Source organism: Pseudidiomarina halophila, assembly GCF_003987215.1.
Classification (GTDB): domain Bacteria; phylum Pseudomonadota; class Gammaproteobacteria; order Enterobacterales; family Alteromonadaceae; genus Pseudidiomarina; species Pseudidiomarina halophila.
Genome location: NZ_PIPW01000001.1, coordinates 57,672 through 115,342 on the forward strand (window position 1 = coordinate 57,672; position 57,671 = coordinate 115,342).

Annotated in this window: 37 protein-coding genes and 1 pseudogene (2 of these 38 cut by a window edge); 31 read left to right on the forward strand and 7 right to left on the reverse strand. The window is 47.1% G+C overall.

The window, feature by feature from the left end; genetic code table 11:
* From CWI69_RS00270 to CWI69_RS00350, 16 genes and pseudogenes are all read left to right on the forward strand, one after another.
* Positions 1 to 1,947 carry the 3' portion of a polysaccharide biosynthesis tyrosine autokinase gene (locus tag CWI69_RS00270; protein ID WP_126760858.1) on the forward strand. It extends 288 nt beyond the left edge of the window, so the window shows 1,947 of its 2,235 coding nt (coding positions 289-2,235); the start codon falls outside the window, past its left edge; its stop codon occupies positions 1,945 to 1,947.
* Positions 1,948 to 3,107: 1,160 nt separating this feature from the next.
* Entirely contained in the window at positions 3,108 to 4,199 is a 1,092-nt protein-coding gene (locus tag CWI69_RS00280) for an MATE family efflux transporter (RefSeq protein WP_126760860.1), read from the forward strand.
* On the forward strand, positions 4,196 to 5,302 hold the full coding sequence (locus tag CWI69_RS00285; RefSeq protein WP_126760861.1) for a polysaccharide pyruvyl transferase family protein: 1,107 nt from the start codon (positions 4,196 to 4,198) through the stop codon (positions 5,300 to 5,302). The genes CWI69_RS00280 and CWI69_RS00285 overlap by 4 nt, the downstream gene beginning before the upstream one ends.
* Entirely contained in the window at positions 5,299 to 6,492 is a 1,194-nt protein-coding gene (locus CWI69_RS00290) for a hypothetical protein (RefSeq protein WP_126760863.1), read from the forward strand. The genes CWI69_RS00285 and CWI69_RS00290 overlap by 4 nt, the downstream gene beginning before the upstream one ends.
* Positions 6,489 to 7,535, forward strand: coding sequence for a glycosyltransferase family 4 protein (locus CWI69_RS00295; protein ID WP_126760865.1), 1,047 nt, complete (start codon positions 6,489 to 6,491; stop codon positions 7,533 to 7,535). The genes CWI69_RS00290 and CWI69_RS00295 overlap by 4 nt, the downstream gene beginning before the upstream one ends.
* A complete protein-coding gene (locus CWI69_RS00300) occupies positions 7,522 to 8,571 on the forward strand; it encodes a glycosyltransferase family protein (protein WP_126760866.1) in 1,050 nt (349 codons plus the stop codon). The genes CWI69_RS00295 and CWI69_RS00300 overlap by 14 nt, the downstream gene beginning before the upstream one ends.
* A 61-nt stretch (positions 8,572 to 8,632) precedes the next feature.
* The gene (locus tag CWI69_RS00305) at positions 8,633 to 10,765 is read left to right on the forward strand and encodes a bi-domain-containing oxidoreductase (protein ID WP_126760868.1); all 2,133 of its coding nucleotides are present in this window, start codon (positions 8,633 to 8,635) and stop codon (positions 10,763 to 10,765) included.
* Positions 10,766 to 10,769: 4 nt separating this feature from the next.
* A complete protein-coding gene (locus tag CWI69_RS00310; RefSeq protein ID WP_198678857.1) occupies positions 10,770 to 12,644 on the forward strand; it encodes a heparinase II/III family protein in 1,875 nt (624 codons plus the stop codon).
* A complete protein-coding gene (locus tag CWI69_RS00315; RefSeq protein ID WP_126760872.1) occupies positions 12,644 to 13,861 on the forward strand; it encodes a glycosyltransferase family 4 protein in 1,218 nt (405 codons plus the stop codon). The genes CWI69_RS00310 and CWI69_RS00315 overlap by 1 nt, the downstream gene beginning before the upstream one ends.
* On the forward strand, positions 13,861 to 14,454 hold the full coding sequence (locus CWI69_RS00320; protein WP_126760873.1) for a sugar transferase: 594 nt from the start codon (positions 13,861 to 13,863) through the stop codon (positions 14,452 to 14,454). Before CWI69_RS00315 ends, CWI69_RS00320 begins: the two co-directional genes overlap by 1 nt.
* Positions 14,451 to 15,071, forward strand: a complete 621-nt coding sequence (locus tag CWI69_RS00325) for an acetyltransferase (protein ID WP_126760875.1) — start codon at positions 14,451 to 14,453, stop codon at positions 15,069 to 15,071. Before CWI69_RS00320 ends, CWI69_RS00325 begins: the two co-directional genes overlap by 4 nt.
* A 14-nt stretch (positions 15,072 to 15,085) precedes the next feature.
* Entirely contained in the window at positions 15,086 to 16,261 is a 1,176-nt protein-coding gene (locus CWI69_RS00330) for a DegT/DnrJ/EryC1/StrS family aminotransferase (RefSeq protein ID WP_126760877.1), read from the forward strand.
* Between the two features lie 14 nt (positions 16,262 to 16,275).
* Complete coding sequence (wecC, locus tag CWI69_RS00335; protein WP_126760879.1) at positions 16,276 to 17,496, forward strand: UDP-N-acetyl-D-mannosamine dehydrogenase; 1,221 nt, start codon at positions 16,276 to 16,278, stop codon at positions 17,494 to 17,496.
* 12 nt (positions 17,497 to 17,508) lie between these two features.
* The gene (gene wecB / locus CWI69_RS00340; protein ID WP_126760881.1) at positions 17,509 to 18,663 is read left to right on the forward strand and encodes a non-hydrolyzing UDP-N-acetylglucosamine 2-epimerase; all 1,155 of its coding nucleotides are present in this window, start codon (positions 17,509 to 17,511) and stop codon (positions 18,661 to 18,663) included.
* 259 nt (positions 18,664 to 18,922) lie between these two features.
* Positions 18,923 to 19,576: a hypothetical protein gene (locus CWI69_RS00345; protein ID WP_126760883.1), complete on the forward strand. Its 654-nt coding sequence runs from the start codon at positions 18,923 to 18,925 to the stop codon at positions 19,574 to 19,576.
* Positions 19,577 to 19,678: 102 nt separating this feature from the next.
* Positions 19,679 to 20,116 (forward strand): annotated as a pseudogene (locus CWI69_RS00350) (UDP binding domain-containing protein); the annotation flags it as partial.
* A 156-nt stretch (positions 20,117 to 20,272) separates the two neighbouring features.
* On the opposite strand, the gene CWI69_RS00355 reads toward CWI69_RS00350, so the two are convergent.
* The 3 genes from CWI69_RS00355 to CWI69_RS00365 form a co-directional block, all read right to left on the reverse strand.
* Entirely contained in the window at positions 20,273 to 20,806 is a 534-nt protein-coding gene (locus tag CWI69_RS00355; RefSeq protein WP_126760885.1) for a hypothetical protein, read from the reverse strand.
* Positions 20,806 to 22,329 (reverse strand): ATP-dependent Clp protease proteolytic subunit, encoded by a 1,524-nt coding sequence (locus CWI69_RS00360; protein ID WP_126760886.1) that lies wholly within the window; start codon positions 22,327 to 22,329, stop codon positions 20,806 to 20,808. The genes CWI69_RS00355 and CWI69_RS00360 overlap by 1 nt, the downstream gene beginning before the upstream one ends.
* A gap of 85 nt (positions 22,330 to 22,414) precedes the next feature.
* The gene (locus tag CWI69_RS00365; protein ID WP_126760888.1) at positions 22,415 to 24,181 is read right to left on the reverse strand and encodes an ankyrin repeat domain-containing protein; all 1,767 of its coding nucleotides are present in this window, start codon (positions 24,179 to 24,181) and stop codon (positions 22,415 to 22,417) included.
* A gap of 825 nt (positions 24,182 to 25,006) precedes the next feature.
* Between CWI69_RS00365 and CWI69_RS00375 the strand changes: the two genes are divergently transcribed.
* The 8 genes from CWI69_RS00375 (at position 25,007) to CWI69_RS00410 (ending at position 36,584) form a co-directional block, all read left to right on the forward strand.
* Positions 25,007 to 28,162 carry a helicase-related protein gene (locus CWI69_RS00375; RefSeq protein WP_126760892.1) on the forward strand — a complete coding sequence of 1,052 codons (3,156 nt, stop codon included), beginning with the start codon at positions 25,007 to 25,009 and terminating at the stop codon, positions 28,160 to 28,162.
* Positions 28,159 to 30,021, forward strand: coding sequence for a DUF1998 domain-containing protein (drmB, locus tag CWI69_RS00380; RefSeq protein WP_126760894.1), 1,863 nt, complete (start codon positions 28,159 to 28,161; stop codon positions 30,019 to 30,021). Before CWI69_RS00375 ends, drmB begins: the two co-directional genes overlap by 4 nt.
* Complete coding sequence (locus CWI69_RS00385; protein WP_126760896.1) at positions 30,018 to 31,199, forward strand: AAA family ATPase; 1,182 nt, start codon at positions 30,018 to 30,020, stop codon at positions 31,197 to 31,199. The genes drmB and CWI69_RS00385 overlap by 4 nt, the downstream gene beginning before the upstream one ends.
* Positions 31,192 to 32,376, forward strand: coding sequence for a hypothetical protein (locus CWI69_RS00390; RefSeq protein WP_126760898.1), 1,185 nt, complete (start codon positions 31,192 to 31,194; stop codon positions 32,374 to 32,376). The genes CWI69_RS00385 and CWI69_RS00390 overlap by 8 nt, the downstream gene beginning before the upstream one ends.
* A 2-nt stretch (positions 32,377 to 32,378) precedes the next feature.
* Positions 32,379 to 33,974 (forward strand): nuclease-related domain-containing DEAD/DEAH box helicase, encoded by a 1,596-nt coding sequence (locus CWI69_RS00395; RefSeq protein ID WP_157984225.1) that lies wholly within the window; start codon positions 32,379 to 32,381, stop codon positions 33,972 to 33,974.
* Between the two features lie 292 nt (positions 33,975 to 34,266).
* A complete protein-coding gene (locus tag CWI69_RS00400) occupies positions 34,267 to 35,373 on the forward strand; it encodes a helix-turn-helix domain-containing protein (RefSeq protein ID WP_198678859.1) in 1,107 nt (368 codons plus the stop codon).
* Positions 35,374 to 35,388: 15 nt separating this feature from the next.
* Complete coding sequence (locus tag CWI69_RS00405) at positions 35,389 to 35,898, forward strand: hypothetical protein (RefSeq protein WP_126760904.1); 510 nt, start codon at positions 35,389 to 35,391, stop codon at positions 35,896 to 35,898.
* 365 nt (positions 35,899 to 36,263) lie between these two features.
* Positions 36,264 to 36,584, forward strand: coding sequence for a hypothetical protein (locus CWI69_RS00410; RefSeq protein WP_126760906.1), 321 nt, complete (start codon positions 36,264 to 36,266; stop codon positions 36,582 to 36,584).
* A 56-nt stretch (positions 36,585 to 36,640) separates the two neighbouring features.
* Here CWI69_RS00410 and CWI69_RS00415 read toward each other — a convergent pair whose 3' ends face one another.
* Positions 36,641 to 37,255 carry an SDR family oxidoreductase gene (locus CWI69_RS00415; RefSeq protein ID WP_126760908.1) on the reverse strand — a complete coding sequence of 205 codons (615 nt, stop codon included), beginning with the start codon at positions 37,253 to 37,255 and terminating at the stop codon, positions 36,641 to 36,643.
* A 344-nt stretch (positions 37,256 to 37,599) separates the two neighbouring features.
* Positions 37,600 to 37,782, reverse strand: coding sequence for a carbon storage regulator CsrA (csrA, locus tag CWI69_RS00420; RefSeq protein ID WP_126760910.1), 183 nt, complete (start codon positions 37,780 to 37,782; stop codon positions 37,600 to 37,602).
* 329 nt (positions 37,783 to 38,111) lie between these two features.
* Here csrA and CWI69_RS00425 point away from each other — a divergent pair, with 329 nt between their 5' ends.
* A complete protein-coding gene (locus tag CWI69_RS00425; protein ID WP_126760912.1) occupies positions 38,112 to 40,844 on the forward strand; it encodes a putative bifunctional diguanylate cyclase/phosphodiesterase in 2,733 nt (910 codons plus the stop codon).
* A gap of 89 nt (positions 40,845 to 40,933) precedes the next feature.
* Here the strand turns inward: CWI69_RS00425 and CWI69_RS00430 are convergent, their stop codons facing one another.
* The gene (locus CWI69_RS00430) at positions 40,934 to 42,094 is read right to left on the reverse strand and encodes a DcaP family trimeric outer membrane transporter (protein WP_126760914.1); all 1,161 of its coding nucleotides are present in this window, start codon (positions 42,092 to 42,094) and stop codon (positions 40,934 to 40,936) included.
* Between the two features lie 287 nt (positions 42,095 to 42,381).
* On the opposite strand from CWI69_RS00430, the gene acs reads away from it, so the two are divergent.
* The 4 genes from acs (at position 42,382) to CWI69_RS00450 (ending at position 49,854) form a co-directional block, all read left to right on the forward strand.
* A complete protein-coding gene (gene acs, locus CWI69_RS00435) occupies positions 42,382 to 44,328 on the forward strand; it encodes an acetate--CoA ligase (RefSeq protein ID WP_126760916.1) in 1,947 nt (648 codons plus the stop codon).
* A 48-nt stretch (positions 44,329 to 44,376) separates the two neighbouring features.
* Positions 44,377 to 45,024, forward strand: a complete 648-nt coding sequence (locus CWI69_RS00440; protein WP_126760918.1) for a response regulator — start codon at positions 44,377 to 44,379, stop codon at positions 45,022 to 45,024.
* A 104-nt stretch (positions 45,025 to 45,128) separates the two neighbouring features.
* Complete coding sequence (locus tag CWI69_RS00445; protein WP_126760920.1) at positions 45,129 to 49,382, forward strand: S8 family serine peptidase; 4,254 nt, start codon at positions 45,129 to 45,131, stop codon at positions 49,380 to 49,382.
* Positions 49,383 to 49,395: 13 nt separating this feature from the next.
* Positions 49,396 to 49,854, forward strand: coding sequence for a hypothetical protein (locus tag CWI69_RS00450; RefSeq protein WP_126760921.1), 459 nt, complete (start codon positions 49,396 to 49,398; stop codon positions 49,852 to 49,854).
* On the opposite strand, the gene CWI69_RS00455 is transcribed toward CWI69_RS00450, so the two are convergent.
* Positions 49,832 to 53,329, reverse strand: coding sequence for a PAS domain-containing hybrid sensor histidine kinase/response regulator (locus CWI69_RS00455; RefSeq protein ID WP_126760923.1), 3,498 nt, complete (start codon positions 53,327 to 53,329; stop codon positions 49,832 to 49,834). The genes CWI69_RS00450 and CWI69_RS00455 overlap by 23 nt on opposite strands.
* A gap of 562 nt (positions 53,330 to 53,891) precedes the next feature.
* Between CWI69_RS00455 and CWI69_RS00460 the strand changes: the two genes are divergently transcribed.
* Positions 53,892 to 56,834, forward strand: a complete 2,943-nt coding sequence (locus CWI69_RS00460; protein WP_126760924.1) for a TonB-dependent receptor domain-containing protein — start codon at positions 53,892 to 53,894, stop codon at positions 56,832 to 56,834.
* Positions 56,835 to 56,939: 105 nt separating this feature from the next.
* Positions 56,940 to 57,671: the 5' portion of a S9 family peptidase gene (locus CWI69_RS00465; protein WP_126760925.1), read on the forward strand. Its footprint extends 1,233 nt past the window's final position; only the first 732 of its 1,965 coding nucleotides appear in the window; the start codon lies at positions 56,940 to 56,942; its stop codon lies off the right edge, out of view.

The window sequence follows — 57,671 nt, forward strand, 5'->3', positions numbered from 1 at the left end:
GAAATCGAGATCATGAAATCGCGCATGGTGGTAGGTGCCGTGGTCGATCAACTTGATCTGACCACCCGCGTCACCCCGGATTACATGCCGATTATCGGCGACTGGCTGGCACGTCGCACGCCAGGCGAAGACGAACTCAGCATTACCCGCTTCAGTGTACCGCGTGGCTACGAGGGGCAGCCCCTCTATCTGGAATTTGCTGACAACGGCCTTAGCTATGATGTGCGTGACGACGATGGCGAGCTATTGATTGCCGGTAAAGTGGGGCAGTTGGCAGTACTCGACGGCTTCGAGCTGATGATTAATGATGCAGTGCTGACCGACACTGATAGCTTTGTTCTGATCAAACGCAATCGGCTGCGCACAGTTAAAGACGTACAAGCGGGTCTTAGCGTCAGCGAGCGCGGTAAACAAACCGGTATTCTGAGCGCAAGCTTTCAAAGCACCGATAAAGAGTATGCCGAAAACGTACTCAAGGCCGTAACAAACGAGTACATGCTGCAGAACATCCGTCGTAATGCAGCCGAGGCAGAAAACAGTCTGCAGTTTATCGAGCAGGAAATGCCCACCGTCCGCGCCAACCTGACCGCCGCAGAGAATAGATTAAACGCCTACCGCCTGCAGAGTCAGTCGGTGGATCTGTCGATTGAAACCGCCTCCTTGCTGGAGCGCGTGGTCGAGATCGAAAAGCGCCTGAACGAACTTGCGCTGAAAGAGAAAGAGTTGTCGCGTTTATACACCCGCGAGCACCCGACTTATCAAGCGTTACTTGAACAGAAAGCGCAACTTGTACGCGAGCAGGAGCAAATCAGTGAGCAGGTCGGCGATCTGCCAGAAACCCAACAAGAAGTGCTGCGTTTAGCGCGTGACGTGGAAGTCTCCCAGGAGATCTACGTACAGTTACTGAATCGCATGCAGGAGCTCAACGTACTGAAAGCCGGCACGGTCGGCAACGTACGTATTCTTGACGAAGCGGTAACGAACCCGTCGCCGGTGGCACCGAAGAAGAGCCTGATTGTGGTCTTAGCGACCATGCTTGGTGGTATGGTAAGTGTGGGCTACGTGTTCTTAATGGCAGCGCTTAATCGTGGCGTGGAATCGGCGGAGCAGCTAGAAGAGATTGGAGTGAACGTGTATGCGTCGATTCCACTGTCGCCGGTACAAAAAGACTTGAACTTTAGGCTGGGTAAACTTTCAGCTAAAGAATCTTTGAAACGCGATTTACCGTTTTTGGCGCTTGAAGATCCAGCTGACTTAGCGATTGAGGCCTTGCGAGGCCTGCGTACCAGTTTGCACTTTGCGATGTTAGAAGCGCAGAACAAGACCATTATGATTTCAGGCCCGGCGCCTGGCGTCGGTAAGAGCTTTGTTACCGCAAACCTGGCCGCGGTATTGGCGCAAGCCGGCCAAAAAGTGCTGGTGATTGACGGTGATATACGTCGCGGCTATCTGCACCTGCAGTTTGGTATCGAAAACAACTATGGTCTGTCGGATTTTCTTGCCAGCGTGCAGAAAACTCAGGATGGCGGCGAAGTTGATAAGAACAATCTGGCGACCATTATCCATAAAACCAAGATTCCGAACCTGCACGTGGTATCACGGGGTACAGCCGCGCCGAACCCGTCAGAACTGTTGATGCATCCGCGCATGGAAAAAATGCTGGATAAAGTAAACGAGTACTACGATTACGTGCTTATTGATACGCCCCCAATCCTGGCGGTCACAGACGCCGCTATCGTTGGTCGCTACTCAGGTACGACCCTGCTTGTCGCACGTTTCGGCGAAACGCCAGCTAAAGAAGTGGCCGCCACAGTGAAACGCTTTGATCAAAACGGCGTCACCGTTCGTGGTGTCATCCTGAACGGCGTCGAGCGCCGTGCCAGCGGCTACTACGGCTATGGCTACGGTTATCACTACGGCTACAGTTACAAGTCGGATAACGCGTGATTTGTAAATCGGCTTTTCGGTAGCCCGTACTTCTAGTGCGCGTCCAGCGCGCTGCGACCACCATGTGTAGATAAGCAACCAAACTTTCAAACAGCGCCAACTAAAACTTCCTACAAGGTGTTGTTGGACGTTTTATTAAAACCGCATTCCAGGTCTTTTCGATCTAACCTCCCAATTCTTATTGCTATCGACCGGCGTAATGCACACTGAACTCATTTAAAAATTTTAAAATAATTCAGCCGTTATTGGCATTGTCGGCCCTGGCTCTCTGGCCTAGCCATTATTACTTCGTAATAGCGAAAGCCGTTAAAAAATATTGGGTTTGACATCCACTAAGAAAACAACGATAAGCTAATTATAGGGCGGTCCGAATCGCGTATTTCTCTGATGAAAGGCGTTGTCGGAACGGAAACAAAGGGCATTGAGGCCACTTCTTATTTCCAAAATGGTAAAGAGTGTAATGCGTTTATCAAACTCAGAACAGTGGCGAAATTGATAAGTACAGCTTAGCAACCATCATCCACAAGACCAAGATTCCAAACCTATAGTTGGTGTCAAGCGGTACCAAACGGTCGAGTTTATCTACAACTGTTTTTGAATCTGCACATGATAGAAATACTGACCAAAATAAACGAATAGAACGATTATCTCTTATTGAGACGCCACCGATTCTGGCAGTTACCGATACCGCTATCGTCAGCGGTGATGCAGGTACGACACTCGCTTCATACAGGTTTGCTTAATTCAATCGTCAGATTGAAGCAGTACATATTAACCCATCACCTATTATAAATTAACTCATTTATATGACCATTTTAAATATAGGCGGAATAAAATTCGGTTTACCAACGCGATCCATGAATTGAGAATATAGGATTTTAAAAGAATAGTATTACTTACTAGTAATGAATTAAGCTCTTAGGCTTTAATGATTTTCCGAAATTAAAACACTCACGCTCAGATAGAGTGCATCAATTGTTATAAAAATTGATAAGGATGAGGGGCTAAAGTTAAACAAATGATAACAGTTGTTTGTCACGCAAAATTAATCGTATGGATTTGAGTCTTAAGGAATACTGAATTTGTTGAAATCGATGTCTGTAACTGTGGTTGGAAGAGCGTTTTCATCAGCGATAAACTTTTTAGTATCGATACTTCTTATGAAGTACCTAGACCCAGCGAGTTTTGGTATCTTTGTTTTATATACGACGATCGTGATGTTCGCGTCAGTTTCGACTTCTATAGGCCTAAATAACTCATTTCTGATTAATGTTCAATCGGAAGGTTACCAAAAATATTATAATCAACTAATAGCCATTAAAGGTATACTATTCTTTTTATTAATAGTAATTTTTGGTGGGTTTTACTGGTTCAACGGAAATGAAGTGTTGTTGGCAATTATGGTAGGCCTCTCATTGGGCCCATTTGAAGCTATCTACCTTAAGCATCAGGTTAAATTAGATTTTAAAAAATACGCTATATGGCTACCAAGTAAGAATGCATTCTATTTTTTATTATCAGCAATTAATATATTGCTGTTCAATGCTTCAATCGAGGAAAGTCTTGAAATTATCTTTTTTATTGCGCTGCCATTGTCGATGATGTTCTATCTCGTCAATCCCCTCAGAGCGAAATCGCTCAAAATTAAATTTGATATGCGCCTAAAAGGGTTCAAGCATCTTTTATTTCAAGATTTGGTAGCGGTAATAAGTACAAAGTTTGATGTCTGGACATTAAGTGCTCTAGTAGCTCTAGGCTTTATTTCAACTAGAGAGTTGGGACTTTATGCGTCTGCGCTCACCTTCGCAAGTGTGTTAGTCATTATAACTTCTTCAGTTACTTCAGTGCTTTTGCCAAAAGATCAGGTTGTTACACATCAGTCCTTAGGTAGATCAATTTTACTATCTTGCTTTATAGGCGCTTCCCTCCTAAGTATTTATTGGTTTTTTATCCTTCTAATTTCTAATTATTATTTAGCCGAGACATACCAGGAAATTCCGCTTTACGTAGTCCCGCTTCTAATTGGCACCCTTATTTCACTGGCTAGTGCGTTCCTAAGAGTTTATCTTTTAAAAAATGGCCATGAACGGTTTGTCAGTTTGATTTTTGGCTTGCAACTTCCTTTGATGTTATTGATTTTAGTTCCATTAGCTTTGCTCTGGGGCTTGCTGGGCTGTCTAATTGCATTCCCAGCGTTTAGGCTCGCTATATTTCTACTTCAAGGTAAACGGATATTGGACTTAAGAGTATGAAAAGAGTTCTTATTTTAGGTGGCTATGAGTTAGGCAATTTGGGTGATGACGCATTAGCGCTATCTACAGCAATTTATTGCCTAAAATCAGGGATTGAATGTACTTTTGAATCGAAACAATCTGCATATGTTCCGACGATGATATTCCGCGAACTAAATTTTATGCCACATGATACTACAGCGGATTATGAGGCAATAATTTATGGTGGTGGAACGTTATTTTACTCGTATAGTAACGCTCAATCCCAAAGTAAGATTATACGGTTTTCTAAGAAAGTGTACTCAGTAATTAAGAAACCAAAAGTATTGTACGATTTTTTTTACAGTATGCTAAAAATTAGAAAGGCTTCCAAAACGTCAGATATAATTATGCTAGGCATGGGATTCGGTCCGTTTCATGGAAATAAACTGCAGCTGAGTAGGGTACGTGATATCGCGTCGAATACAAAAATCATCGGCGTACGGGACGTGAAGTCTCTGGACTGTCTAGATGAAATCAACGTAAGTAACACATTTCTAATGCATGATTTGTGTCTGACAAGAGAGTTTAGTGATTATCTGAAAACAAACGGTAATAAACCACCGGTCAATACAAGTGATTTAAGTAAAACTTATCTAACCGTGATCCCAAGAGATTGGAACCGTACAGAAAATGGCAAACTTCTATCATTTAAGTTGAAAAGGTATTGTGGCAAAGTTCTGGAAGACGGGAAGGGCATTAACTTTCAATTTTATAGTTTAATTGAAGACCAAGAATGGAAATCATTCGCGGAAGGCTTGCAGAGTAGATATCCGGACCTAGTAAATATAACTACTTGGAATCCTAGACTCGAATCAATGCGTGATTTCATATGTCAATTGGAAGACACTGAATTTGTGATATCAATGCGTTTTCATGGCGCTATTTTTTCGATGTTGCTACAAGCTCCATGCTTTATTGTTCCTATAGACCAGAAGCTCACACAACTATCGGCTAGATATGGACTTAGAGAATGGAATGACCAGATTTTCTCACTCTGCAAATACAGCCTAACGCTCGATACTGAAACGGCGTTAAACGAAAACAGCGATTTGTTAATAAAAATATTTGAGAAGATAAGTTGAATATTAAGAATATAATCCTTCTTTTAGTTGCGCTTGTACTACCGCTTGCAACTCCGCAACCCATCATAAGCGAAGTTTTTAATGTATTTCTATTTATCGGTTTAGTAGTGGTTTACTTGGCAGTGATGTTGAGTTCGACGCGCATTCTCAAACGAGAAAACAATAGTTTTATGTTTATCATTTTTCTCGGGGCGTCATGGATGTTAATGTCCCTTACCATTAACGCTGTTATTACGGATTATGAGTTTTCTGTTTTTTGGGCAGTATTGAAAATATTGATTTGGTTGACAACTATCCCTTTGTTGCTGGGTTTTGCAAAACAGAATTGGGAGACGTTTCTTCCTATCAGCCTCCGCATACTACAGTTGGTCGTAGTTGTAATATCTTTAGGATTATACTTGTCCCTCATCAATTCAGATGTAAGTCGGTTTTTTGCTGGCAACTATGGATTGTCGTATGCCGAGATTAGTGCGATGCTTCAATACTATAATGATAGGCCCTCATCGTTTCTAGGAAACCCCAACTTTCTTGGTGTTTTTAGTGCTTTTTGTTTTATAGTTCTATCAATGTCCGAGGCTAACAAGCAGAAGCTTAATGTTTTGCTTTTATCATTCCTTATTTGCAACATACTTTTATCTCGATCTCGGACGGCGTTAATCATCTTAATGGTTTTCATTATTTTAAACCTTTTTTATAATATAACACATTTGCGGAAAGGATCCGGTTTAGGATTTTTGTTTTTATTCATCATGATAACGTTCGCTTTCTTTACTCTTAATAGTACCGATATTTATATCTCTAGATATATATCAAATATTAATTTGGCAGGGCGCGAGCAAATTTGGTTTAAGTTAATCGAGGAAATTTCTGCTTTGGAGATTTTGCTTGGTTCTTATGGCAATTATCAAGATGGAATAACTTTGGATAGTGATTATCTATTTGTTTTGTATTTTTCAGGTTTTATCGGTGTCTTTTTACTTTGCTTAATGTATGTGCGTATTTTGATGAGTGTAAGATTCGCTAGAGAAGTTGTTTTTTTTATGATTCCGATGCTTACGGCAAGTTTAGCCCTTTCTCTGATAAGTACGACCAAAATGTTCCTGCCAACACTGATTCTACTGACAATAAGTTTCTGTTTGGCTTTCAAGCGTATTAATTGCTCTAGAATAGAAAGTGAGGTACTCCAATGAGTCTAAAAGTAGCTGTTTCGCTTCCGGATTTGACGTTCACTCGAGCAGGGGGGTTACGTACGCAGTTCGAAAGGACTACGGAAGAACTTGAAAAGCTTGGATGTGAAATTACTTATTTTACGGGTGCCAATTTCGAGGAGCTACGGTCAGTTGATCTTTGCCACATTTTCAGCATGAACTCACCAACATACTTTAAGGGGATTGCCCTTAAGAAGCTAAACAAACCATTGGTTTATTCATCTGTAATGTGGCGAGAAAGCAAGCCCGTGTTTATTAGGACGTTACTAAATTTATCTGATGCGTTGCCGTTTAAGATATTTAACGATGTTGTTGCGTGTCGGGACTTAAGTAGGCTGTCTGACGTAATCCTCCCGAACACTAATCAAGAAAAAGAATGGCTTCGAAAGGCTATTGGAGTTGACCCTAAAAAAATGCTGGTGGTTCCGAACGGAGCCGACAATAGATTTAAGAACTCAAATTTGGATGAAGTAGATTTGAATTTGCCCTTTGATGATTTTGTGTTTAGTTCCTGTGTGGTTTATCAACGTAAGAATCTTGTTCGATTGGCAGATGCGTGTTTGGAAAATGGCTTTCCATTGGTGATTGCCGGACCGATCGAAGACGAAGGCATTTTTGATCTAATACAGAAGAAGGCTGAACGGGGATTATCTGTAAAATTCTTAGGTGGCTTAGCAAATGATGATGTGATGTTGGGTGCTCTATATAAGAGGTGTCGTGTTTTCGCACTACCCTCATTCTACGAAACGCCTGGGATATCAGCTCTTGAAGCAGGTCTTCAAGGCGGTAATATTGTTGTGACAAAGGTTGGGGGAGCAGAACAGTATTTCGGCGAATATGCACGATATGTAGACCCATATGACAAGCGCGATATATCGGACAAGTTAGCGGATGCTTGGCACAACCCTTTATCTCAGCGACAAAAAGAGGAATTGGCTTCTCATATTGCAGATAAATACTCTTGGTTGGCTGTAGCTCAACATACAAAGCAGGTTTATGAGGAAGTCGTTAATGGCAAGATATAGAGGTGTTATTGTTGGCGCCCTTCCCTTGCCTGTAGGTGGCGTCTCTACATTTATTTATCGGTTATTGGAAAATGTACTTACGAATAATGACGTCGTCATTGATCTTTATCCAAGTGACTCTAAAGTACGTACAGCTAACCAAGTGCCAATATCAACTTGTAGAGGAAGCTCGATACAAAGATTTGCTTGCCTCTTTATTTTCCTCTTGCGTAATCAATATTCCTTTGTGCACTTCAACTTCTCAACATTAAAGGCGTTATTTGGATTTTTGATTCTACCTAAAAAATCGAAGTGGATACTAACTTTGCATAATGGAGGCATAGCAGAGGAATATGAGCGAGGTAATAAACTAACAAAGTGGATCTTAAAGAGAGCTATAAAACGTTTTGATGTTGTCCACTCAATTTCGGAGAGCCAACGATCATTTTATGATCATTTCCAATACCAAAGTCAATTAGTCGAACATTTCTCAACGTATATACGCCCATCAAAACAATTAAGTCCTCAACTACCTACGAGCATAAGTGAATGGTTAAAACTCCATAAAAGCAAACATAGAAAAATTTTACTAAGTTCTGGCTACTGGCGTTCAGTTTATAACTTTGAGGAAATGATAAGATTTTTAGCATCTGAAAGTGGTCAGTTGTTTGCTGGGATAATTGTTATTTACGGCGAGCAATCAGCTCGATTAATATCAGAGCTAAAGACTGAATACTCCAATATTGAAAATTTGCTAATCACTAACTCCTGGAGTCAGGAAGTTTTCTTAGAGCTTCAAATGTCAGTAGATTTTTATGTGCGTTTGAATTCGGAAGACAGTTTTGGAATCGCAGTAGCTGATGCCGTAACTCTCGGAGTTAAAGTGTTAGCATCTGACGTTTGTGAACGCTATCCAGGTACAATTATTTTTCCAATCTCGGAAATTGAGAATTGGCATCTATACCTTAATTCAGAGCCGAATGTTAACTTTGCTATAGCATCCGAAGACCTCGATTCTCAGAATGCCTTACGACAACTATACAATAAATTGAGTTAAGCAAACTTTGCCCCACATCTCTGTTAATATCATGACAACAGAATAGACGAGTATTAATTTCATGAAGCAAGTTTTACAAGACCTTGGGAACGGAGATTCTTATCTAGCCGAAGCTCCGAGCCCCTCTTTAGTCGCTGGTTCAATTATTTCAGAAACGAAAATATCCCTTATTTCATCTGGAACAGAACGGAGTTTAATCGACTTCGGAAGGGCTTCTATTCTGGACAAAGCACGGCAGCAACCTGACAAGGTAAAAATGGTGCTTGAAAAAGTTAAAACAGACGGATTAGCCACTACGATTGGTGCTGTTAGATCCAAGCTAACGCAACCGCTACCGCTTGGTTACTGCAATGTAGGTGTTATCAATTCAGTTGGGATGAACTGTAATGATTTTAAGGCTGGTGATCGCGTTGTATCGAACGGCCCTCATGCGGACGTTGTTCGTGTTGCCAAGAACCTCTGCGCTAAAATTCCAGACAACGTTTCGAACGACGAAGCATCATTTACAGTTGTAGCAAGTATTGGTCTTCAAGGTATTCGGTTGGTCAACCCTACTTTGGGTGAGACCATAGCCGTAACAGGTGTTGGATTAATTGGTCTGCTAACCGTCCAGTTGCTGCGAGCGCATGGATGTCGCGTATTAGCGATAGACTTCGATGAATCTAAGCTTGCTCTGGCCAGACTATTTGGAGCCGAAACTTGTAATCTTGGTAAGGGGGAAGACCCAGTGGAGGCAGGCATCAGATTCAGTCGAGGAAATGGCGTCGATGCGATCATAATCACTGCCTCAACTAAGTCTTCAGATCCAGTAACTCAGGCCGCCCGAATGAGTCGTAAGCGTGGCCGTATAGTTCTAGTAGGAGTAACAGGGTTAGCGCTTAATCGCGCTGATTTTTACGAAAAAGAACTTAGGTTCCAAGTTTCTTGTTCATATGGTCCAGGTCGTTATGATCCCAATTATGAAGAGAAGGGGCAGGACTATCCATTAGGTTTTGTTCGTTGGACAGAACAACGTAACTTCGAAGCAATTCTCGATATGATGGCGTCAGGCCGATTGGATGTGAAGCCATTAATTACGCACCGTTACGCATTTAATCAGGCTGATAAAGCTTATGAGACGCTAAGCAACGATAAGAGCGCACTTGGAATATTATTGAAGTATGAACACCCTGTAGAAGAGCGCCATAGATCTACGGTCGTTTTTAACAATAATTACCAACATAACCCTACGGAACCCTCTATTGGTTTTATAGGTGCAGGAAATTATGCTTCTCGTATGCTAATACCTGCGTTTAAGGCTGCTAATGCACAGCTCTATTCGATCGCAACATCCAGTGGGATCAATGGAGTCATTCATGGTAAGAAAGCCGGATTTAAAGAGACTACAACCGATACCGATGGCCTGCTAGCCAGTGAAGATGTGAACACAGTCGTGATCGTCACTCGTCACAACAGTCATGCACGCTTTGTTAAGAAAGCGGTGGAAGCTGGAAAGCACACATTTGTAGAGAAACCTTTAGCGATCAATTTTGATGAGTTGAGTGAGATTAAAACCGCATATGAAGCTATAGAAACGCCGCCGTTGCTCATGGTCGGTTTCAATCGTCGTTTTTCTCCGCAAGTTCAAAGGATGAAATTGCTTCTAGAACCAGTAAAGCAGCCCAAAACCCTTATTTTAACTATGAACGCCGGGGCTATTCCCGCAGATCATTGGACGCAAGATATGGAAGTTGGTGGAGGCCGCATCATCGGAGAAGCATGTCATTTTATTGATCTCGCACGCTTCCTGGTGGGGTCGGACATAATCTCTGTTCAGTCTAGACGTATGGGCGACACTAATACCGGTGAGATTACTGAAGATAAAGCATCAATAACCCTAGGGTTTGCCGACGGGTCACTTGCAACCATTCATTATTTCGCGAATGGTGCCAGCAGTTTTCCTAAAGAACGTGTCGAGGTATTTGCCGCGGGGCGCGTATTACAGCTCGATAATTTCAGAAAGTTGAAGGGTTATAATTGGCCAGGTTTCCGAAAAATGAACTTGTGGCGTCAAGACAAAGGTCAAGAAGCCTGTGCTAAAGCATTTCTAGATGCTATTCGCAATGGTGAACCAAGCCCCATTCCGGCAAGTGAGCTTTTCGAAGTGGCACGAGTTACACTTGAAGCCGCAGACCAACTCCGTAAGCAAAGCTAATTCTGTGAAACTCGTTAAGTTAAAAACGCTGGGTCGTCTCGGCCTAGCGAATTTATTCAGAGTAGCATGGTATCGTTTTTCGATTCGGATGGGTTTAAGTCCGGTTCATAAGCTTAAGGCTGAAGTTCCCCATGCGCCGTTCCTAACCCTGTCTCATGATATTTCTAGTCACACCTCAATAGTTATAAGATACGAAGTGGATGATGAGAAAATAGAGCTGTTCGGTTCAGAAACCTATTCTTTGCGTCGGACGCATCCTCCGGATTGGTTTGAGAGTCCATTTACTAATGATAAAGCTAACGAACAGTGCAAAAACTGGTGGGAGATTTCGGATTTTGATACCAGCGTTGGGGACATAAAGCAGCTTTGGGAACTCTCACGGTTTGATTGGGTATTGAAACTAGTTCAGCTAGCGCGAGTTCATGCAGTCGATGATCCATCGCGTTCCTCAGAGTACGAGCAACAACTGAATTCGTGGTTAGCTGACTGGATTCAACACAATCCACCCTACACCGGCGTCAATTGGAAGTGTGGTCAAGAAGCCTCTATTCGCGTGATGCACCTAATTTGTGGGGCTAAGATCTCTGGATCCTTGTCTCAACCACCTAGCGGCCTCTTGAATCTTATTGAACTGCACCTGCAGCGAATCGCACCGACGATGAGCTATGCCGTTGCTCAGGATAATAACCACGGTACATCAGAAGCCGCAGCATTGTTTGTAGGGGGATCATTTCTCGCTGCCCACGGAAGCAAGGCTGGTTCAAAGTGGGCCAGAAAAGGACGGAAATGGTTAGAAAATCGAGCAGCATATTTGATCGCTACCGATGGTTCATTTAGTCAGTACTCGATCAATTATCATCGAATGATGCTAGACACTCTATCGTTTTCTGAGACGGCTAGAGGATGGTTTGGAGCTCCTAAATTTACCTCTACGTTTTATAGTCGTGCGCTTGCCGCAACGAATTGGTTGGCTGGAATGACCGATGGAACGACTGGGGATGTCCCGAATCTCGGAGCAAATGATGGTGCGCGCTTGTTCCCCCTCACAAATACAGATTATAGAGACTACAGACCTTCTCTGGTATGGGCCTACAAGGTCTTTGCTGACGCTTCTCCAATGAAGCATTTTATGAATGCAGAAGAAAGTGAAGCTGTTTTGTTTTGGCTGGATCTCCCACCTGCGGAAAAAGAGATCGAAATACCGCGAAATATGCACGCTGAAAAAGGTGGGTTCGTTGCTATGCGCTGTGGAAAAGCAAGAGTAATAGTAAATTACCCGCGTTTTCAATTTCGCCCAAGCCAAAACGATTTATTGCATGTCGACTTATGGGTCGACAGTGAGAACCTGCTTCGTGACGCGGGAAGTTATAGTTATAACTGTGAAGAGCCATGGCAAAGTTACTTTCCAAGCACGGCAGCGCATAATACAGTTCAGTTCGACGAGCGCGATCAAATGCCACGAATTAGTCGGTTTTTGCTGGGTGCTTGGCCAAAAGCAAAAGGTGCGGAATTTGAGGTATCTAAGGATGCGTTAGTTCAGAAATTTAGGTGTAGTTACAAGGACTACCTTGGTGCAATTCATCATCGCAAAGTTGAGTTAAACGCATACAGACTCGTGATCCGAGATATAGTCAGCGGTTTTAAACAGAAAGCTGTCGCGAGATATCGATTGAGTCCTGAACGTGACTGGAAATGTTCAGACAATGTAGTTTCTGATGGCCGACATACGTTGACTTTTGAAGCCGATGTGTCAATCGATTCTATTCGAATCGTTGATGGCTGGGAGTCACGCTATTACTTCCATAAATCTAAAGTCCCGGTTGTGGAAGTCACACTTACCAAATCAGGTAGCCTAACTATGGAGTATCAGTGGGCATAATGAGAATTCTTTATTTCCATCAGCACTTTTCCACCCCAAAAGGTTCATCAGGTATCCGCTCGTATCAAATGGCAAAAACCGCAATTCAGAATGGTCATCAAGTGACCATGGTGTGCGGAAGTTATGGTGGCGGTAACACAGGGCTCGAGACACCTTTTATTCGGGGTAAGCGGCAAGGGAAAGTAGACGGCATCGATATTATTGAGTTTGATTTAGCTTATTCAAATTCAGATGGGCTTGTGAAACGAAGCCTTACGTTTCTAAAGTTTTCGGTTAAAAGCATCGGAGTTGCGCTCCGACATGACTATGATGTCGTTTTTGCAACCACCACACCGTTAACCGCAGGCATCCCAGGTATTTTCGCGCGTTGGTTACGTCGCAAACCCTTTGTGTTTGAAGTACGCGATCTTTGGCCTGAGTTGCCTAAAGCTATGGGAGTCATCACCAATCCTATTGTACTTTGGGGGATGTCACTTTTAGAGTGGGCGAGTTATCACTCAGCGCATCGTTGTATTGGTTTATCGCCAGGCATCGTTGATGGAATAGCTTCCCGTGGAGTTCCTCGTGGAAAAATAACGCTTATTCCCAACGGTTGTGATGTTGAAATATTTTCCCAGATAAATAAAACATGGAGACCCAAGGGGATCGAGGACAATGATTTCTTAGCGATTTTTACCGGTACACACGGTCAGGCCAACGGGCTTGACTCGGTCCTTGAGGGCGCAGCGGAGCTCAAGCGACGCGGGCGAAATGATATAAAATTTGCCTTGGTTGGACAGGGAAAACTGAAAACGAACTTGCAGAAACAAGCAGAGGTAATGGGACTGGATAATATTGTTTTCCATGAGCCTGTTCCCAAGCAAGACTTGGTAGATTTGATGGCCGACGCTGATATTGGTCTGCAAGTATTAGCGAATGTCCCAGCATTCTATTATGGAACATCACCTAATAAGTTTTTCGATTACATTTCAGCGGGGCTACCAGTGCTAAATAATTATCCGGGCTGGCTGGCTGAAATGATTCATGAGTATGATTGTGGTTATGCTGTATCTCCGGACAGTCCTAAAGAGTTTGCGGATGCCCTGGAACATGCAACAGATAATCAGAACGGTTTGCTTGAAAAGGGCCAACGAGCAGCAATGTTAGCGAAGTCAAAATTTGACCGGCGAGATCTAGCTGATAAGTGGCTTAGTTGGGTTACTGGAGCGGTTCACTAATGAAACGGACTTTTGACATTCTTGTTTCGGGGTCTGCCTTGCTTCTGCTTCTTCCTGTTCTGTTTGTCGTTTCTTTACTGGTTTATATTTACCATGGTCGCCCGATCCTGTTTGGACAAATACGTCCTGGTAAAGATGGATACCCGTTTCGCATGCTCAAATTCCGCACGATGCGAGATGCTAACGATGATAAAGGGGAGCCGCTATCCGACTCAGAACGGTTGACTAAGTTTGGCATATTCTTGCGAGCAACTAGTTTGGATGAGTTACCGGGACTTTGGAATGTATTGAAAGGGGACATGAGCTTAGTCGGGCCACGTCCATTGTTGATGGAGTACCTCGAACTGTACACACCAGAACAAGCACGCCGCCATGAGGTTCGACCTGGTATTACAGGTTGGGCCCAGGTAAACGGGCGCAACGCGATCAGCTGGGAAGAAAAGTTTAAACTAGATGTCTGGTATGTAGAGAATCAATCGCTGTGGCTGGATATTAAAATTTTATTCATGACGGTGAAAAAAGTTTTCGCTCGAGAGGGTATCTCAGCCGATGGCCATGTAACCACTGAAAAATTCAAAGGCTCGAAAAAATGATTAAGCGGCTAGCACTCATTGGGGCAAGCGGACACGGGAAAGTTATAGCTGATATAGCACGTGCTAATGGCGTTAAGTCTATAGTCTTTTACGATGATCGTTGGCAGAAAATTGAAGAGCTCGCCGGTTATCGAGTTGTGGGAGATGTTGCTAAAGCAATGGAAGATGCTGCGACAAAATATGACGCAGCGGTGGTGTCTATTGGCAACTCAAGTATTCGTGAAGCGATCCAACAGCAACTTCCTTGCGTCGCGTCTGCTCTAGTTCATCCATCAGCTTCTGTTAGCCCTTCTGTAAAGTTAGGTCTGGGCTCAGTGGTGATGCCGAACGCAGTCATTAATGCCGACTCTGTTATTGGTGATGGTGTGATTATCAATAGTGGTGCTGTCATTGAACACGATTGCATTATTGGTGACTTCTCTCATATTTGCCCAAATGCTGCTCTTGGTGGCGGTGTATTCGTGGGCCAAAAATCTTGGATTGGTATTGGCAGCGCTATTATTCAGCTCACTAAGGTTGGGAGCAATGTAACTGTTGGCGCAGGTTCAGTGGTTATTCGTGATGTTCATGACAACCAAACAGTGGTCGGTAACCCCGCCAATTTGATCAAACGTTAGGACCTTATTTGTTTATGCTAAATACCTCATTCTCCCCTTGGCCATTATTCACCGAAGAAGAAGCCAAGGCGGTACACGACGTCGTTTTATCGAATCGTGTGAATTATTGGACCGGCACCGAATGCCGAGAATTTGAAAAAGAGTTTGCGACTTATACCGACTCTAACTATGCGGTCGCTTTGGCCAATGGCACGCTCGCTCTCGATGTTGCTCTGCGCGCACTCGGCATAGGTGAGGGCGATGAAGTCATTGTCACTCCACGTACCTTTATCGCATCGATTTCGACAGTGGTTAATGCTGGGGCAACACCAGTTTTTGCAGATGTTGATCGCGAAACACAAAACATCGAAGCACATACCATTGAGCCTGTAATCACACATAAGACCAAAGCTATCATCGTCGTGCATCTGGCTGGACGCCCAGCCGAGATGGACGCCATCATGGCGCTTGCTGAAAAGCATAACCTTTATGTGATTGAAGATTGTGCACAAGCGCACGGTGCCCGTTATAAAGGCAAGTCGGTCGGTAGCATCGGACACATCGGTGCCTGGTCGTTTTGCCAAGATAAGATCATGACCACCGGTGGTGAGGGCGGAATGGTCACCACCAATGACGAATCTTTGTGGCGTAAAATGTGGTCATTTAAAGATCACGGTAAAAGTTACGAAGCCGTGTACGAACGCGAACATCCACCAGGTTTTCGCTGGTTGCATGAAAGCTTCGGCACCAACTGGCGCATGATGGAAGTGCAGGCCGCGATCGGCCGCATTCAACTGCGCCGCATGAGTGACTGGACGGCTGCGCGTCAGCGCAATACAGCAGCGATCACCAATGCGTGCTCTGGGTTTTCAGTAGTACGTACACCAGCTGTACCCTCGCACATGGAGCATGCGTGCTATAAGCATTATTGTTTTATTGAGCCTGCTCATTTGGCGGACGGTTGGACACGCGATCGCATCGTATCTGAAATCGTTGGCCGTGGTGTGCCTTGCTTCCAGGGCTCCTGCTCTGAAGTGTATTTAGAGAAAGCGTTCGATAACACTGGTTGGCGTCCGTCTGAGCCACTACCCGTTGCACGGGAGCTTGGTGAGACGTCGTTGATGTTTTTGGTGCATCCAACATTAACTGACGATGAGATTGATAAAACGAGTTCTGTAATTCGTGAAGTTTTGAGCCTAGCTCAGAGATAAAATTAGGAAGCAGTATGACAAAGGATATTTGTATCATTGGCCTGGGTTACATAGGCCTACCCACCGCCGCTTTGTTGGCGAATCAGGGATTTAAAGTCTTCGGTGTCGACGTAACTGAAGATGTCGTCAATACCGTGAACAATGGTGACATTCACATCGTAGAGCCAGAACTCGATGCCTATGTTGCCAAAGCCGTAAAAGAGAAGAATCTTGTTGCCGGCTTAGAACCAAAACCAGCTGATGTGTTTATCATTGCGGTTCCCACGCCATTCCATGACGGTCATGTGCCGAATATAGATTACGTCGAAGCCGCAACTCGGGCCATAGCACCGGTTGTAAAGGCTGGGAACATGGTGATCCTGGAATCGACCTCACCCGTGGGTACGACAGAACGTGTCGCCGATGTATTGGCAGAAGAGGGCGTAGATACCTCTTCTTTGTTTATTGCCCATTGCCCGGAGCGCGTACTGCCTGGTCATATCATGCGTGAGCTTACCGAGAATGATCGTATTGTCGGCGGTATCACTCGTGAAGCTGGCGAGGTCGTCGCAGATTTTTATCGCTCATTTGTTACAGGCGACGTGCTGGTTACCGATGCCCGCACCGCAGAAATGGCGAAACTCACCGAGAACAGCTTCCGTGATGTGAATATCGCTTTTGCTAACGAGCTATCGATTCTCTGCGACAAATTTAAGATTGACGTATGGGAGCTGATTCGCCTTGCCAATCGTCATCCGCGCGTGAATATTCTGCAACCAGGCACTGGTGTTGGCGGCCATTGCATCGCCGTTGACCCTTGGTTCATCGTGCATGAAGGCGGCAAAGACGCACGCCTCATCCGTGCTGCCCGCGAGATCAATGATTATAAGACGGCATGGGTAGTTGAGCGGATCCTCGATACGGTAAAAGCATTTCGTGATGAACATGGCAGAGCGCCGTCGGTGGCCTGTATGGGACTTGCGTTTAAGCCAAACATTGATGATATGCGTGAGTCACCTGCACTGTCGGTTTTCCAGTCGCTGGTGCTTGAAGATGTCGACGCGTTAGCGGTCGAACCTAATCTGAAGCGTCATAAAAGTATCGTACTCAACGATTATCATGATGTCGCTGACACCGCTGATATTGTCGTGTATCTGGTATCACATAATGAATTTAAAGGCTTAAAAGTGCGTGGCAAAGTACTCGATTTTTGCGGCGTGACTGTCGCTGCTGCTGCGGTTCCTGCTGCGAAATAAAAAGGTAGTTTGATGAAAGTATTACTCGCCTTTGGCACACGTCCCGAAGCTATTAAAATGGCGCCCCTGGTAAAAGCCTTGCAAGCTGATCCCTTCTTCGATGTTTGCGTGGCTGTGACCGCGCAACATCGGGAGATGCTCGATCAGGTGCTGGCATTATTTGAAATTACTCCGGATTACGATCTGGATATCATGAAAGCGGGCCAAGACTTGTACGATGTAACCTCATCGGTGCTGTTGGGGATGCGCGATGTGTTTGCTGCAGCGAAGCCAGACTTAGTATTGGTACATGGTGATACCGCAACCACCTTTGCTGCATCGCTAGCGGCATTTTATGCGCGGATCCCGGTGGGGCATGTCGAAGCCGGCTTGCGTACCCACGACCTCTACTCGCCATGGCCGGAAGAGGCGAACCGTCAACTGACCGGACGTCTTGCGCGTTGGCACTTTGCACCTACCGAGCGCAATCGCCGAGACTTGCTGGCAGAGCAGGTTGCTGATGACGCTATTCTGGTGACCGGTAATACGGTGATCGATGCGCTGCAATGGGTGACGCAAAAGATTTCGGCGTCGGATACCTTGCGCGAAGCTATTTTGTCTCAGCTTTCTGAAGCGGGATTGACCGTTGATCTGCAGGACTCGCGTTATGTGCTTATTACTGGCCATCGCCGCGAAAACTTTGGCCAGGGCTTTGAGAATATTTGTTCGGCCCTGCGTTTGTTAGCCGTTGAGCATCCTGATGTACATTTCGTCTATCCGGTTCATTTGAACCCTAATGTGCAAAAGCCGGTGCGCTCGCTGTTGGACGGCCTGGATAACGTTCACCTTATTAAACCGCTGGGCTACGAGCCGTTTGTATGGCTCATGCAAAATTGCCATCTCGTTCTAACGGATAGCGGCGGCGTGCAGGAAGAAGCCCCAGGCCTCGGCAAGCCCGTCCTTGTTATGCGCGACACCACCGAGCGTCCCGAAGCCGTCGACGCCGGCACAGTGCGTTTAGTTGGCACCTCGGTTGATGCGATAGTGTCATCGGTAACATCACTGCTGATCGATGCAGACGAGTACGCCTCCATGTCGCGCGCCCACAACCCTTACGGCGACGGCCACGCCTGCGCCCGCATCCGCTCGTTTCTCGCTGATGCCCACTCGGCTGGCTCCGGTGCTTGATGCGGCTGGTTCTGATGCTTGATATGCCTGCAGGTTTGGGTGTGCGGTAGCCCGCAGTTCTACTGCGGGGGAAGCTCGTAGTTTTGCCCGATGCTCGCTTATGAAAAGCGGTATCTGCTGATGCAGGTACCGCTTTTTTGATTCTAAACTGAGGTGAGAAATCAGTCAGAGACTTTGAAAGCGCAAAGTTTTGCTCTCATTTATAAATAAGGCTACGGTAGATAATACAGCTCACTTATAAACGAAGGCGGATTAGCCGATGCTTAAAGTAATGAACCATATTGTTACCGTACTGCTTTTAGCGCTTCTAGTGATCATTTTTAGTTTTATCTTTGGTAAGGAATATTTCGTTGCGTTTGCAGCGCTTGCGGCGTTCCTCTTCCTCATTATCGTACACGTAATAAGTGATAAGTTTTACCATCTTCGAAGGTACAAGTTGGAAGCTGGCGCACCATTATTCTTTGCTTTTTTATTATTATCTGGTTTCTGGCTCAGGGTTCCGATTACGGATATTAACCTGTTAGCAGGGTTGCTTTTAATATCAATATGTCTAATTCAAATGAAGGCGATTTTCATCGCTGATATTGAGTATGATAATCATGATGTCTTATCTCAAATAGACGGATGGAGTGCCATCATTCGAGAGGATAGTGACTCGGGTAAAGTTCAGTACAGGAATGTAAGTGATGGTATTTCATTTGATGAATTAAAAGAACTTATTGGCTTAAAACGCGCGACAATGGGTGAAGTGTTGCTTGTGACAAAGGACGCATCCAAAATCGAAGTTCGGATTAATAAGAATCTCAGAATCGTATCAATGAATTTTAACGGTTCTACGGAAAGTCTAATTAAATTACGAGACGAAATACCAAACATTTATTCTGCGTCGACGTTGGGACATCCACAAAAATAAATGTCAACGGTAATCTAATTTTTGACCCACTTAGCGGCAAAGTAAAATTGACCCGCCCTTAGCTGTTTACTCGTGATCTTTGTTATTCATTACTGGTGATTCAGTCCCTCGTTTGGCTATGGTGGCTATTGCTTACCCAAAGATACCAAGCAGTTACTTGCCAACTACGACGATGTGCCACAAACGATGATCAGTGCCATCGTCGATGCCAATCGCACGCGCAAAGACTTTATTGCCGACAGCATCATCAAGCGCGCACCCCGCGTCGTTGGCGTTTATCGCCTGGTGATGAAGCAGGGCTCAGATAACTTCCGCTCGTCAGCGGTGCAAGGCATCATGAAGCGCATCAAAGCCAAGGGCATCGAGGTCATCGTCTACGAACCTGCATTGCCGGACGCTGAGTTCTTTAACTCGCGCGTCGTTCGCGACCTCGACGCGTTTAAAGCCGAAGCCGACGTCATCATCTCGAATCGTATCGCCACCGAAATCGGCGACGTCGCTGCCAAAGTCTACACCCGCGATTTGTTTGGTAGTGACTAACCCGTAGCCCGCAGTTCTACTGCGGGGGAAGCCTGCCTGCATCGCGTATGCCTGGTCAAAATGAAGCGGTACCTGCTTGTGTGGGTGCCGTTTTTGGGTTTTTGAACCGGGAAACGGTTCAAATGACTAGCTTGGTTGTTGTTTTGGAGGCGGACGTCAGTTCCGTAACGCTTCACAATAGCGCGCAAATTTTTCGAAATCCTTCCTGCTGTATGCACCATCGGCGAGCGTGAGTGGCTCACGCTCTAAATGTCGCTTATGTTGGACGAAGGGTTCGAGTCTATTCCAGGCGTCAGCAAACATTGGTCCCCACATGTTCGAGAAGTGCTCTTTGCTTATGAGATCCGCCTCCGCCATATAAGATAAACGTTGCATAGTCACGCTTACTCGCTGAGCCGCAGCACGTAATTCACCAGACCATTTAACCTTGTGCGTTGACTTGCCTAATTGCCCACTTGCATATTCGCCAGCGTCTTTAAGCACGTGTATATCTGGTTTTATTTTGGACATCTCTTCCATGGCCCAAATGAGCAATGTGCTGTCTCGGTTTTTGACCTCTTCTTTAATCGTTCTGTATGCAAATATGATCGAAATTAACAGGAACAAGTTAATGAAAAGCATCAAAACAGATGCTATCGCCGATACACCATCCCAGTCTAAAGGGTTTAAAACAACTTCCAGTGATTGCATTACTCATCCTCCGTCAATAAATACCGTGTGAGATTAGCCGCTCTCTTTACCGGCAATGTTTCATAAATGCGCTCATAAAAGTCAGTCACCGCTTGGCAGTGGGCTCTGTACCCTTCAAGCGTCGGCTCAATAGAGATGAGCGCGTCAGCATGGGCACCCATATCTGCCAGTATGAGATCCAAGTCTGACTGTCCAAGGTCAGCGTTAACTGAAACATCGTCACTTTGAAATGCTTGCTCAAAAATCTCGGTCACTTCTGCAACGAGCTCGTCTTCATCCTGATATCGGATGACGCTGTCGTAATTGGGGAATCCATAATCCGTTGGATACAGTGACTTAATGCATAGTTCTGGATCAGATCTGTTCATAGCGGCATACATGCGTACTTCGCGCAGCAGGGTTTTCATAAGAAGTAAATCATCAATACGTAGCATCGCCTCGACGCGTAATTGCGATACATAGTGCCGCGTCGTTACTTCGACGTTACTAAAATAGTTTTCATCTTGCGGGATCTCATCAAGCAGCCGAACTAATTCGTCGTACTCAGTTGGCGCTTTGTTTTTGATAATACTCAGGTAGTCAGGTGTCTTGGCATTGGCGGCAATCATTGCGTTGCGTTTTGCTACAGACTCCTGCGAAATAACTTCGTGCACAACGTTGGTACTGAGTAAGAGGTCTGAATCCGGGTACCACATATTATCCGCATCGGCTTGGAACATCACCCGCCTGAAGCTTGTTAAGAGACCTTTTTGCGCGAAGTAATCACTTACTTTTCGGTTTAGCCGCGCAATATTTTGGTATTCGGACGAGCTCGGCACATACATTCTGAACTGGTGAAAGCCGAGCGTGGCGTCAACATTCAGTAGCCGTTTGGCACCGCTCATATAAATGATGGTGCAGGCTGAGGCACAGTGCTCGTGCACATAGGTAGAGATTGGCCGGTGGGTGGCTTGGTAGGTTTCAAGTGCATCGACAATTCTGAATGCTTCGTCTAAATCGCCTCCGACACTGTTCAGTAGCACGGTTTTAAGATTTGGATGCTGCTCGAGGGTGCGAATCACTTCATCTGAGATCGTCACACCAATCTCACCGTCAATGGTCATGATTTCTTTGTTATCGGAAACTTTGACGACGAAGGCCTGTTCGCGTGCGCTCTCGTTGCGTAAATTCAATTCCTCCATTGTGAGGATGGTATTACTGACGAGCGAAAGAGTGCCCAGAGCCATCAGCACTTTTACCAGTCCCGCAAGAAACCCGCTGCCACCGTTTGCCCGATAACGCGTCGCGCTGCTCCAAGTGCCGACAATCTGCCAAACACCCACCGATAACCCCACGACGATAGAGCCGGTGAGTATGTTCTGTGAGGTTTGCCAGTGCATACCATCGAAGCTCCCGCCCAACCAAAACACGTTGACCAAGAACACACTAACAACGTTCAGCAGCACCACGTTTACCCAAAACGACACCGCCAGCGGCAGCTCACCGCGCCAATGCCGTAACAAATAGTTCCCTTTCTTCTCCATATCCTTTCGCTCTTGTTAGTATGTAGCCCGGAATTCTACTGGGGGGGAGGTGGCGTTTGTATCCCGCTACAATTTTTACCTACAACTATACAGACTCGACCTCATGGTTAGCGCCATTCTCAACAAGTGTCTTGATGACTTGCGTGGCAGCATCTAGTTCAGCTTCACTGCCGAACGCCTGGTATTCAAGAAACATTTCCTCTGCATATTGGAGTGGTAGAACGAATCGCTCTGATAACCGTTGATTTGCAGATGCTCCCAACGCTAAAAGCTGCTCGACAAAGTCAGGCCGATTGCACTCAATCGCGAGTCCCAAAGGTGTAAGTTTGCGCTTATCTGTTCTTGTGCCCACTATTTTGTTCGTAGCAACACGCGTTGCTGCGAGCCTTGCAAACAGTAGCGCGATGATTTTTGCATCTGCATTAGACTTCGACTGCTTGTAGGTTTGTAAAGCAATAATAAGTGGTGAATGACCACGTTCAAGTGTGCCGAAGTCTAGACGATTTGTTTGCGCAAGCAGCTTTTCAGTCGATTCATAGTCTCGCTGCAGAATCGCTTGGGAAAGCTGCTCCAAACGAAATTCTGAATCGCCGATACGCGATTTTCGATTGGCCACGGTAAACTCTTGTTCTTCAAAACCAGCAATCATCACCTCAGGGCGCACTTTGCTGTAATCCACCTTTGCATTCGGGAATAGTTGTTTGCAATCACGTTGCCATTGCTCAATTTCGTACTGTTTCACAAAATCATTGAGCTGTTTATATACGCGAATAGGGCGTTCACTGATGTGGTCATGTGGTTGCTCCAGACCATAAACAATCGCGAGGTTTTTCGCCTTTTTCAGTAATGGCGCATCGCCATTCTTACCTTTCATTGATGCGACCATCAGTGCAAGGCTGATAAGTTTTTCTTGTTCATCCGGATGGAAGCACGCACTCAGCTTTAGCAATTTTGAATAGCGTTTACAGGCGTTCGCAATGTAACCTTTGTCGAAGTCTTGTTTTGCCAGCTGCAAAATCTTGAGTAAATCATAGGCCCACAAGCATTGTTCCTTGTCATCGTCTGTGCGCGTTTGTTTTAACGGCAAAAAGATACGCCAATCTAAATTCATGTGTCGCGACCGAATGCCCTCGAACAACAATTCTGAGGGTGACTTAGGCTTCGACTCGTTTTCTTCTTCGGATTCCGAATTTCCTTTTTCTTTGGGCTTTGGTTTGAGCGAGTCCAGAAAGCGTGCGTGCAGCAGTATCGTGAAATACTTTTGCTGTGTTTCTTTGCTCAAGACGTGTGAGTCCAGTAGTTCTTTGAGTTTTGTGATGCTTGCAAGCTCGCTTGTACGCCAACGCCAAAGCCGATCAATTGCGGCTTTATCGAGAGTGGCTTTGAATTTGCACCAAGTAATATCTTCATCTAGAACTTCTAGCGCAACTGCAGTGGCGTGACGCGCTTCATCGCTGCCCATCATCCTTAAAACAGAGGGAAGATAGCTCTCTCGCATGTGAAGATAAGTATATGCTTCGAAGAATTCGATAGCGTAGAGTTCTCCCCATATAAAGTCCTCAACTTCTTTGGGCGTCATTGTGAAAAAACACGTCTGATGGAGCTTGTTGATTAAACTCTGAACTGCGGATGGAAGAATTTGCTTGAGAGCTTCGTAGTAACTATCCGACACTAGTCCTTTGAGGTTGTGGGTGATTGCTTCATAAGGCAGGTGAGCATATCGATTGTACGCTGTATGAATATTATTGATTTCATAACGCTGATCGTCTGTTAGCTGGATACCGAACCCTTCGGCCCAGACTTTGAGAATGTTCAGTGGTGCAAGTAAAGTAGGATCGGGTGCATGTTTCATGTGTGCCTCCGTGCTTGAATGCGTTTAATGTCCTTTGCGAAATTCGTTCCTGCGCGCCAATCACTCGGCGTGCTTGGAATTGTTGTGGTGAAGCCCTCCGGCGACACTAGTTTGTGGTGCTTTGTGCCTTTTTTAATACACCAGCCCTTTTTAATCAAATCTTTAACTAACTTATTGATTCGTTTATTGTTGCTTAATTTCATCATGACTCCATGTGTCGGTGCCTGATGGCACCGACTTTCTTGTTTAGATTATTTCCGTGGTGGATTGTTGCTACGACCACCACCTGACTTGTTGCCAGTTTTGCTTGGCCACCCGGCCTTGCCTGCTGTGTTCACTGAGTTCTTCATAATTGTGTTCCTCTTGGTTATTTCTTTAGGTTTAATTTCACCCTTTGATTGGGTGAAGTTAATTGTTAACTAACCAAGGCAGTGAGAGCGACATCGTGGGGTCGGAAAAAATTAGATATTTTGGTGTGAGCGCAGCAGTCCACAAACTTGCGAATGATTTCAAATCGGGCACGTTATGCAATAGTCAACGATGGTCAAACTTTATACGGAAAATATAATCACGGCTTCTGCGCGCCGGTTCTGCGGATATTTGGTGTGTTATGACATCAGTGGTGACTGTATACGCCGACGCGTACACCGCCTTTTAATACGGAACGGCCACCGTAATTGTCGCTTAATGCATAGAAGTAATGAACCGCTACAGGTTGCTTTCTTTACCAATCTATTTATGATTAATTAATTGTTATAATCACTTTGCGCTACGATTAGAAATGGCGCTTTGTAATGTAAGTCGTCATGAAACCTTGGGAATGCGATGCAACAACTGCGCAACAGATTGGTTAAACATATCAAAAGTGTGTTGATTAGCGGCGTTAATACAGCAGAAGAATTAGTCTCGCGACAACCCTCCGATCATCATATGACTGCGATACTCGCACCATTGAACAATGCGCCGACTCTTGAGGAAACAGTCGACGAATTTTCTGATAGTGAACCTAGCAGCGGCTCGAACTCCTTCCGTAAATATCAACCACCGAGCTCGGTGGGATTCTCATTTTTTATTGCTGGCGACACAATTGAGTTAAATATCTCTTGTGGTGCGACCACTTATACTCATAGAAAAACGGGCGGTGACGATGTTTCGAGACAAAAAAATAAAAAGAATAAAGACGCATGGACCAAGTCACACTTAATCGATGAGGACATAACGCTTGTACTGACTCAGGGGCAAACCACAAAACTCGTGCTAGATGGAAATGCAACTCTATCGCTGACTTCTCGCCCGCTAATTTATGGTCACATAGTCACCGTAACGCTCTACAACCATAAATATCTATCCACAGAATCTAATTATCGTGAGTTTAACGAGAACTGCTTATTCGAGGCTCAACTTTCATGTGAGGTTGTTAGCGGTTCACTTTCCGGCTATCCAATTACGGAAAGAGCTTTGCTAGACGATGAACAAAGAGAAATTGAATTCCGATATCGTCAGGTAAAAACCTTAGCTGTAGGGCATGGTTCAGCGGTAAAGTGGGAAAAATTAGCCAACAATAATTGGTTTATAGAATCTGATTTTGTGCCTACGATTGAGATCCCACAAATGACAGCTGATACGGGCGATAGTGAGTCAAGGGTTTTGGATTCTCGTTGGCTGATGACGTTGCAAACTGAAGCTTCGGTTTTAGAGGACCTGGAAAGTTTTATTGATAACTACGGTTCGTGGGTAGAGAAAGAAAAAGGTGCCTTAACGGACGAGGAATGGCAACTGGACGAGGAATCAGCGTCAACGATTATTCAAAAACAAACGGCAGCCATTACTCGTATGAGGAAGGCTATTGGCTTTTTACGCACAAGTGCTTCTGCAAGGGCAGCATTTGCGCTGGCAAACGTGGCTATGCTGTCGCAAGTGAATCAGTGCACCGTTAACAAGAACGAAAGCAATCTAAATGAATTAAAAGTTTTTAAATGGAGACCCTTTCAGTTGGGATTCATTCTCGTCGCGTTAGAGTCAACTTTGAATCAAGACAGCCAAGACCGAGAAATATTAGATTTAATATGGTTTCCAACGGGGGGCGGTAAAACAGAAGCCTACTTGGGGCTAATGGCGATACTGTTCATATTCCGCAGAATGGAGTATCCGAGCTCCGGATCCGGGACGATTTGCATGATGCGTTACACGTTAAGGTTGCTAGCATCACAGCAGTTTTTGCGTGCAAACCGGCTTATTTGTGCTTTAGAGCTCTTGCGTCGTAAACAGCCATCTGTACTCGGAGATGAACCATTTACCTCTGGGTTTTGGGTTGGTGCTAGCACTTCACCCAACACACATAAAGAAGCACAAGAGTTGTGGAATAAAGAACGGTACTCACGCCTCGTGCTTACATCGTGTCCATGGTGTGATACCCGATTCACAAAAGAAAACTATATTTTTGAAAATGGTCGTCTGTCTTTTCAATGTCGCAATGAGGCGTGTGACTTCCATAATAATGGTGATTTGCCAATTGATGTGGTGGATGACAATTTATATGAGAGCCCTCCAACGTTGTTGCTAGGGACAGTGGATAAATTTGCGCGCTTGGCGTGGGATGGACGAGCGAGTCGCTTTTTTGGGGTAGGTCAACGGCGACCACCGGAGTTAATCATTCAAGATGAGCTTCACCTAATTAGTAGCTCAATAGGCTCGGTGTTTGGTTTGTACGAGGCTGGTATTGATGCATTAATCCGAGCGCGGGGTCTAACAATAAAGTATGTCGCATCAACAGCAACAATACGCAATGCTCATGAACAAACAAAAGCGTTATTTGCGAGAAAGTCAGCGGTATTTCCTCCTTCTGGTTTGAATCACACAGATGCTTACTTCGCGCGAGAAGTGCCGCTCTCAGAAAAGCCAGGTCGTTTGTATGTTGGGTTTTTGGCGGCATTAATAGCTCAATCGAAATCCCTGGGACCACTTATGGCGGCAGCATTGGCTGCGCCGATTGAATCTTTTGCGGAAAGTGATTCTGATTTTTTGGACGCGTGGTGGACGTTGCTTGTTTATCACTCCAGCCTTAAGTCAGTAAATAACTCGTCAACGGTGCTGGAAAGTGATGCGCGAGCGAAACTCGAGGCGGCGCTCAAAGAATTCCTGCAAGGAATAAATGATGAAGAAACTAGAGCTCGCGTCCAGTCGCTTATTGATAAGCGTAGTGCGGTCAAAACAATAACTTTGACGAGTCAAACCGAAGCTGAAGAAATTCCCAAGTCATTCGCTCGACTATCTCATAGTTTTGAAGAGAGTGAACGCTACGTTGATGTGGGCCTTGCTTCAACGATGATTTCGGTAGGGCTTGATGTGAGCCGCCTTGCGCTAATGATTATTAACGGTCAACCGCTGACAACGGCCGAATATATCCAGGCTAGTAGTCGGGTGGGTCGCGGAACAACGCCGGGTGTGGTTGTGGTTAATTACTTAAAGGGGCAATCGCGAAGTTGGTCTCACTATGAAAATTTTAGAACTTACCATGAGTCCTTTTACCGTTTTGTTGAGCCATCTAGTGTAACTCCTTTTACCTATCAGGCGCGGAAAAGGGCGTTACACGCGGCGCTCGTTATTGCGGTGCGTCATGGTGCGCCTGGTATGCACGAGAATGCGGCCGCAGGCCTGTTTAATAAGTCTTTGCCTGAAATACAGAGAGCTTTAACGCAATTAAAAAACCGTATATCTATTGCTATTGGCGCTCATTCTGAAACTCAGCGACAGGTTCAAAAGCAGTTAGAAGACTTGGTCGAAGAGTGGCATGATCGGGCACAAAATTCACAGCACTCTCTCGTCTATTTTTCCCGAGACCGCTCTAGTAATAACCTTATTGAGCCGACCGAATTATTAAGTAGCATCGGTCGCGCATGGGCTACTTTGAACTCGATGCGTAATGTCGAGAGTGAGGCTAACTTGTGCTGCGTGGGGCAAGTAGTGGAGCGAGCGTCATGAAGCAAAATGACTTGTACTATACACCGGTGCGTTTTTCACACTTACTTGGCTACTCTGGCGTAGGCTCAATTGTTCGACTTGCTAACTATCGAACTGCAGTCATTTGCGATACTCGGTTTTGGGAAAGCGCTGGGGATTCATCTAGAACAATTTCTTATGTGAAACGAATATCAAGTCAACTTGCTGAGGGACGCGAGCTCAAGGCTCCTCCTGTTTCCAAAATTGATAATGGGCGAGTTTACGGAAGCACGATACCAGCTGTTGTTTTTCCAAAAACATGCTTTTGTCGTAAATGTGGAGCTTTACACTTAGACCCTTGGGCGAAACAAAATTTAGATGCCAATGTCGAAAAGTTGTCGTGTCAGCAATCATCCTGTGGTGGCGAGCTTCAACAAGTAACTTGGTGTGCAATCGGAGATAACGGTTATTTGAGTGAGGTCGACTGGCATTCACTCTGTCACCCCAAACCCAGCTCCTGTAGGAGAACCATTGAAGGAGATATAAGCTATCTCAAGCTACAGGAAGTAAATGGGCAGGAATCTGTTGTTTGTACTGAATGCTTAAAGGCGAAAAAACTTCCTCGAGCGCGTCTTGGCTCTGTGAACCAGGTGCAACCTTGGTTAAGTCCGATAAAACACAAGCCTATTCATAAGTCGATGGATGGCAAAAATGAGCAATACTACGTAACGGAGATAAATAATCCGGCGACGTACTCTCCCCTTACGACTAGAGGAATTGTAATACCGCCAGAATCTCGAAGGCTTGAGGAGACCTCACTCGTTTCACAGCTCAGAAACCGTTCGGCTTTCTTATCTGATATCGAAGCTAGCAATCCCAAACGAAGAGAGTCTCGAATACGTCAGGAAGCCAGAAATATCGGTTGTTCTCCACATGAGTTAAATACTGCAATTCAGCAGGTTAGAGATAGCGAATATGAAGAGTCAGCTGTGTGGGAGAGTGAAAAGGATCCGCAGGAAGAGGAGTTTTTGGCGTTCATCACAATGATCGAAAACCTACAAGAAGATGAGGATTTCGTTCCGGAGCATGAAACGGGTATGTTTCGTGAGCTTATTGATGCAGCGTTCCCACAATATAAACATGTGTCGAAACTCATAGAGAACTTGGTAATCGTCAAACGTTTACGAGAAATCCTTATTTTTAAGGGGTTTAAGCGAGGCGGGGGAGATGAACCTCTGATCGTGCCACCTGATATTGAGCAAAAATCTTCATGGCTGCCGGCCACCGAGCTTTTTGGAGAGGGCATTTTCTTCTCGATTAATAATGATCTACTGAGTGAGTGGGAACGACAAGCCTCTGTAAAGAGCTATGTCGATAACTTGAGTAGAGCTTATGAAGCATCATCTATCGAATTACCTAGCTTGAGTGGCGCCGGGGTAACACCTAGATTTGTGTTACTGCATACGATTGCTCATTTGTTTATTCGTGAGCTTGAGTCCTCAGCAGGCTACCCCGCAGCATCTATCCGGGAAAGAATCTACTGTTCCCAAGCTTTAAATATGGCTGGCGTGCTCATTTACACAACGTCTGCCGATGTGGCGGGCACATTAGGTGGGCTCATGGAGCAGGGCAGAGCTAAACGATTCTTGGCTAATTTCGTGGCGATGTTAAAGCGTGCTGAATGGTGCTCGCTTGACCCCGTTTGCAGTGAAGCTAGCGGACAAGGTATTGAAAGTTTGAACATGGCAGCATGTCATGCCTGCTCTTTAGTTCCTGAAACAAGTTGTGATTTTCTTAATATACTGCTTGATAGAAAGCTCATTTCTGGCTCAAAGGAGCATGATATCTCCAGCCTTGAAGACTTCGCGCTTAAAATGGCTCTGCGGGAAAGTACACCATGAGAGAACGTATTCTTAGGCTTCCGGAATTATCAGACGAGCAATTTAAGATATTAGGCAAACCTAAAGAGGGCTTCTGGCTTCTACTAGGAGGCCCTGGGACTGGGAAATCAGTTGTGGTTATGCAGCGATTGAAACAAATCAGTGCATCAGATGATGCGATGTTTCTTGCCTATAACAAAGTGCTTCACAGCTATTGTCAACAAGTGATGAAGAGATCATTTGGCGATCAAGCCATGACAAAAATAGTTACTTCAACAATATTTAGGTGGCTAGGTGAATTTTATGACCAACAGTTGAAGCAAGGAAGGCAGTTGCCAAAATTACCCGATGCCAAATCGGCTTACGATATCGACTATGAGATGATGGAATCTAACGTTCGTGCGTCTGGCCAAGGACAGGTACATAAAAAAGTTTATCTGGTTGTTGATGAAGGTCAAGATATGCCCGAGGGGTTCTATAATTTTTTAGTAAGTGTTGGTTTTGAGAATATATTTGTTGCGGCCGATTTTAATCAGACCATCACTGAGAGGCAGTCGACGCGTGAGGAATTAATTGACGCATTAGCATTAGATAATGAAGATGTCTTGACGCTTAGCGAGAATTATCGAAATTCTAACGAGATAGCCAAGTTTTCTCAGTTTTTCTACAGTGACAAGTCGACACCGCCATCGAACGAACCAACACGAGTTGCTGGTTTCGTTCCGACCTTGCTGATGTGTAAGTATAGACTTCACGCAATAAAGTTAATTCTTAGAGAAGCTGACAATGATCCCAGAAAATTGATCGGAGTAATTGTTGGTGATCATGAAGATCTAGAGTTTTATGTTGGCCACTTACGTAACCTTGGCATGCAACTGGATAATCTTAGACCCCCAGTAACGACTTACAAGAACTCTGATGATTCCGTCGAGATTGATTTCGCTAATGGTGGAATCGTGGTTTTGTGCGATGCATCTGTTAAGGGTCTTGAGTTTGATGTTGTGTATATTTGCTTGGATAGCATTTGGAAAATCAAAAGCTCCGTGGATGAGGTAGCCTTCAGAAAATCGATGTACGTTAATGCATCACGTGCGAAAGAGAAGCTTTTTTTGCTTAAAAACCAAAAAGAAAATCGAGAGTTAATGGAGAGGCTTCCGAGTGAGCCAGAACTCATGCAGATAGGAAACCTAGATGAGTAAGCGTTATCGTGTTTATGAGTTCACCGAACTCCGTCACTATGTTAAAAGCGGCCTATTCCCAGTTGGTCCATGGCCAAAAATGCCTAGCAAAAAGAAAATGCTCGAATCACTGAGCGCTCAATTCAAAGACCGTTTAGGTGAAATATGTATTGTAGAGTTGTGTGACGAAGTCAGCGAACTAATTAGTTCGAGAGGAAAGCATAAAGATATGGCTGTAGAGATTTCAGTGTCGGCGGTAACTTTTGTCTTTCCAGAACAAAAATCGAAGGAACTCTTTTGCTCGTATGAGGGGCTTGACGCTGGTTTTGTTGTCAAGGGTATTTCAATGAGAGTTGAAGCTTCGTTATATCCCGAAAAACAAGGCGAAACTGTCGGAGCTGAAGTACTTGTGAAGGAGCCGTTGTCAGCAGGTGAAACGACTTCAAGTTTATTCGATGATAATACTGAGGAAGTGTTACTTGGGCAAAGTTTCGGCGGACTTTTGTTGGTAACTCGGTTCCTCACCTATTTATATCCAGAGTTTCTCGAACTCTACGGTCGGCTATTGGCGCATTGTGCGCTGACACCAAAAGATTGGTTAGAAGATCTCACGCAAACGTCGAGCATTGATGGTGTTTTGGAGGAGAAGGCTGATCTTCAAGGCGAATATCTTGAGTTAGCTAAAGCAGTCATCAATAACAAGCGAATTTCCGACTTTCTCTCAAATCCAAAAGTTTGGGCAACAGAGTCAAAAATGCGAGCGGCTCAAGAAGTGAAAAAATCACTCGAGATCCTGCGAAATGGCGCCAATCAAGAAATTTATTCGGAATACATGGCAAAGCTAAAAGCAGCCTCTCGTTTCCGACTTTACTGTGTCGTACTTGATTATCGTACTGACTTTCAAGAGTTTATCAATGACATAAAATTGTGCGACATTCTGGATAAGAAAGACTTCTTGGTGTTGGGCTTTTTCTTTGGTTTACGTGATAAGTACCGAGGCTGCTACCAAGAAATTCGCAAAGTACCAATGTTTCAGAGGGATGCATCTCAAGCCATGATGGTCTTCCACTGGAAAGCTAATGGCGGTAAGGATGTTCCTTCGCTACCTAAATTCGATGTTGATTGTTTTGCAGAGCTGAACCGAATAAGACAATTAAAATATGGGGAAGCCCAGCGTGGTCGCGAGCGACAGCTATGAGAATGATTCCATCTACCCCTCTATTCGGCCCGAACGGAAATAGGCCGCCCCGTAGCGAAGTGACGATCTTTAATAAACTAAGAGAGTGTTTTGTTGATCGTAACGACTTCGTGTGTTTTCACTCGCTTAATTTAACTAGACATGAATATAAACGCTTTGGTGAGGCAGATTTCGTAGTCTTGTCACCGTATGGTTTGTACGTAATCGAAGTTAAAGGTGGCGGTATAAGTGTTTCTGGAGGGCGGTGGACGTCAGAGAATAATGAAGGAGTTCATAATATAAGCGATCCTTTTAAACAAGCTCACGGTGCCATGCAAGCAATTTACAACAAGCTTAAAGACACCGGACAGATAAAATCAGTCGTCGACTATGGTCACACTATTTCGATGGGATACGGTGTCATATTTCCTGATTCATTCTGGAGTGCAAAAGGTTCAGAATGGGAGAGAGCGCATATATGTGATAGGGCTGACACTAAAAATGTCGAAAGATGGCTAAAAGGATTGATGAGTTTTTGGCGTAAAAAAGACTTTAATGATAGGACTTTTTCGACTGATGAGCTCAAGATTATTGAGCATTTTATCAGACCGACCGTCGAATACGCCGAAAGTCTGGGGCAAAAATTAGAACGCCATGATGAATCACGGGTTGGGCTTACTGAACAGCAATATCAAATTTTAGATTTCGCTGAGTATAACCCCCGCGGACTTTTTTTTGGTGGTGCTGGGACGGGTAAAACCTTTCTTGCTGCTGAGTTATCTCGAAGACTAAGTGCTTTGGGGAAATCAGTAGCGTTGGTGTGTAAATCTCCATTTTTACGGTCGTATTTGAAAGCGCTCCTAACCGACTTCCCGGTGCAGGTATATGCCATCGAAAGCTTCAAAAGAGAGCGAGATTTTGCAGGCAAGTCACAGTTTGACGTGATTATTCTCGATGAAGGACAAGACCTCTTTAACATAGAGGATATTCTTGAAATAGAGGATGCTTTGGATGGTGGTTTTAAGCATGGCTCCTGGTATGCCTTCCATGATGCAAAAAATCAATCAGGACTCGTCGGCAGCACTACTGCAGAAGGGCTTGCTTACTTGGAGGAATTCTCCCCGATAAAACTGCCATTGACCACCAACTGTCGGAATACAAAACAGATTTTGTCTGTCGTACAAAACAAGCTCGGTGTGGACATGGGAAATGTCGGTACTGGCGAGGGTTCTAAGGTTAGAGAGCTACTTGCCAAGTCGCAAGAAGAGGCTTGTAAGCTATTACATGACGAAATTGTCTTTCTGCATGAAAATGGCATCCAGACCCGCAATATCACGCTCTTATCTCCGTTACCTTGGCACGAGTCCATTGCTTCAAATTTATGCGACAGTTATGGGGTGCTGACTCAGCGTGTCGATGCGTATTCGATTGAGAGTTTCCCGCCAGCGGAGCTATCTTTTTGTGAAGTGGCAAACTTTAAAGGATTGGAGAATAGCGTAATTATTCTGGTTGATGTTGAGCAGTCCGCATTAGAAGAGTCTGGAGCACCAAAAGCGTCTCTTTATGTAGGAATGTCTCGTGCGCGAGACGTTTTGTCGGTGATATGGAAAGGTTATTAAGACAAGGGATGTTGCAATGAAATTTCACTCCATAATATTGTCGTTGTTTATGCATTAGTCTTTCTTCTCGGCCGTATTGTTACTGCCATCCAACGCGACGTTTGCGGCGCAAGCTGCAGATTGTAATACCCCCATTCTAAGCAGCAGTTATTCGTAGAATTGATGAACCGCTTGCGTTAATTGTTTGGGCGGAATGCCTGTTCGGTGGCACCGAAATCATCTCAGCGAGAACAATCTTGCATAATTAAATATGCAAGGTATAATATGTTTAAATTTTCTTCAGGTAGCACACATGGATCGTCACACCGAACAGCAACAACTGATATCGCAGCGAATTAACTACTTCCGAAAGGCTCGTGGCCTAAAGCAACAAGAGCTGAGTGAATTAATGGCGTTTAACCAGCGGCAGACACTTTCAGATATTGAGCGTGGTGAGCGTATGGTCAAGCCCAAAGAACTTATTCGCTTCGCTGAAATTTTGAATGTTAAACCGACGGCATTTCTCGATGCATTTGAGCCTGCTGTAGATGTTGAGTTTAGCTGGCGGACTAATGATGAACATACAGCCTTTGCTGAGTTTGAGCAGCGCGGACGCAATATTATTAATCTGTTGACGACCTTACGACGAAAGCTCAACATTGCGCCAGCTTCAGTCTCGTCTCTACCCTTGGGCGAGAAAAACTCTTACGAAGACGCGCAAAATGCGGCCGAAAGACTAGTGCTTGAGCATGACCTTGGTCCATATCCTGGTAAAGTTCTGAACAAACTCTACGAAGTCTTGAACATTGACTGTATCTACCTTGAGCTGCCAGATTTTATTTCAGGCGCAGCGATGGTTTCTGATGAAGCGTTGTTGGCAGTGATAAACGCAAAGCAAGTCCGCGGTCGGCGTAACTTTGACAAAGCCCACGAGCTTTTTCATTGCTTGACGTGGCGAACGATGAAGCCTATGCACATCGACCGAGTGAAGCTCAATCGAAATAGCAAACGCTCGCGAACTGAACAGCTTGCTGATGCCTTTGCTGGCGCGTTACTTATGCCATCCGATTCGTTGCAAACAGCGATAACCGACGATATTACGCTAGAATCGTTAACGTCCGTTGCCAATAATTTCGAGGTTTCATTTGATGCGCTTGTTTGGCGATTAGTTTCTCTGGGGAATTTAACGAATGCCGATGCACAGCATCTTTTGAAACAAGAGCGAGAGCCAGGTAATGGTGATGCTGAAAACCTAAAACCTCATTCATTAATGAGCCACTCCTATTTGTCCGTGATAGCGAAAGGTATCGAGCATGGGCTTATCTCCGTTCGTCGCGTAGCGACGTTACTTGGCATTTCGATAGATGCATTACACGATGCATATCACCAACATGGCATGGACGCACCATTCGATATGTAGGTAAGGGAGTAACAGATGGAGAGGGAAGACCTGATTTTAGTCGACACTAACGTAATTATCGAAGCGCATCGTGCATCGATTCTTAATGAAATGCTTGGATGTTTAAGTCTAGCTACAGTTGAAATGTGTGTCCAAGAAACGCAAACAGGTGCACAGAACCGTGATCCGTGGCAAAACATTGATGAAGGGCTTATTCGCGAAAGGATGCAAATCTTTAGTCCTACCGACGAAGATATTGTGGTTGCATCAATGGCGTTACCGGGCATTGGTGAAGTTGATGCGGGAGAACTTCACCTTTTGACTCAAGCGCATTTCTTAGCAGATCAAGATGTATGGTTTCTGGCGAGTCCTGATAAGCACCCAATGCGTTTAGCAATAGAATATGGATGGCGTGAACGACTGGTTTCTCTAGAGCGCGTTTATAGGTTAGCGAATTCAAAACGGAAGCTTCAATTGCGGGAGAATTTTACAGAGGCTTGGCATCAGGCAGTTTGTATGCAATTCACACTTAACGTACTTAAGTAAAGTTGCGTACTTAAGATGAATTAAGGCACTTCAAATATTAAGCGACAATTACGGTGGCCGGTCCGTATTGCCTCATTAAGAAATAACACATTGGGCATCAATCAATCAGTAGCTTCGCCTTCCGTAAGTTAGGCTGGCGCGCTGACCTTTACCGGTTACCGTTTTTTCACTTTGAAGTTTATTTTTGTAAAGGAGTTGAATAATACCATAAATGGTATTATATTCCCGTTATGCGTAAAAGGACTTAGCATGAGAGCTGCACCAACTGTTGAGCGTAAAGCTCAGGAATACACGGACGAGGCCGGCAGAAGCCCATTTCAAGACTGGTTAATTTCGTTAAAAGATAATCGGGTGAAGGTAAATGTATGGCTTTAACACGTGAATTCAAAGAAACAGTTATGGAACTTTGCAAGGATCCAGAGTACCGCAAGGCGTTACTGCTAGAAGCATTAGAATCGTATCTCGAAAACGATATTGCCGTAGGTAATGCGTTGCTGCGCGACTACTTAAATGGAACTCAGGCCTTTAGCGATGTCGCTAAAGAGCTCGAAGTGGAAGAGTCAGGATTACGCCGAATGGTCAGCCGCAATGGTAACGCTACAGCTAAGAAGCTTTTCCGGCTGTTTAAAATTTGTCAGAAACGTGAAGGGTTCCAGTCTGCCGACGAGTTTTTAGGTACCGTGTAAACAAACGGAGTATCGTAGCCCGCAGCATCATTGCGGGCCATCGATTTAACACAAGTTTAATCCGCAGACATCACATCAAACGCTTTGCCGACCATGCCGTCGGTCGTCAGGCAGCCCAGCAGCACGTGAACCACATCTTCGCGCGGTATCTTGCCGGCGGGCAGATGCTCGCCAATGTCGACCCGTCCGGTGCCTTTGTCATCGGTGAGCGCGCCGGGTCGGACGATGGTCCACTCTAAACCGCTGCGCATCAGCTCGCGATCGGCGTAATGCTTGGCGGCGTAGTAGGGCTTGAGCTCATCTGCCCAGTTCTCGCGGTTGTTGGACTGCCAGGCGCTGACCATCACAAAGCGCTTAGCACCTGTGGCTTGCGCGGCTTCCATGGTTTTCACTGCGCCATCGAGATCGACGAGCAACGTCTTATCGTCACCGCTATTGCCTCCCGATCCTGCGGTAAAGGCGACGGCGTCAACGCCTGCTAAAGCATCTTCCAGCTGCGCCACCGTCCCCTCCAGATCCGCCAGACGCGCTTCTACGCCTTTTTCCTGCCATTGCTGTTGCTGCTCTTCTTTGCGCACCAGCGCCACAACCTCGTGCTCCGCATTATCCTGCAACAACTCCACGAGCTGTTGACCTATTTTCCCATTCGCTCCGACCACTGCTACTTGCATCTGGAACCTCGCTTATCTTTTTCGGTGAATTTGCGTACTCCCTATTACCTTTGGGCGAAAGCCTTGAGATCAAGGTGTTCTAGCGTTGGCTACTTGTCGTTGAGCTGCTTTTACTTTATGAAGGGGGTATACGTTTATTCCTTAAACAATAAACATAATTACAACGAGGCTGTGTTAGTGCTTACCTCCTAAATTAAGGAGGATGTACCCTGTGCGAGTGCCGCTTTTTGTGTTTGCATCACTCTTGGGCGGCATGTGCTTTTACATGGCTATTGGCGTAAGGGTTTGTATGGGTATTGAGGTGATGGACGCTTAGACCCGTAGTAGAACTACGGGCTACGGGTTTAGTTGTTCTGCTCGGCTAATTCCTGCTGAATTCGGTAGTAGACTTCCTCACGATGCACCGCCACTTCGCGCGGTGCTTCAATTTGGATTCGCACCTGCGAGCCACGCACTTCCGCAATGGTAATGGTGACATCATCACCAATCTTTAATGATTCTCCGACCTTCCGACTCAGGATGAGCATAGTCTTGATTTCCCTTTGTTATTCTTATTATTCCAAACGCTTAGAATGTTTTAGTATTGTGAAGTATAAATGATTTCTCTGTGACATTTCGAGGCTTTTTTTCAGTGACATTTATTAACCCGGCGCAGTTACTTTACAGCCCAGTAAATACGACACTTCTGTTCTGGTTGGAGCAGTTGTCAACGGACGAACTTGGCGAGTTGGACGAAATTTAAGCCGTTTGAAAGTGCTTTGGTTAAGCTTTCGCTTAAATTAAAAGCGCTATTCAACCTTAAAAAAGTGTGTTTATATGGCTTGAACGTTAACAAAAACGTATAGACAACTGGCCGATGAATATAATAAATACTGACTTGCAGGCTAGAGCTGTTTTACAGCTGGTGACGGCGACGGCACTGTTTTTTGCTGGCGCACTAATCTTCGGGTATCGCCTGCTCGAACCAACACAACAATTACTGTACCACTCCATCAGCTCATCATTTCAGGTGATGATGATTGCTATTGGTGCCAGTGTTTTATTGCGTAGCTATAAGCGCGATAGGGTTAATTATCGGCGTCTCTCTTCTTTGCTTGGCGGCATTGCCGTTTTGGCAGTTATTGACGGCAGCATGGGTAGCCTGTTTGATAGCTTCGACGCACAAATTCCGCCATACGTGTATCTGATATTTCTGCCGCTCACGCTTAGCCTGATACCTATCTTCCCGCCAGCCGATCAACGCCGTGCGTGGCAGCAGGAAGTGATAAAAATTAGCGCGGGCTATGCGCTGCTTGTTGCCAGCTTGTCTTTTGGTGTTTTGTTACTGCACCTCATTCTGAAATCACCGATACTTGCCAAGCATCCAACCGGAAGCCTGGTGATTTGTGTTGCCGGCATACTTGCCGGGGTGGCGATCTACAGCGTCAGTTACCGCGGCCGGCGGCCGTTACCGAAATTGTCAGCTGCGTCGGCCAGATTTACTTCACTTGCGGTGTTTTTGGTGCTTGCTTTCGGCATTGGTATGTTCCATACGGAAATGTCAGATTTAAAAATCCAGGGCGATCGCACCATTAAACAACTGCGTGATAGTCGTATTGCTTTGGGTGAAACTCATATTAAGCTGTTTCAACGCTTGGGCGAGCGCTGGGAGCTTTATCCTTACGCTGCACACTCCCGCTTGATGGAAGTCGACATCAATGCCTATCTACAGCACATCGAAGCTTTGGAGGCTTTGTTACTGGTTTCGCCGGATAACGAAGTTGTTTTCGAGCGCTTAAAACCATCCCGCTCCAGCTACATGGACGAAGTCATGACTGACCCCGTGGTACGAGAAGCGCTTGAGAAAAATCCGCAGGTGCCAGAAATCGTTGTGCCAATGTTCGCGGTGGATGAGTTGAGCGCCAAGATTATTGTCCGGGTCGGTGTCGATTTTGTGGAATCGCCAGGTGAAATTGATACCGGTGTGTATTCCTTACTAGCCATACTGGATGTCCGCGCGATGCTCAACTCGAGCCTGGTCAGCGCAGTAGAAACTGATATTGAAACCTACACCGAGGTTATGCCCGGTATCTGGATGGATCGCTCTGGTTTCTGGGTCAGCGAGACGACCCGTAACTATCTTGAAGAAACAGCGATCCGGCTTGAACTGGGTACCATGGATATGTACTACAGCAGGGGTGTGCCTGTTATGGCCTACCTTTACCAGCTGGACAATCTGCAGGAGACCTCGAACCTGCAAATGCTGATTGTGGTTGGTGGCATAGGCCTGGTGTTACTCGTGGTGCTCGCGGTTGAGCGTAACGTCACCCTGGAGGTGCAGGGCCGTCAGCTGTTTTATCAGGCCCATCATGACGCATTAACTGGCTTGATGAACCGCAGCAGCATTGAAGCGTACATTGGCAGACATTTTCATGATAGTCAGGACGTGACCGTACTCTTTATTGATCTCGATGGTTTTACCCTGATCAACGATAGCCTTGGCTTACACGTGGGTGACGCGATTCTGGTGCAGTTGGCTGAGCGTCTGCAAGGCCAGCAACCGCGGCGCAGCGAGCTGGCGCGCTTTGCCAGTGATGAATTTATTATGGTGCTGCAGGGCGCAGTCAACTTCCCGGAACGGGTGAGCACGCTGGCCGAGGATATCATGCTGACTGTTGCCCAGCCGTACCTCATTGATGAACACAAAATCTATCTGACAGCCAGTGTCGGTGTCGCGCACCAGACCGGTGATGTGCGTACGCCGCTGGAATTAATTCAGCGTGCAGATATGGCCATGCATCAGGCAAAACGGCTGGGCTATAACCACGTGCAGGAATACGACAAGAGTATGGCGCAACGCTTGCTTTCGACGACAGCCATGCGCAGTAGTTTGCAGGAAGCAATTGAGCAGGATGAGCTTGAACTCCATTATCAGCCGATTGTGCGTTGTAATGATCAGCGGGCAATACAAGTGGAAGCGTTATTGCGCTGGCAGCAAGCTGATGGCAGCTATATCCCGCCAAGCGAGTTTATTCCGCTGGCAGAAATGACCGGACAAATTGTTCCCCTGAGTGAATGGGTGTTCCGCCGCGCCTGTCAGGATGCAGTGAAATTACAGCAGCGAGAAAGCAAATTTCGCATGTCGGTCAATGTCTCCGCGTTACACTTTAATCGCGCTAACTTTGTCGACTTCGTTTTGCATACGCTGGCGGAAACTGGTTGCCATGCGCAATGGTTGGAGCTGGAACTGACGGAATCGATTCTACTGGAAGGTACCCAGTACGCGATCGAACGGCTGCAGAGGTTGCGTCAGCATGGCCTGACGATTGCCCTTGATGATTTCGGTACCGGCTTCTCAAGCCTGAGTTACCTGAAACGTCTGCCGATAGATACGGTTAAAATTGACCGCAGCTTCATCGCTGGTATCCGGCACCACAAGAGTGACCGGGTGTTGATTGATAGCGTGATTAAAATTGCCCAGAGTCTGGATTTCGCGGTACTTGCTGAGGGCATCGAGACGCCCCAGCAAGCGGAGTTTGTTACGGATCTGGGTTGTAATTATATGCAGGGTTATTACTTCGGCCGCCCAGTGCCACTGAAAAACCTGTAAGAGCAACTGCGTTAGTGGTTATCAGATATTAGTTATTGCAACCAATAACCAATAACCACTAACTAATATCCACCAGCGCTCTTGTTTTCTCAGAAGCTGTACATCGCCATAAACTGCAGGCGCGTCATATCGCCGTCGGCGCCAGCTTCAGTTTCGCGGGTCGCGCGTGACAATTCAGCACCAAAAGTGACATTTTGTACCGGTGAATACATAAAGTTAGCACCGATACGCTGAGTGTATTCAGTCACGGCGCTGCCGGTTAAGGTGACATCGTTGTCGGCCCAGCCCCGGCTGTACACCAGGTTGGTGCGCGTGGTGTCGTTCCAGACATGGCGGTAAGCCAGCGTCACGCCCGATGAATCGATAGCTTCCAGGTCGCCATTGGCGTCAATCACGGCGCCGTTGAACAGGTTAAGTCCTAAGTAACGACCAAAACCAGAACCGGTCTGGAACGAGGCGCGAATATCATTCTTGCCAAGTTGCCATTTCGCTCCCACAGAAACGCCGTAACCGGTTGCGGTTTCGTCATTGCCATCGCCTTCCACGTCATGTCTGAGCTGGCGCACCAAGCCGGCAATACTGTAGCTGAACGCACCGGATTTGCCGACATACTTCGCGGTCAGGTCGGGCATTAAGCCATCGCTTGAGGTAATACGGCCACCGCCACCAAACGGCGTGACCGTAGTTTCCGGGTTCTCGGCCGAGACGCTGAAGCCGCCCTGGGTGTAACGCACTTGTGGCTGGCGCATGAAGATGATGCCATCGGTCGCACCGATAAAATCAACGGACTCGGGCAAAATGGCTAAATTCTGGAAGTTTGACCAGGCTTGTCCCACCAACCAGTTACTGTAGGTGAAATACGCCTGGCGTAAGCGTGGCGCATAAGAATTGGTGATACGTTCATCACCCACTGGCACTGTCATAAAGTCGAGTTCCAGCCGGGCTTTGACGGTTTCGCCGTTGTCGAGATCCTGGCTGATGTCAAAATAGAAACGCGATTGCCGGGCGTGTACATCAGTCACAATGTCGTCACCGTTACCGGCAACGGGAGTAGTACTTGGGATATAGAACTGGCGGCCGATGAAACCACTATCCGGGGCGGTGCCATCTTGATAATCTGACATGAATGCATCAAGTTTAATGTAACCGCTGAAATCCCACTCGGGTTCAGCAGCGTGGGCTGGTACCATGGCGAGACCGCCCACTACGGCACTGGCAATCAGCGATTTGGTTAGAGTTTTGTGCAGCATTGCGGTGCTCCTTAAATGATTAGCTATTGCGTGAAAAAGCATCGAATGGTTGAGGGAAATAATCAATCTAGACTATGGTCTAATGGTCGCCCGCGCCCGAATAACTGAAGGTATGCAAAAGACAAAATACAAAAGCGTTATTCGTTTCTCGTACGCTTCGCTGTTCGAACGCTCGCTTTGCTCGCTATTCGTGAATTAATATCAGTTAACGAGAAGCACGAAGTGCGTACGAACAGCGAAGCGCACGAACAACGAACAGCGAAGCGCACGAATTTTCAGGAGGATTTATGCAGCAGAACGTATACAAGGTGCCGGCGGAAGCGAAGAGCCGCGCCCACATTGATAATGAGCGTTACCTTGAGATGTACCAACAAAGTGTTGATGATCCTGAGGGGTTCTGGCGCGAGCAGGGGCAGCGTATCAGTTGGTTTAGCCCTTATGACAAAGTGAAAAATACCAGTTTTGCGCCGGGCGATGTCAGCATCAAGTGGTTTGAGGATGGCACGCTGAATGCCTGCTACAACTGTGTTGATCGGCATTTAGCTGAGCGTGGCGACAAAACCGCAATCATCTGGGAAGGGGATGACCCTTCGGTCAGTGAAGAAATCAGTTACCAACAGCTGTACACGGAAGTTTCGCGCTTCGCTAATGGTCTGAAAAAACTGGGCGTAGAGAAAGGCGATCGGGTGGCGATTTACATGCCAATGGTGCCGGAAGCCGCCTATGCGATGTTGGCCTGTGCCCGTATTGGTGCTGTGCATACTGTGATTTTTGGTGGCTTTTCGCCGAATGCCATTGCTGATCGCGTCAATGACTGCGGCGTGAAAGTAGTGATCACAGCGGATGAAGGCCGTCGCGGTGGTAAAACCACAGCATTGAAAGCTAACGTCGACGAAGCCCTGAAAGACAACCGTTGTCCGACCGTTGAACACGTAGTGGTGGCGAAAGTTACCCATGGCGATGTAGGTTTTGATGACCAGCTTGATGTCTGGTGGGATCAATTGGTGAAAGATGTGCCCACGGAGTGTCAGCCGGAGGTTATGAACGCGGAAGATCCACTGTTTATTCTTTACACCTCAGGGTCGACGGGCAAACCGAAGGGCGTCCTGCACACCACCGGCGGTTACATGGTTTGGGCGTCGATGACGCACGAATATGTATTTGATTACCATGAAGATGATGTCTACTGGTGCGCTGCCGATGTAGGTTGGATCACCGGTCACACCTATATTGTTTATGGCCCGCTGGCCAATGGCGCGACCACTTTGGTGTTTGAAGGTTTGCCAACCTATCCGGGCATTGGCCGGATTGGTGAAGTGATCGATAAGCATGGAGTGAATATTCTTTATACCGCACCTACCGCGATCCGGGCGTTGATGGCAAAAGGTACTGCCGCGGCGGAGACCAGCGACCGTTCGTCGCTGCGCACCCTGGGGTCAGTTGGCGAGCCGATTAATCCCGAAGCCTGGGAGTGGTACCACAAGGTGATGGGTGATGGTCGTTGCCCGATTGTCGATACCTGGTGGCAGACCGAAACGGGCGGCATCATGATCACGCCATTGCCGGGGGCGACTGAGCTTAAACCCGGCTCGGCGACACGGCCTTTCTTTGGGGTGCAACCGGGGTTAGTTAATGCCGACGGCGAGCAACTTGAAGGCGCTGTGAACGGTAATCTGGTGATTAAAGATTCCTGGCCGGGACAGTCGCGGACGCTGTGGGGTGACCATGAGCGCTTCGAGCAAACTTATTTTTCTGCTTATAAAAATCTGTACTTTACTGGTGACGGGGCCCGTCGTGACGAAGACGGTTATTACTGGATCACCGGGCGTGTCGATGATGTGCTGAATGTTTCTGGCCACCGTTTAGGTACAGCTGAAATTGAGAGCGTGCTGGTGGAGCATCCGGCGATTTCTGAAGCCGCAGTTGTGGGCTATCCACACGACCTGAAAGGCCAGGGGATTTATGTCTATCTGATTGCCATGTCGGGTACTGAGGTGAGCGATGAGCTGACGAAAGAAGTGCGGGATTGGGTGCGCAAAGAACTTAGCCCGATTGCCACGCCAGATTTCATCCATTGGGCACCGGATCTGCCGAAAACGCGGTCGGGGAAAATCATGCGTCGCATTTTGCGTAAGATTGCTGCCAACGAGTTCGAAAATCTCGGCGACACCTCTACGCTGGCTGATCCAAGTGTGGTAGATTCGCTGATAGATAATCGCCTTAATCGCGAATAACCGATAACCGGTAACCAATATCAAATAACGAGTTGGTAGTTGAGCCCGATGGCTAAATTCTTAATTGCTGATGATCACCCATTGTTTCGCGAGGCACTGCAAGGTGCGCTCGCGAATCATTATCCGGAACTTGAATTACGGGAAGCCGGTGATCTCGAGGCGACCTTAGCTGCGCTCAACGAAGATGATGATGTTGACTTGCTGCTGCTTGATTTGCACATGCCGGGCAGCGGCGATCTGTACGGGTTAATTCGCATTCGTGAGGATTTCCCGTTATTGCCCGTCGCGGTGATCTCGGGCTCTGAAGATGCCAACGTAGTGGCCAAGTGTATTGGCTTTGGTGCGCTTGGTTTTATTCCTAAATCGCTGTCATCGGCGCATATTGCTGAAGCCATCGATGCTATTCTGCAAGGCGATACCTGGGTGCCGGAGGGCTTGCGCGGACGTCTTGATCGCGTCAGTGATGAAGATCAGCAACTGGCTCGCAAAGTGGCCGACCTCACCCCGCAACAATATCGTGTACTGTATCTGCTACACGAAGGTCTGTTGAACAAACAAATTGCCTACCAATTAAATATTACCGAAGCTACTGTAAAAGCTCATATCACAGCTATTTTCCGCAAACTCGGTGTGTACAGCCGCACCCAGGCAGTATTGCTAGCCGAGCGACTGCAGCTGGAAGCGCCCGTCAGTTAAATTCTGTTAAGTTTTGTAACATTCTTTACACACTTTCTGTACCTGATCCTTTCATGGCGTGGTATTGTTGATCGATAAAAACGATAGAACAGGAAGGTAGGAAGATGAAAGATGTAACTCGGGTTATGCGACCAGCAGTGGTCGCGCTTGCTGTGTTGTCTTCGTTGACGGCAACGGCTGCTGTGGCGCAACAACTGCGCACACAGACCATGCAGTCGCCAGAATTGATTCAGCAACATACAGTTGAAAAAAAATCCTCACTGGCGCAGCGGATGGTCAAGAAATATGATGTGACCCGCTTCATTGTTGAGCTGGATGAGCCGGCTGCAGCAGTCTACAAGGGCGGCATTGCTGGCTTTGAACCGACCTCAGCGCTGGCCACCAAAAACGAACGCTTGCAGCTCGGTTCACAGCCGGTTAAAACTTATCAGCAACATTTGCTGAGTAAGCAAAATGAAGTTTTACGCGGCCTTAAAGCGCGTGTTGGTCAATTGGACGCCAAGCACCATCTGACCCTGACCTTCAACGGTATGGTCGTTGAAATGCCCGGTAAAGTAGCGGATCAACAGGCGTTGATCGCACAGCTGCAACAAGTACCCGGTGTGAAGCGTGTCTACGAAGACAAGAAATACTATGCCACCACCCCGAGTTCGATGGACTTAATCAGCGCACCTGGTGTGTGGAGTGAACTTGGCGGCCAGGCACAAGCTGGACGGGACATCAAAATCGCTATTATCGATGGTGGTATTGACCCGGATCATCCGTTGTTTGAAGACAATGGTCATCCAAGTGTCCCGCGCCCAACCAAAGCTGATTATTGCACCACAGAGCCTACCTTCTGTAATGACAAGATTATTGTTGCACGCTGGTACGAGCCAACGGGTGAGGTGCACCCAGATGAAACCGAAACGCCCGCGGATCACAACGGCCACGGTACCCACGTTGCGGGCACAGCTGCGGGTAACCCCGGCTCGTTCACCAGCAATGGGGTAACTTTAAATGTGACTGGTGCCGCACCAGGCGCGCACATCATGGTTTACAAAGCTCTATTTAGCGATGCTGATGGTCGTGGTAGCGGCAGCAGCTCACAGCTGATTCCAGCACTTGAAGACGCGGTCGCTGATGGTGCAGATATCATCAATAACTCCTGGGGCAGTGGTCCGGGTGGTGACCCGGCAGATAGCCCTTACCGCTCCGCCTTTGCCGCGGCGCGTGAAGCTGGCGTGTTAACGGTGACTGCAGCAGGTAATGATGGTCCTGGCGACCGTACGATCGGTTGTCCGGGGTGTATCGAAGACGGCTTGACCGTCGCCAGTAGTCAGCATGGTCGCGATATCAGTCCAAGTGTTGCCGCCGCGGGTCTGCCCGACGTTAACGCGGTGATTGGTAGTGGTAATTTTACTATTTCACAAGACATCAGCGCGTCACTGGCACTGGCCAGTAATGTTGGTGACAATCTTGCCTGTTCGGCGTTCCCGGCCGGTAGCTTTGATAATCAAATCGTGTTGGTTCAACGTGGCACCTGTACCTTCGAGCAAAAAGCGAGCAACGTTCAAAACGCTGGCGCTGATGCGATGATCGTGTACAACAACGAAGCCGGTATTCTGACCATGAACATGAATGCGGCAACCTTGCCATCAGTGATGATTACTCAGCAAGCAGGCGATGCGATTCGCGCAGAATGGAGCAGTTCAGCGACAGCGACTATTAAAGCTCCGGAATTACGAATTATTGCAGAACTGGAAGACAGCATGTCTTCATTTAGCTCACGCGGTCCGAACGGTGACTCAAGCTTCCTGAAACCAGATATCACGGCGCCAGGTAGCAATATCCTTGCACCGGTACCTGGTGGAAGCGTGGGCAGTTTGTCGGGAACTTCGATGGCTTCCCCTCATGTCGCAGGTGCAGCAGCGCTGTTATTAGATCAACGTGCAGGGTTGACACCTGATCAGCTTAAGTCATTGCTGATGACCTCTACCGATAGTGGTTTGCGCGATGATGACACCATTTCGGCAACAACGCCATTTGATCGCGGTGCAGGACGTTTGAACGTCAGTGCAGCAGCAGATAGCTTCGTCGTCGTCGATAAAGCATCGCTGGCAAATAACGCCTGCTCGTTGAGTTGCTCATTCACCCGTACCTTTACCAATACCGGTGATGCGGAAGTCAGTTTCTCCGTTGAGTTCAATCCTGAAAACCCTGAGCTGTCGGCGGTCATCGATGAACCCATCTTTAATCTGGCTGCAGGTGAGAGCAAAGACATTAGCTTTGAGCTTGATTCCCGTTGGTTGAATGATGGTTGGGCGTTTGCTGAAGTGTTAGTCAGCAGCAGTGCCAGCAGTCATCCAACGCTGCGCTTGCCGGTTGCAATTTATGCTTCATCCTCCGATAACGAAGCCATTGTTACGGTAGCGCATACTGCCGGAACCGTTGAAGTCGGTACACCTTTCACCATCAATGCGAAAGGCGCGCTTGGCAGTAGCAGTGATCCGGTCACTATTGATGTGCAGTTGCCAGAAGGCGCAACGGTGGTCGATGGTTCGTTAAGCTTTACTGAGACCCGTTCTACTGCAAGCACTAAAGGTCTTGCGGCCGATGGACGCAGTATCAGCTGGACCGGGTCACAGACAGATGAAGAGAATATCAAGTCGATTACCGTCGCGAACAGCGAGTTTTTCGCGGGCAAGACGATTCAGGAAGTGACCGGCTCTGCACCGTCGAATTCAATTTGTGCTGACGGTTGTGATGACAACATCTTTACCTTCTCAATTGCGGATTTAGGCGGTGTGTATCTTGACAATGTGCTGTATGAATCACTGACAATTTCGACCAACGGTATTATTGCTGCCGGTGAACAAACCGCTGCAATGAGCGGTACTGCGACGAACCAGCAAATTCCAGACAGCTCACGGACAGCAGGTTTCTGGGCACCGTTCTGGACCGATCTGGAGATGGGTACAAGTGTTGGTGGGGGTCAGATTAACTACGCTGTATTAGGTGACGGGACTACTGACTATCTGGTTATCGAGTTTGCAAATGTGCGCGAATTTGACGATGAATCAGGCGACCGCTACACCTTCTCGCTGTGGATTGAGTTGGGGACAGATAATGTTTACTTTAATTACATTGATTTGCCTACCAACGAGCCTCAGGATCTGACCATTGGTGCGCAAGCGGCAGCGGACTCGCTCGGTAATCTGGGTATTCAGCGCTACTTCGATGGTATAGGAAGTTACCCAAGTAACGCTACCGTGTTACAGCCAATGCTTGAGCGCGGCGAGCGTGCAGCGGTTGAGATAAGCTTTGATTTGATCGTTGACACCATCGCGGATGCGCCTGATCGTCTGGTGCAAACCCAACGTGATGAGCCGGTTACCATCGATTTAAGCACTGAGTTTGCCGCCCCGGGTCGTGACTTGTTGACGCTGGCAACGGTGAGTTCTGGCTCAGATAGCTATAGCGCTGTGCTGCCACAACAGATCGACGCAGACGGTGATGTTACAGTTGAAGTTGTAGCCAGTGCCAGTAATGGTTCGGTAGAAGTGCTATCGAACAACAACTTGCGCTATGTGCCGGCTGCCAATTTTGTTGGTACCGACAGCTTTACCTATCGCGGTGTTGATGCTTCAGGGCAATCTACCACAACGGGTACCGTCGAGGTAACTGTGGTGAATAACCCGCCAGTAGCAACCATCGAGCCTATTGATGCTCCTCAGGACGCCGACGCTATTGTCGAGCTTGATGCCAGCGGCAGTAGCGATCCTGACGGTGACACTCTGAGCTTCAGCTGGCAGCAGTTGTCGGGTCCCGATGTTGAAATTGCAGCGAGTAATGAGGCGGTTGCAAGCATCGTCGTACCGGAACTTGAAGATTCAGCTACCGCCGAATTCGAAGTTACGGTATCTGATGGTTTGTTAGAAGCTACAGCGACGGTTTCAGTAACCTTCCGCGGAGCTAACTCGGCACCAGAAGCCTTTGCCCGTGCGACACCGTCAGACGCTGAGAGCGGACAGTCCGTGACGTTAAGTGCAAGTGAGAGTACTGACCCTGATGGTGATGAATTAACCTACACATGGCGTCAGACCTCAGGGCCATCAGTTACGTTGTCAGCGGCAGAGGGGGAGAGTATTAGTTTCAATGCGCCTATTGTCAGCTCGATTTCAACGCTTGGTTTTGAGCTTATAGCGAGCGACGGCGAGCTAGAGGATACAGCAACGGTGAATGTCGTGGTATCACCGACCGAGGGTCGCCAGCCAGAGCCGGACACAGAAAGTTCAGGAAGTTGGCATTTTGGCTTCGTACTCATCGGTCTGTTGCTGGCAGCGTTCCGTAGGTTGTCATTTCGTTCAAAAAACTAAGGGATAGAGTATTATGAAGTTGTTAACTTATGGATGCATGTTAGCACTTGTATGTGGGGTAACGGTTAGCTGTACGCCTGGGGAACAAGGTGAACAAACCAGGGGTGATGAGCTTGGGGAACGATCTTTTGAGGAGCCGGTTGAACACAACCTGGATGAGCTTACAAGCCGGATCGCGGGGCTGGATCAACAGATCCGCTCGATGATTGGTATGGCGTACGCAGATAACCTTGAGCAATGCCGTTTAGCTGAAATTGGCCACCGCCCGTGCGGTGGCCCGCAGTACTACATGGCGTACTCAACGACTGCGTTGGATGAAGAAGCTTTGTTGGAATTGATTGCTGAGCATCGTGCGCTGCAAACCAGGTTCCAGCAGGAAAACGACATTGTTGGTACCTGTGAGGTTCTGCCACGTCCTCAGCTGACACTGCAGGGCGGTCGTTGTGTCGCTAGTCCAACCGCCGAGCGTTAATCTGTAAGTGTTGAAGCAATGCTTTTAAAGCCGCGGGCTTGATAGGTTTAGCCAGAAAATGTAAACCACAGGCCCGTGCTTCTTTGCGCACACTATCATCACGCATCGCGGTGACCAGTGCCCCTGAAACAGCTTGTCCCCAGTGCTCTCTTAGCGCGCTAGCAAGACTCAAACCATCGTGTTCATCATCACTTAACTGGTAATCAAGCAACATGCCATCCGGGCGCGCATGAGAACGTGCGTACTCGAGGACAGTGTCGCTGCTGGTAAAGGTCTCCACAGTGCACCCCCATTTTTCCAACAGCGCCCGTAGCGCATTAAGGTTTTCCTGATCGTCATCGACGCAGACCAGGGTGAGGGCATCGGTCGGAGTTTCGTGTTCACGCTCATAGCTTTGCGCGATAACTTCGCTGGCTGAACCCAGCGGCACGGTGACTGAAAAACAACTGCCTTTGCCTTCGGTACTTTTTAACTTAAGTTCACAACGCAGTTGTTCACTCATCCGTTTGGCAACGCTGAGGCCGAGTCCCACACCTTCGACCCGGGTATTCTGGCCACGGTAAAAGGCGTCGAAAATGCGATGCCGTTGTTGTTGGGTGATACCAAAACCCGTATCCCACACGGCAATTTGCAACTGCCCACCACGTTTACGGATACCGAGCAAAACCTTGCCGCGCTCGCGATTGTATTTGACCGCGTTGGAGAGAAAGTTCTGAATGATGCGGCGCAAATAGGTCGGATCGGTGTAGACCACCTGATCCTGCCAACGGACTTTAAACTCAATTCCGCGATGTTGCGCAAGCACAGCGTACTCGTGAATCAGCGGCTGGACAATGCTGCTAAGCTGCACATGGCGGAAATTTGGTTGTAGCGCGCCCTGATCCATTTTGGCAATTTGCAGCAGTGTGCTGAGCAGGTGTTCGGTTGATGCTAATGCGGTATCGAGTTTGCTGGTGAGCTGCAAGTTATGTGGCGACAAAGATTTCTCTTCCATTGCGGACAAGTACAAGCGCGCCGCATTCAGCGGTTGCAAAATGTCATGACTGGCTAAGGCTAAGAACCGCGTTTTTGACGCATTGGCTTCTTCCGCTTCCTGTTTGGCTTGCTTTAGCTCGACTTCGACTTTGCGGCGGCGGTCAATCTCTTCGGTCAGCTCGTTATTGATTTCGCGGATTTTACGCTGCCGCACGTTGATGCGCTGCTCGAGGTCAATATTAGCTTCTTCAAGTGCCTGGGCGGTCTCGACGTGTTCAGTGATGTCGGTAAAACTGGTAACGAAACCACCATTGGGCAGCGGGTTACCGACCATCTCAATCACCCGTCCATCGCCACGGCGGCGGATAAACCGGTGCGGCGAACCCATTTGCATGTAGTTCAGGCGTTTATTGACCAGTTCGTCGATTTCTCCGGGACCACATTCACCGCGCTCGGCATTGTAGCGTACCAGTGTCGCGATCGGCTGGCCGGGCTTAACCATGCCTTCGGGATAATCGAACAGATCCAGATAGCGTTTATTCCAGGCGACCAATCGTAGTTCCGCGTCGACCACACTGATGCCCTGGGCAAGATTTTCTAATGAACTAAAGAGTATCGATTGCTGGGTTTGCAGCGCTTGTGTGGTGTCATCAAAAAAGTGTACAACTTCTTCCAGATGCAGTCGCCGGTCGCGTAACGCTGCTTCGACCAACGAGCGGGCCGTTGCTGCGCCAAGCACACCGGATAAGGCGCGTTCGACGTAATCGATAAATTCACGGCTGGCGACATCATCTTTGTTGGTGTCGTTAATGACGGTCTGTTGTGCATCACTGAAGTAGGCCAGCAGTTGGCTGGTACGCTCGTTACCGACGAAGGTTTTGAGCAGTAACAACATATCGCCATTGGTGGCCTGATGGTGACGGCCAATCGAGTGTTCCTGCACCACGATGCGAGGTTTAACGAAGGCGGTCGCCTGAATGCGATCCACCAGTCGTGGTTGCGCCAGTAAGGAGAAAATGATGTAGGCTGCGGTATTGAGCGCCAGGCTGATGACGGTGCCCTGAGTGATAACGCTGCTGTCACTGAGGTCATGCGGTAAATACATGGGTACGGCCACGGCGAATAACCAGGCGATAAGTCCCACGCCAAGACCTACGTAGACACCACGCGCATGTCCGCGGCGCCAGTACATGCCGCCGATGATGGCAGGTAATAGCTGCAATACCACTGAGAACGCCAGCAAGCCAATACTGACCAGACCGGTATTCGCTGCCCACAGGTAGTAACATAAATAGGCAAACAGCAGGATGGTGGCGATGGCGATACGACGGATCAACAACAACCTGCCCTGGAACGAGCGAACTTCGGTCTGCTGTTGTCCGGCTGGCAGACCAAAGGGGAAGCGGTGACCGCGCTGCAAAATAAGTGGCATGATCACGTCGTTAGTGATCATGGTGCTAAGGGTAACTGAGGCGATAATAACCATCGCTGTAGCGGCAGAGAAACCGCCAATAAAGATAACGACGGCAAGCCAGGTCTGGTCATGTAATAGCGGCAACTGCAGCGCGTAGGTTGAGGCATCGACACTGTTACCGAGAAAGAATTGCCCCGTTAAAGCTATGGGCACAATGGCTGCGGCAATCAGCAACAGGTAAAGCGGAAAGCCCCAACGGGCGGTGCGTAAGTGGTCAATGTTAACGTTGTCGACCACTGTTACGTGAAATTGCCGGGGCAGGCAGAGAATGACGCCAGCTGCCATCAGGGTCTGCACAATGAAATCAAACTGGGTAAATGCCTGCCAGGACCATTCAGGACGCTCGGGCTGACTGAGAGTCTGCCACATGGTGATGGGCGAGACGTCGCTGAATAATGACCAGGCGAACCAGGCTGCTGCCAGCAGGGCTATGAGCTTCACCGCCGATTCGAAGGCAATGGCCAGGATCATACCGTTCCGGTACTCAGTAACCTCGATATGCCTTGTGCCGAATAGCATCGCAAACACCGCCATGATCGCGGCGGCGGCAAGTTCGTTAATGGAAAACTCAGTCAGCGCTGTGGTGTTTTCCGTCAGCACCATAAATGTCAGTCCGACGGCTTTAAGTTGCAGTGCAATGTAAGGAATGGTCGCCAGAGCTGCGATCAGAGTGACGAACAGAGCCAGACGTTGGCGTTTGCCATAGCGACTAGCGATAAAGTCGGCAATTGAAGTGATATTTTGCTGTTTACTGACCGAAACTAGCTTCTCAACCAGCGGCAAGCCCACTAAAAACAGTAAAAATGGGCCGAGTAAGATGGGCAGATACGCCCAGCCAAAATTCGCAGCGTTACCCACGGCACCATAGTAGGTCCACGAAGTGCAGTAAATCGCCAGCGACATGCTGTACACCGTTGGCCGGTAACTCAGACGATTGGCCCAGGAACCGGTTTTATCGCCAAAATGAGCAACGGCAAACAGCAGCGCGATATAGGCGAGAGCAGCAACAATTAATAATAAGGTCATGGTGGCTTGCTGGGTTGTCAGTAAAGCGAAAACAGTAGCTTGGCGAGGGCTGACTGGTCAAGCTCGACGTTGGTCGGATAAGGTTCTTGAAAAAGTTATACAACTCTGTTTAGGACGACAAATTAACGCCGCTTCTGAGGGAGTGCCGCGTATAACATCTCGTAACACGTGACCTGGTGTATGACTGCTCCGGGCGAGGCTGAATCGGTCGTATAGAAAATATACAGGCATGCACGCTAGTTTATATCATTTGTTATATTTAGAGAACGCTAAAACCTATAAAACTCTGTAAAACATAAGCTTAGAAGAATAACAAAGGGATTACAGCAGAGGGTACAAAGGCGTCACAAATAATTACACAGAACTATTACATTCAATGTGTTTACAACTCACCTAAAAACTATTGTAAATCCCTCAAACTTATGGTTGACTGACGGTCGGAAGGCAAGCTGCAGCCTAGCAGCATCTTCTGTGGAACCATAATCTACGGTTGTAACAATAGAATTTTAATAAAGTTCCATTGAAACCATACTTACAATAAAAAAATATCAGGGAGACTCACATGGCTAAGCAGTCATATTTGTCGAGTTCAATCCGCTCCATCATGATGGCAGGCTTTGGTACTGCATTATTAGCTGGCGCTCCAGCGTTTGCGCAAGACCAGAGTGCTGAAGACGATCAAATCGGAGCTGATGAGAAAGAATCAGTTGTTGAAAACGTTGAAAAAATTCAGGTTACGGGTTCACGTATCCGTACCGATGGTTTGGATAGCGCTACTCCAATTGAAATCATTACCGCTGAGATTGCTGAAGACCAAGGTCTGCAGACTCTTGGTGAGTTACTTCGTACCTCTACTGTCGCGGCCGGTTCTGACCAGTTAATCGCAGCGTACTCTGTTGGTTTCGTTACCAATGGTGGACAAGGTGCTGAGTCAATCTCTATGCGTGGTTTGGGCGCAAGCCGTACCCTCGTACTGTTGAACGGCCGCCGTGCCGGTCCTGCAGGTACGCGTGGTGCAGTTTCTGCATTTGACATGAACGCATTACCTATCAGCATCATTGAGCGTGTCGAAATCCTGAAAGACGGTGCTTCTTCACTTTACGGCTCTGACGCTGTTGCTGGTGTTATCAACATCATCACTAAAAAAGGTGAGGGCGGCGAAGTAAACGTTTCTGGCCTTGCTCCTTTTGAAGGTGGCGGTGAGACTTATCGTGTAAATGGTACTTATGGTAAAGCGTTTGATCGTGGCTCATGGCGTGTAGTTGCTGACTACAACGTGAACACTGGTCTTAAACGTGGCGACCGTGACTACTTTGACTGTACAGAGCGTTACCTGTTCGATTATGAAACAGGTGAGCGTGCGGATCCAATCGATCCACGCACCGGAAACTACCACTGTTCTGAAAGTGGCTTTGGTTTGTTCCACCCTGGTTCATTTGGTGGCGGTCGTTTCCAGTATGACTACGAAAACTTTGGTTTACCAAACGTGGCGACTGAAAATGATTTCGTAACTAATGCTCCTGACGGTTGGTACTGGGCTGGCTATGATAAAGAGTCTGACGGTTTGTTAGACGGTGGTCGTCACCCAGCACGTATGAACGCTACAGTTATCCCAGAAACAACTGTTGCTTCTGTGTATCTGCAAGGTGATTACGACCTGACCGACACCACCTCGATGTATGGTGAGTTGTTGCACAGCAGCCGTAATACTAAATCTGAAAGCGTTCGTCAGTTCTGGACTCGTGAACTTGGCTATCTGCCAGTAAGCGCTGCTCCAGGCTGGGAAGGTAGCACTTTCGTACTTCCAGTGCACTACACTGATCACTACGGCAACGACACCACTGTTGATTACACGCGTGGAGTTGTAGGTCTTGAAGGTTCAATCGGCTTCTGGAACTGGGATGCTTCTTATCAGCGTTCGCACAACAGCGGCGAATACAAGCAAGACATCATCTTATTTGACTCAATGATTATGGCTCAGGAAAACTTGTTAGGTATTCCATGTGAAGGTCGTGTCACTGAGACATCTGGTCGTGCTTGCTACAACTACGACTGGTTTGATCCACAAAATATGTTCGGTAACCAAAACCAGGAAGCACGTGACTTCTTGTTTGGTCAGGACGTAGGTAACACAACTTACAAGCAAGATACCTTTGATGCCTACATCACTGGTGACCTGTTTAACATGCCTTCTGGCCCTGTTGGCGTTGCAGCGGGTGTCTACTGGCAGCGTGATGAGCTTAAAGACGTCCCGGGCGAGAACACTCTTGCAGGTAACTCTTGGGGCTTAAGTGGCGCTGGTATCACTCAAGGTAGTGCAATCACTCGCGCGGTTTACGCTGAGTTCCAGATGCCATTACTGCGTGACCTGCCAGGCGTTGAAAGCCTTGACCTGACGGCTTCTGGTCGTTGGACTGACGTCAGTGCTTACGGTAGCGATACTACGTTCAAAGTAAGCGCAAACTGGTCTATCGGCGCAGGTTTCCGTGTTCGTGCATCACGTGGCTCATCATTCCGTGCCCCGGCACTGTATGAGCTTTACCTGGAAAACCAAACAGGCTTTATCGGTCAAACCGCTGATCCATGTTTGAACTGGGTTGAATCAACCAACGAGCGCGTACGTCAAAACTGCGCCGCTGATGGTATTCCAGAAACTTACACTGATACTTTGGGTAGCTCAGGTTCAATCCTGTCAATCTCAGGTGGTGGTGCAGGTCAGCTGAAAGCTGAAACTTCAATCTCTGAAGGTATCGGCTTGGTTTACACCAGCCCAGAAGGCGTATTAGCTGCGTCAATCGATTACTATGACGTAGTTATCAACAACCAGATCTCTAACGTTTCTGGTGGCGCGGTTCTGAGTCAGTGTTACAACTCAGAAGACTTCGCAAACGAACCATTCTGTGATCAGTTCCAACGTAACGACGGTTCTGATGATGGCGACTGGAGCATCATCCAGGTTCGTGGTGGTTATCTGAATACTGCTGAGCAAATCGTTCGCGGTGTTGATATCGTGGTAACTTACCAGGACTCATTTGACTTTGGTGACCTGCGCGTGAAATTGGATCACACTAACCAGATCCAACGTTCATTCCAGCAGTTCCCAACGGATGAGCCACTGAACAGCATTGGTTTAGTCGGTAACCCGCGTCATGTTGGTAGCCTGAACACCACGTTGAACCGTGATGACTGGAGCTTCAACTGGAACATGTCGTACTATGACAAAACTGAAGACTACTCGTACTACGGTTTTGACGACACCACTTATCGTGGTAACAAAGTTCGTTTCGTTGCTGAAACTCCGTCGTACTTCCTTCATTCAGTGTCAGCGACTACTACGTTCAATGACAACATTGAAGCAACCTTCGGTATCGCTAACTTGTTCGACAAACAGCCTCCAAGCGTCAGCCCGGCAGCATCGTACACATTCGGTAATGTGCCGTTGTTCGCATCGCAGCTTGACTACTTAGGCCGTCGTGCGTTCTTCAACGTTTCATACAGCTTCTAAGTCTTTAGAGCAGGTATGTAGAAGAGAACGACCAAAGCCCCACCTTGGTGGGGCTTTTTTATTGAATAACTAAAATAACTTATAACTACAGAAAATGAGGGCTTTATGAAGTATTCAATATTCTTGGGGCTGGCGGCATTAGTCATCCCAGCATTGAGCTTCAGCTCTACAGTAGACACGGAGCTGTTGGAGAAGTATGCAAAACATGCGCAATATCTGGATGTCAAAATTTCGCCAGAAGGCGATTACCTGGCAGCAACCTCACGCATTACCGATGGGTCTGTCCAGCTGACAGTTATTGATATCGATGATAGCAAAATACTTTCTGTCACTCAGGGACAGGGAAATGAGTCAGTCGGCTCGTTTCAATGGGCGAACAATGAGCGTCTCGTCATGACCATGGTGCGCGAAGTGGGTTCGTTAGATCAGCCGGTACCAACCGGTGAACTGTTTGCGATGGACGCTGATGGCTCCAAACAGGTGATTCTGACGGGACCACGTTCGGAAAGTGGAGAATATGTCTTTGCGCAGGTGGTAGACTATTTACCGGAACAACCTGACGCTATCATGATTTATCAGCGTTCATTCACCTCCGCTGAGCCTTACCTTGACCTCTACACCATGAAGATTACTTCGGGGCGCAAACGTTCAGAAGGACGGATCCCGTTGAAAGCCTATCGCAGCACCAATGTGCAGGTGATTCTTGATGATAAGGGCGTATCGCGTATGGTCGTCGGGGTCGATCCTGAGGAAGGAAATAAGACCCTTATTCTCGGCCGTGATGGCGCGAACCAGGATTGGTATGAAGTAACGAGCTACTACGAGGCCGACGGGGGT

Excerpts from the sequence above, each read along its gene's own strand:
- wecC (WP_126760879.1), top strand. The coding sequence starts at position 16,276 with ATGACAAAGGATATTTGTATCATTGGCCTGGGTTACATAGGCCTACCC.
- CWI69_RS00405 (WP_126760904.1), top strand. The coding sequence starts at position 35,389 with ATGGAGAGGGAAGACCTGATTTTAGTCGACACTAACGTAATTATCGAA.
- CWI69_RS00355 (WP_126760885.1), bottom strand. The coding sequence starts at position 20,806 with ATGCAATCACTGGAAGTTGTTTTAAACCCTTTAGACTGGGATGGTGTA.
- CWI69_RS00325 (WP_126760875.1), top strand. The coding sequence starts at position 14,451 with ATGATTAAGCGGCTAGCACTCATTGGGGCAAGCGGACACGGGAAAGTT.
- CWI69_RS00425 (WP_126760912.1), top strand. The coding sequence starts at position 38,112 with ATGAATATAATAAATACTGACTTGCAGGCTAGAGCTGTTTTACAGCTG.
- CWI69_RS00305 (WP_126760868.1), top strand. The coding sequence starts at position 8,633 with ATGAAGCAAGTTTTACAAGACCTTGGGAACGGAGATTCTTATCTAGCC.
- drmB (WP_126760894.1), top strand. The coding sequence starts at position 28,159 with ATGAAGCAAAATGACTTGTACTATACACCGGTGCGTTTTTCACACTTA.
- CWI69_RS00300 (WP_126760866.1), top strand. The coding sequence starts at position 7,522 with ATGGCAAGATATAGAGGTGTTATTGTTGGCGCCCTTCCCTTGCCTGTA.
- CWI69_RS00365 (WP_126760888.1), bottom strand. The coding sequence starts at position 24,181 with ATGAAACATGCACCCGATCCTACTTTACTTGCACCACTGAACATTCTC.
- CWI69_RS00315 (WP_126760872.1), top strand. The coding sequence starts at position 12,644 with ATGAGAATTCTTTATTTCCATCAGCACTTTTCCACCCCAAAAGGTTCA.
- CWI69_RS00375 (WP_126760892.1), top strand. The coding sequence starts at position 25,007 with ATGCAACAACTGCGCAACAGATTGGTTAAACATATCAAAAGTGTGTTG.
- CWI69_RS00445 (WP_126760920.1), top strand. The coding sequence starts at position 45,129 with ATGAAAGATGTAACTCGGGTTATGCGACCAGCAGTGGTCGCGCTTGCT.
- CWI69_RS00415 (WP_126760908.1), bottom strand. The coding sequence starts at position 37,255 with ATGCAAGTAGCAGTGGTCGGAGCGAATGGGAAAATAGGTCAACAGCTC.
- CWI69_RS00400 (WP_198678859.1), top strand. The coding sequence starts at position 34,267 with ATGGATCGTCACACCGAACAGCAACAACTGATATCGCAGCGAATTAAC.
- CWI69_RS00460 (WP_126760924.1), top strand. The coding sequence starts at position 53,892 with ATGGCTAAGCAGTCATATTTGTCGAGTTCAATCCGCTCCATCATGATG.
- csrA (WP_126760910.1), bottom strand. The coding sequence starts at position 37,782 with ATGCTCATCCTGAGTCGGAAGGTCGGAGAATCATTAAAGATTGGTGAT.
- CWI69_RS00390 (WP_126760898.1), top strand. The coding sequence starts at position 31,192 with ATGAGTAAGCGTTATCGTGTTTATGAGTTCACCGAACTCCGTCACTAT.
- CWI69_RS00395 (WP_157984225.1), top strand. The coding sequence starts at position 32,379 with ATGATTCCATCTACCCCTCTATTCGGCCCGAACGGAAATAGGCCGCCC.
- CWI69_RS00280 (WP_126760860.1), top strand. The coding sequence starts at position 3,108 with ATGAAGTACCTAGACCCAGCGAGTTTTGGTATCTTTGTTTTATATACG.
- CWI69_RS00330 (WP_126760877.1), top strand. The coding sequence starts at position 15,086 with ATGCTAAATACCTCATTCTCCCCTTGGCCATTATTCACCGAAGAAGAA.
- wecB (WP_126760881.1), top strand. The coding sequence starts at position 17,509 with ATGAAAGTATTACTCGCCTTTGGCACACGTCCCGAAGCTATTAAAATG.
- CWI69_RS00410 (WP_126760906.1), top strand. The coding sequence starts at position 36,264 with ATGGCTTTAACACGTGAATTCAAAGAAACAGTTATGGAACTTTGCAAG.
- CWI69_RS00360 (WP_126760886.1), bottom strand. The coding sequence starts at position 22,329 with ATGGAGAAGAAAGGGAACTATTTGTTACGGCATTGGCGCGGTGAGCTG.
- CWI69_RS00455 (WP_126760923.1), bottom strand. The coding sequence starts at position 53,329 with ATGACCTTATTATTAATTGTTGCTGCTCTCGCCTATATCGCGCTGCTG.
- CWI69_RS00450 (WP_126760921.1), top strand. The coding sequence starts at position 49,396 with ATGAAGTTGTTAACTTATGGATGCATGTTAGCACTTGTATGTGGGGTA.
- acs (WP_126760916.1), top strand. The coding sequence starts at position 42,382 with ATGCAGCAGAACGTATACAAGGTGCCGGCGGAAGCGAAGAGCCGCGCC.
- CWI69_RS00320 (WP_126760873.1), top strand. The coding sequence starts at position 13,861 with ATGAAACGGACTTTTGACATTCTTGTTTCGGGGTCTGCCTTGCTTCTG.
- CWI69_RS00345 (WP_126760883.1), top strand. The coding sequence starts at position 18,923 with ATGCTTAAAGTAATGAACCATATTGTTACCGTACTGCTTTTAGCGCTT.
- CWI69_RS00285 (WP_126760861.1), top strand. The coding sequence starts at position 4,196 with ATGAAAAGAGTTCTTATTTTAGGTGGCTATGAGTTAGGCAATTTGGGT.
- CWI69_RS00430 (WP_126760914.1), bottom strand. The coding sequence starts at position 42,094 with ATGCTGCACAAAACTCTAACCAAATCGCTGATTGCCAGTGCCGTAGTG.
- CWI69_RS00440 (WP_126760918.1), top strand. The coding sequence starts at position 44,377 with ATGGCTAAATTCTTAATTGCTGATGATCACCCATTGTTTCGCGAGGCA.
- CWI69_RS00385 (WP_126760896.1), top strand. The coding sequence starts at position 30,018 with ATGAGAGAACGTATTCTTAGGCTTCCGGAATTATCAGACGAGCAATTT.
- CWI69_RS00295 (WP_126760865.1), top strand. The coding sequence starts at position 6,489 with ATGAGTCTAAAAGTAGCTGTTTCGCTTCCGGATTTGACGTTCACTCGA.